This is a genomic window from Vibrio viridaestus (assembly GCF_003856525.1).
Lineage (GTDB): Bacteria > Pseudomonadota > Gammaproteobacteria > Enterobacterales > Vibrionaceae > Vibrio > Vibrio viridaestus.
Genome location: NZ_RJVQ01000013.1, coordinates 57,672 through 115,342, shown reverse-complemented (window position 1 = coordinate 115,342; position 57,671 = coordinate 57,672). Strand labels below are relative to the sequence as shown.

Genomic DNA, 57,671 nt, shown 5'->3' with positions numbered 1-57,671 from the left:
TAGATCTCCAAGAGTTTTAACTCCCCAATCTAACTTGGATAGAAAGGCGACGAGCGAGGGCTGGGCTTCGGTCACACGAACGTGGGGTATTAGGTCATGTAGGTTACTTGCAGGCAGAGTGATATTAAACTTGTCTGCATGAGCGAGGATTGTCTCGGGTCTTATATTACCATCTAGATGACGGTGTAGATCGATAAGTGGAATCTCTGGATTATACATATACTTGCTATTTAGTTATTACTAAATAGCAAGTATAGGAATGATTGGTTCGTATGTCAGCCAATTTAACTAATACGTTGAACTCATATTAGTAAAGTTCTTTTAGCTTTCTGGTAAGCGTATTGCGTCCCCATCCAAGAACCTTGGCTGCGTCTTGCTTGTGACCGTTAGTATGATTAAGTGCTGCTTCTAATAGGATTCGTTCAAACTCAGGAAGTGCATAAGAAAGTAGTTCTGTTTGACCAGATGCCAATGCCGCTTTAGCCCAAGTTTCCAATTGTTGTTGCCATGTCGTATCGCCTTCGATATCGACGCTCTTTTTCTCTGAGAGTAATTCAGATGGTAAGTCACTAGGTAATACTTCAGAGCCAGTTGCCATTACAGTAAGCCAGCGACACATATTTTCTAATTGACGGACGTTACCTGGCCAGTCAAGTCGATTAAGAATTTCGACAGTCTTGCCATGAAGAGTCTTCATTTCTACACCCAGTTCTTCAGCTGCTTGAGCTAAGAAATGCTTAGTCAGTTTTTCAATATCCTGGCGTCTTTCACGTAGGGCAGGGATTTGAATTCGGATCACATTCAAACGGTGGAACAAATCTTCACGGAATTTACCTTGATGAACCAGTTTTTCTAGATTTTGGTGTGTCGCCGCAACGATACGAACATCGACTTTAATCGCTGAATGACCGCCCACGCGATAAAACTGACCATCAGCTAAAACGCGAAGCAAACGGGTTTGAATATCTAAAGGCATATCACCGATTTCATCGAGAAATAGCGTACCACCGTTTGCTTGTTCAAATCTGCCCTGACGCACATTGCTCGCCCCGGTAAAAGCTCCCTTCTCATGACCAAATAGCTCTGACTCTATTAAGTCTTTCGGGATAGCCGCCATGTTTAAAGCGATAAACGGCTTTTGCGCTCTAGGACTATGCCGATGAAGAGCATGAGCAACTAACTCTTTACCAGTACCTGATTCGCCATTTATTAAAACTGAAATCGATGAGCGAGATAGACGGCCGATCGCACGGAAGACTTCTTGCATGGCAGGAGCCTCACCTATTATCTCGGGTGCGTTGTCCGGTACTGCGAGTCGTGACGAGTGCTCTTTTTTCTGCTCTTGTCCATGTGCTATGGCTCTTTCGACCAGTGTCAGTGTTTCATCAACATCAAATGGTTTAGGCAGATATTCAAATGCCCCTTTTTGATAAGCGTTTACTGCTGCATCGAGGTCCGAGTGCGCAGTCATTATGATAACGGGTAAATCTGGAGAGCGATCATGTACCTGATGCAGTAACTCTATCCCATCAATCCCTGGCATTCTAATATCAGAAACTAATACATCTGGTGTTTCTCTTTCTAATGCCATAAGAACACTCTCTGCATCAGAGAATGTTTCACATTTTATGTCTGCGGAAGATAGTGTTTTTTCCATAACCCAACGTATGGAACTGTCATCGTCCACTACCCATACATATCCTTTACTCATAATTCCGTTCCTCAAAAAGCGAATACCTTGCTTAACTAATTGGCAGATAAATAGTGAATGTGGTTCTGCCTGGCCAGCTTTCTACGTCGATCTTTCCATTGTGCTGGTCTATTAAATTTTGTGAAATGGAGAGACCTAGCCCGGTTCCTCCCTCTCTACCACTCACCATCGGGTAAAACAAAGTATCTTGTAAATCGTGTGGGATACCCGGACCATTATCTATGATCTCTATACGTGCAACGAGCTTATGTCGTTGTCCGTGAATATTCGCCTGGTGCACTGTTCTAGTGCGCAAAATAATTTTTCCATGTGATTGACTCGATAATATTTGCGCTGCGTTGCTCACAATATTTAGTAGAGCTTGTTCTATTTGATCTGTGTCCATCATGATATTAGGCAGACTTGGATCATAGTCTCTTTCTATTATGAGATTCGCACTGGCCTCTAGTTCAACCAACTGGCGTACTTTTTCTAATATAAGATGCAAGTTTTCTGAATGCTTTTTCCCTGGCTTTTGAGGGCCAAGTAGTCTATCAACGAGAGCACGCAATCTGTCTGCCTGCTCAATAATTATCTGGGTATATTCGGTTAATGATTGATCTGGTAACATTCTCTCAAGTAGCTGCGCTGCACCACGAAGCCCTCCAAGGGGGTTTTTTATTTCGTGAGCGAGTCCTCGAACCAGTAGCTTTGCCGCCTGCTGCTGAGCATGTTGGTTAAGCTCCTGACTAAGACGGCGCTGCTGACCTATCTTACGCATTTCAACGAGCAACATTAGGTGTTTATCCCATGATAGAGGACTTACCGTTACCTCAAGCATTAATGGTTTTCCGTCAACAACAAAGGTGACATCACTATCCGTTATACTCTGTCCACTTTGTAGCGGTTGCGATAACAGCGCCAGATCCATCGATGCATGTTGAATTAAATTAGAGAGCGGTTGGTCGATAATACGTTTAGCGCTTTGAGAAAAAAGCTGCTCCGCTGCCGGGTTGGCATATCGTATACACAAAGACTCATCCAAGATTAATGTGGATGTGACAATATTATTTAATATTGTTGCACTAAGTTCATTACTCACCAGATATACCCTGTGTTCCATTATAATGCACTGCACAATTATGGTGCATTAAAAGTTATTAGTATGGCGCATGTTCTATGTAATACAACTGAATAGCTTCCAAATATCGACGAATTAATCCTATTTTGGGGCTAAATTATGAAATCGTTAGAAGATACGCATATTGCTAAGTTAATTAATGCAATTATCTTGCCCGAAATGCGCAAAAAAGGTGAGATTAGTTCAGTAAAGTGCAGTTGTTATATTGGGGGGTAACTGTCTGATTTAAAAAATAAAAGACCCTGGAAATCCAGGGCCTTTCAAAACTAAGATAATCAAAAATTGATTAGCAAGAGTAGTACATTTCGAACTCAACAGGGTGAGTTGTCATTGCTAGTTTAACTGTATCTTGAGATTTCAGTGCGATGTATGAATCGATGAAGTCATCAGAGAATACGCCACCTTCAGTCAAGAATGCGCGGTCTTCGTCTAGTGCAGCAAGAGCTTGTTCTAGAGAAGATGCAACTGTTGGGATCTTAGCTGCTTCTTCTGCTGGAAGATCGTAAAGGTCTTTATCAGCAGCATCTCCAGGGTGAATCTTGTTCTTAATTCCGTCAAGACCAGCCATAAGCATAGCTGCAAAACCTAGGTATGGGTTCGCTGTTGGATCTGGGAAGCGAACTTCGATACGAGCAGCTTTAGGGCTTGGAACTACTGGGATACGGATTGATGCTGAACGGTTACGTGCAGAGTAAGCAAGCATTACTGGAGCTTCAAATCCTGGAACAAGACGTTTGTACGAGTTAGTTGAAGCGTTAGTGAACGCGTTAATTGCGCGAGCGTGCTTAATGATACCACCGATGTAGTATAGAGCAGTTTCAGATAGACCGCCGTATTTATCACCAGAGAATAGGTTCACGCCATCTTTCGCTAGAGATTGGTGGCAGTGCATACCAGAACCATTATCACCTACTAGTGGTTTAGGCATGAAAGTTGCGGTTTTACCGTAAGCGTGAGCAACGTTATGGATAACGTATTTTAGGATCTGAGTTTCGTCAGCTTTAATAGTCATTGTGTTAAAACGAGTAGCAATCTCGTTTTGACCTGCTGTCGCTACTTCGTGGTGGTGTGCTTCAACTACAAGGCCCATTTCTTCCATGATCAAACACATAGCAGAACGGATATCTTGAGATGAATCAACAGGAGCTACTGGGAAGTAACCACCTTTAATACCTGGACGGTGACCTTTGTTACCTTCTTCATAAGAAGTATTGGTATTCCATGCTGCTTCGATATCATCGATTGAGTACATAGAACCAGAAATGTCTGATTTGTATTTTACGTCATCGAATAGGAAAAATTCTGGTTCTGGACCAAAAAGAACGGTATCTGCGATACCAGTTGAACGTAGGTATTCTTCAGCGCGTAGAGAGATAGAACGTGGGTCACGGTCGTAACCTTGCATTGTTGCAGGTTCTAAAATATCACAACGGATGTTTAGAGTAGCTTCTTCAGTAAATGGGTCAAGTACAGCTGTAGATGCATCTGGCATAAGAATCATGTCAGATTCGTTGATACCTTTCCAGCCAGCAACTGAAGAACCATCGAACATTTTACCGTCTTCGAAGAAATCAGCATCGACTTGGTGAGCAGGAATAGAAACGTGCTGCTCTTTACCTTTTGTATCTGTAAAGCGCAGGTCGATAAATTTAACTTCGTTTTCTTGGATCAGCGATAGAACATTTTCTACTGACATCTTGGATAACCTCCAGTGTTAAAAATTCGGTAAAAGCTCGATTTAATAGAAACTTAAAAAGCCATTAGCAATGGTTATGCACACAAATAAGCAGGCGAACCATCAACTTTAGACATTTAAGCCAAAATCGTGCCATAAAGTTAAATCCTTTTAATTCAATATCTTAGCAGAGATATATTCGCTGTCGACGCCAAGCATTGCACTAAAATGATCTCTGTTTGCACGTTAGTGGTGCAATTGTTGTTTTGTTGCACCAATAGTTGTCAAAACAGCTATTATTCAGCCCTAAAAATAGGCATTTTGTCAATCGTCAATTATGAAGATTTTATAGCGATTTTTTTAAGGACACTCAATTTAATATGTTTAACTAAAAATGATGCTGATTAAGATCACATATTTCTGGGTTTTTCCTCAAAATCTGGTACATTATTGACCGTTTTTATATTCAATCTACCGCTTAAGTTGAAATGTTCTTCTTAAGTTGTTGATAATTAAAGTGATGAACATTCCATGACGACTCAAAAGATAGAGAAATTAAGAAATATCGCGATTATTGCTCACGTTGACCACGGTAAAACAACGTTAGTAGATAAACTTCTACAACAATCTGGCACGCTTCAGTCACGTGGTGAAATTGAAGAGCGAGTCATGGACTCGAATGATATCGAGAAAGAACGTGGAATCACGATTCTCGCTAAAAATACAGCTATTAACTGGAACGATTACCGTATCAATATTGTTGATACCCCAGGACACGCTGACTTTGGTGGAGAAGTTGAACGTATCATGTCTATGGTTGACTCAGTACTGCTTATTGTTGATGCAGTTGACGGTCCGATGCCACAGACGCGCTTCGTTACTCAAAAGGCATTTAACTATGGCTTGAAGCCAATCGTTGTTATCAACAAAATCGACCGTCCAGGAGCTCGTCCTGATTGGGTTATGGATCAAGTATTCGATTTGTTTGACAATCTTGGTGCAAGTGATGAGCAGCTTGATTTCCAAGTCGTATATGCATCAGCACTAAATGGTTGGGCGACTTTAGAAGAAGGCGAAACTGGCGAGAACATGGAACCGTTGTTCCAAGCTATCGTAGACAATGTAGACGCGCCAAATGTGGACCTAGATGGTCCTCTTCAAATGCAGATTTCTCAACTTGATTACAGCTCATATGTAGGTGTTATCGGTGTTGCTCGCGTTACTCGTGGTAAAGTTAAACCAAATCAACAGGTTACTATCGTTGGTGCTGATGGTAAAAAGCGTAATGGTAAAGTGGGTACTGTACTTGGTTATCTGGGGCTTGAGCGCCATGAAATCGAACAGGCAACGGCTGGTGATATTATTGCGATTACAGGTCTTGGTGAACTAAAAATCTCTGACACGATTTGTGACCAAAACAACGTTGAGGCGATGACTCCACTTTCAGTTGATGAGCCAACTGTAACGATGACTTTCCAAGTTAATACCTCTCCATTTGCTGGTAAAGAAGGTAAATTCGTTACTTCGCGTAATATTCTTGAGCGTCTAGAGAAAGAGTTAGTGCATAACGTGGCTTTACGCGTAGAGCAAACTGACGATCCAGATAAATTCCGTGTGTCAGGTCGTGGTGAGCTTCACCTATCAATCCTGATCGAGAATATGCGTCGTGAAGGCTTTGAGCTAGCAGTATCTCGTCCAGAAGTTATCCTACGTGAAGAGAATGGCCAGCTAATGGAACCATTTGAAACCGTTACTATTGACGTTCTAGAAGAACACCAAGGCGGTATCATGGAGAATATTGGTATCCGTAAAGGTGAACTGAAGGATATGTCTCCAGATGGTAAGGGTCGTGTTCGTTTAGACTTCGTTATGCCTTCTCGTGGCTTGATTGGTTTCCAAACTGAGTTTATGACGCTAACTTCTGGTTCCGGCTTGCTATACCATACATTTGATCATTATGGTCCACATAAAGGCGGCACGATTGGTCAACGTAATAACGGTGTGTTGATTTCAAACGCAACGGGTAAAGCATTGACGTACGCACTGTTCAATTTGCAAGAGCGCGGTCGTCTGTTTACTGAGCATGCTGATGAAGTGTATGAGGGTCAGGTTATCGGTATCCATAACCGTTCTAACGACTTAACAGTAAACTGCCTTAAAGGAAAACAGTTAACTAACGTTCGAGCCTCTGGTACTGATGATGCACAAGTTCTGACTCCTGCCATTAAGTACACACTAGAGCAGGCTCTAGAGTTTATTGATGACGATGAGCTAGTGGAAGTTACTCCTGAAAGTATTCGTATCCGTAAGAAATATCTGACTGAAAATGATCGTAAGAGAGCTTACCGTTCAGAAAAATAATACGGTGAGTTAGAATCAGATCGTAAAAAAGGGAGCGAAAGCTCCCTTTTTGTTAGTCTAGCTGCTTTATAAATTTGTCTGATTCTGAAATGGCGATATTCATTTGATTAATAGCATTTTGAATATCTCCCTGAAGATTAGAGAATTCGCCTTTGAGTGATGTTACAGCACTGGCGTTTAAATTGTGTTTTAGATAGAGCGTATTATCCCTTAGCGCATTTAATACAGGGACCATTTTCTTCTCTGCTCTTTTCATAGCTGTAATCATTAAGCTATAAGATTTACGAGTTGCTTTGAGTTTGGTTGCACTATTTCGGCGCAATGATTGATTAGTATATTCATCCAACTCGTTTTCCCATTCGTCGAATAGCGCATCCGCGACATCTTCTATCGCTGCAATACGATTTTGTACATCTTCAACTGCATCAGAGCTTTTTTCATATTCGCTATTTATTCTGTCGTAGGTTTGTTCTAATTCACCACCATCGTAATTGGATAACGTTTTGAGTTGTTCGTAAGCTGACTTAAATTCTTCCTGCGCTTTCTTCTGAGAAGCTTGTGCATCTTCAACGCGATCAACCATAATATCTCTTTTCTGATAGCCAACTTTTTCCATTGCAGAGTAATATGCCGATTGGCAACCCGTTATAATCGAGACAAGAGAAAGGCAAATTAGTAGTTGTCGCATTTCATGTTCCTTTTTAGATTTATATACTAAGACCGAAGCCTTAGGTTAGGAGATAACGTGAACTTACAATATCATTATCGGCAAGTCATATCGTGTGTTACCTACATATATTATCGGATTTTGAAGGATAGAATAAACGTCAATGCGGGGTATTTGGCCTACATAACGTTGTTATCGCTAGTTCCAATGATGACAGTTCTTATTTCAATTATGTCATCTGTTTCGGCATTTAGTGAGGCAAGTGCAGTTATTCACCGCTTTGTTATTGATAATTTTGTCCCTGCTGCAGGCGATGCGGTTAGTGATGCTTTAACGGATTTTGTTGCAAACACAGGGAAAATGACGGCGATGGGTGCCTCTTTTCTATTTGTTACTGCAATCATGCTGATTTCAAATATCGATAAAAGTCTAAACGTAATTTGGCGTACTAATAAAAAGAGGCGCTGGGTATTGTCATTTTCTATGTATTGGATGGCTCTTACGTTAGGACCTATTTTAGTCGGGGCCAGTATTGCTGTTTCATCATATATAACATCGCTAAAAATCCTGGAAAATGAAACATTAACTGGTGTTTACCATCTCGTTCTGTCCAAGCTGCCTTTTTTACTGTCATTCTTTGCGTTTTCTGCATTATATTTAATTGTGCCGAACCGACCGGTAAAACTGGCTAATGCAGTGATCGGTGCGGTAGTGTCTGCGTTATTGTTTGAGCTCAGTAAGATAGCATTCGCATTGTATGTCACGCACTTTCCATCCTATCAGCTTATCTACGGCGCATTGGCAGCAATACCTATTTTGTTTGTTTGGGTTTATCTATGCTGGATTATCGTTCTTATTGGTGCGGAGGTGACAGCATCTTTAGGGGAAAAAGAACAGTGGCAGATAAACATGGTAGACTCTCATGCAGAGCTAGATAGCAAAAGTAGGGATAAGAGTGATAGCGCTGATTCAAAGAGTGAGTGAGGCTTCCGTTCGAGTGGAAGGTGAGGTTGTCGGTAGCATAGAAAAAGGTTTACTGGTTCTTTTGGGTGTAGAGAAAGGTGATGATGAAGCCAAAGCCAAAAGGTTAGTAGAAAGAGTGACATCTTACCGAGTATTTGAAGATGAAAATGGCAAGATGAACTTAAATGTTCAGCAGGTTGATGGGAAGTTATTAGTTGTTTCGCAATTTACCCTTCCTGCAGATACAAAAAAAGGGACGAGAGCTGGCTTTTCAAGAGGTGCGGACCCACAAGATGCGAATCGTTTATATACTTTTTTCTCAGAGCAATGTCGGCAGGTGCTACCCACTGAGAATGGGATATTTGCAGCAGATATGAAAGTCTCACTTGTTAATGATGGACCAGTGACTTTTTGGCTTCAAGTATAGAAAAGCGAAAGGAACACGCTGAGGTATTTTAAGGAAAAATCATGTTCAAAATTATCAGCCCAACAACAGAAAATCAGCTGAATAAATATTATCAGTTTCGCTGGCAGATGCTACGAGAACCCTGGCATTTACCTATGGGGTCAGAACGTGATGAATACGATCCTATGAGTCATCACAGGATGATTGTTGATAGTCGTGGTAGACCTATGGCAGTAGGGCGTTTGTATATTACGCCTGATTGCGAAGGGCAAATCCGTTATATGGCCGTTAAGTCAAATCATCGTAATAAGGGCATGGGGTCACTACTTTTAGTCACTCTCGAATCGCTTGCGCGAAAAGAAGGCGCGAAAAGGATTGTATGTAATGCCAGAGAGCAGGCAATCCCTTTCTATGAGAAAAATGGCTTTGAGAGACGTGGTGATCTGAGCGAAGAGTTTGGTCCAATTAAGCACCAGCAAATGGTGAAACCATTGGATCCGATGGCGACGGTTCAGAGAAAACCCGAATGGTGTGTTGAGCTTCAAAAGCGTTGGAATCAACAAATTCCTATCAGTGATAAGATGGGGATAAAAGTGAGTCAATATACGGGCTACGAATTTGAATGTAGCGCACCAATAAATCCTAATATTAATCCACATAACACTATGTTTGCTGGCTCTGCATTCACGTTAGCAACACTAACTGGCTGGGGAATGGCTTGGTTGCTTATGCGAGAAAGAAGCTTGGCTGGAGACGTTGTGCTGGCTGATAGCCATATTCGTTATCGTCATCCTATTACTGAATCAGCTTTGGCTTCAACCAGCCTCGACGAGATTAGTGGCGATTTAGACAGGCTCAAATCTGGTAGAAAAGCGCGTATTATTGTGAAGGTTTTCATCTACAGTGGTGATTTGCCTGCCGCTGAGTTTACGGGGACCTATATGTTGATTCCAAACTACAAAGAACTTATCGCTTAGTCATCAACATTACACTCAATCTTCTGATTTTTACTATCAAGAAGATTGAGTGTGGTACTGCCACATTTATCGCTTTTTAAACTGAAAATGAGTTTGCCTTTACGCCACGATGCTAAGTCTAAATCCCCAGCTAATTTCTCTCCCAGTCCTGGTCCTTGAAGCTTATTTGAATTGATAGATAAAAGGCCTCTTTTGGCCGCAATATGTATATCACTCACTGAAAAAGGTTGGGTTATTATCGTACTTTCCCCCGGGATCATCATTGTCCCGTTACGAATGTCGATACTCATATCGCCACTCAGAGTTTGGTTAAAGACATTTTGATTTCCCGATAATCCCTGGCTGTGCATTTTAACGTCAGCGAGACCATCGATTGAGAACGGGAGATTTAAGTATTGAGTCAGATCTTCTAACGGTAAGCTATCTGTTTCTAGATCCATATTCCATGTTTGCTCATTAGGTGAATAATTCCATGCCCCTTTGGCGGCTATGTAGCCTTTTTTTAAAGGAATGAATAGTCGATCAAGAGACCAAGTTTGCTGAGTTGTATGCATTTGAAGTATTCCCTGGGTTCCTTTCAGCATACCGTAACTGATGTTATTTGCGGAAAGTTCCAGCGATCCACTCCAAAGTCCCCATTGATTTTTATTAAGAATATTTGCATTGGTGAGATCACCATTGATTCCGGACAATTGCCAATATGGTTTCGATGCTAGTTGAATTATTTGGCTATTACGTAGTTCAAAATTCTCAACGTAGATATGGTTAAAAGGCATTATTGATGGGGATAGAAGATTGTTTTTTGAATCAATAAAATACTTAATATTCTCTGCATGAAGCTTGTTTATATCAAGTGATGTTGGGGTAGCTGTAGCGGATAGGCTAACGTATCCATCGAGCAGTTCAACGGAGAAGTCATCTAAAGAAATTCTTTCAGGAGAGACATTCATTTTTATTGTTGGATTCACCCATTGCTTCTCGGCGAAAATGGCGCCTTCCGCTGATGCTGAAAGGCTCATGTTTTTTTGTTGCCAGATGTTATCCAGTCCCAATGTGACATTTTTGGCCGATAGGGATAAGTCGCTTACTTCCAGATGTTGGGTTTTCAATGAGCTGTGAAGGAGATCTATCTGTTTTATTGATGCAACTCGCCAAGGAAGAGTATTGTTTAAGGTCTCAAATGTTTTTAATGTCTCGGGTGTGACGTTTAGCTGGTTAACTGTGGCAGCAAAAACTTCCCAGTCACCGCCATTGAGTTGCTCAGCTTGAAGTGATATCTGACTGCTATTGAACTCAAACGAGAGTCCATAGACTTTACTGTCTTTTTCTAGATGGTCCGCATCGAGTAGGACATTACTTAGTTCAAGGTTATTCACTTTTAAGGAGGGCGTCTGTAACTGAATTTCACCTAATGGAATGATGGTATTCTCAAGCCATGTTGGGTGTTTTATTTGGATATTAGCATTATTAAATTGAACTCCATCACTATGGTAGCTTGCGTTTGTTACCGCCACTTGATGAGTCTCGAAGAAACGAAGTTTTTCTTTAAACAGAGGCTTTAACTCCGATAGGTCAATATCGGAAATGAGTATTGAATCAAGTTGAATTGGTGATGTAGCAGATGGTAACGAACTTGAAAGCCAAATCGTAATAGCACTCACCTTCGAATCTTCACCAAGTTGAACTCCAGTTAACTTGAGCTCTCTGGGGTATTCGTAAGTAGCATTTGATACTTCTATGTCACCAGACAGATAGTTTTTACTTAGCCAGTTAATCGAATAAGTTAGATAGGTTGGATTATGGAGTACAATAACAGACGCTGCTGCCAATAGGGCGAGTAAAGCTAACACAAGCATTAGTAATCTGTAGATGAATGTCCCCATGAGTTCTTCCTCAATGTTTAACTCATTACAGATTAAACAAAAATAGAATTGCTTCAACGAAAAAAGCCCCGTTAGGGGCTTTAATCATAGTTAAAGTAACTAAATTTCTCGACTAGCTATTAATCTAGTTGTGGTCCAGCAGCAACTAGAGATTTACCTTCTGCGTTATCAGTGTACTTCTCGAAGTTGTTGATAAAGCGAGTTGCTAGATCTTTCGCTTTGCTTTCCCATTGTAGTGGATCAACATAAGTGTCACGTGGGTCCAAGATTGCTGGATCAACACCTGGAAGAGCAGTTGGAACTTCTAGGTTGAAGATTGGCACTTGTTTAGTGTTAGCTTTATCGATAGAACCATCAAGGATTGCGTTGATGATACCACGAGTATCTTTGATTGAGATACGTTTACCAGAACCGTTCCAACCAGTGTTAACCAAGTAGGCTTCTGCACCAGCCGCTTCCATACGTTTAACTAGAACTTCTGCGTATTTAGTTGGGTGTAGAGTTAGGAACGCAGCACCGAAACATGCAGAGAATGTTGGAGTTGGTTCGGTGATACCACGTTCAGTACCTGCTAATTTTGCAGTAAAACCAGATAGGAAGTGATATTTAGTTTGTTCTGCAGTTAGTTTGGATACTGGTGGTAGAACACCGAATGCGTCAGCTGACAGGAAGATAACTTTCTGAGCTGCACCACCTTTAGATACAGGTTTAACGATGTTATCGATATGATAGATTGGGTAAGAAACACGAGTGTTTTCTGTTTTAGAGCCATCATCAAAGTCGATAGAACCATTTGCAAGTACAGTCACGTTTTCTAGCAGTGCATCACGACGGATTGCATTGTAGATTTCTGGCTCAGCTTCTTTAGAAAGGTTGATAGTTTTAGCATAACAACCACCTTCGAAGTTAAATACGCCTTCGTCATCCCAACCGTGTTCATCATCACCGATTAGAGCGCGGTTTGGATCGGTAGATAGTGTAGTTTTACCAGTACCAGATAGACCGAAGAAGATTGCTACGTCACCATCTTTACCCATGTTTGCAGAACAGTGCATTGCTGCAATGTCTTTAAGAGGCAAGAAGTAGTTCATCATAGCGAAGATGCCTTTTTTCATCTCGCCGCCGTACCATGTACCGCCGATAACTTGCATGCGTTCAGTTAGGTTGAACACTGTGAAGTTTTCAGAGTTAAGGCCGTGTTCTTTCCACTTGCTGTTCGTGCATTTTGCACCATTCATTACAACGAAAGTTGGTTTAAATGTTTTTAGTTCTTCTTCAGAAGGACGGATAAACATGTTAGTTACGAAGTGAGCTTGCCATGCAACTTCAGTGATGAAGCGTACACATAGACGAGTATCAGGGTTAGCACCACAGAAAACGTCAACAACAAATAGACGTTTGTTAGAAAGCTGACCAGTTACTAAATCTTTTAGATCGTTCCATACAGCTTGAGTTGTTGGTTTGTTATCATTTTTAGCATAATCAGAAGTCCACCACATAGTATCTTTAGTAGTGTCATCTTTTACGATAAATTTGTCTTTTGGTGAGCGACCAGTAAAGATACCAGTGTCTACAGCGACGGCTCCAAGCTCTGTTACAATACCTTTTTCATAACCTTGAAGGTTATCCGCAGTTTCTTCTGCGAAAAGGACGTCATAGCTAGGGTTTCTAACAATCTCGGTGGTGTTTGAGATGCCATAAATGCTAAGATCAATTTGTGCAGCCTTATTTTGTTCCATAACGGTCATAGGTGCTCCTTAATAAAATTGTAGGGAATTTAATTTTGAAAGTTTTGAAAGTTTTGAAAGTTTTTTCTTCATCTGCCGCCATCCTATCAACGCACTGAAACCAAAACAGAGATACGGCTCAAAAAATAACCATGATTTTTATGTGTAAATATGCCTTGTATCACATATTTAGTCTGCCCGTTTTAGCAAATTGATCTAGAATAAACTATGTGTAAATATTTGACTGAAATTTACATTTCAAAAGAATATTAATGAAATGGAAAGTTCATCTTGTGGTTTTTCTATCTGACTTCGCTATTTTTAGCAAAAAAAAGACCAGTTTCTATACTGGTCTTCATAAACTTTAGTTGAATATTCTTAATGAAGGGTATCGTTATTTTTCTCTTGACAAGAGAGTAGCTGAGTCACTTCTGCTTCATCAAATCGGTAGGTTGTTCCGCAATAATCACAATGTAGTGATACGTCACCTTGCTCTTCAAGAATGCTATACACTTCGTCTTTGGATATCGTTAAAATGGCTGCTTCGCTTCGCTCGCGAGAGCAACTACACTCAAAATGTACTTCATTTGGTGCAAACAGTTGCACCTTTTCTTGGTTGTAAAGACGATAAAGAAGCTCTTGGGCATCTAGTGTAAATAACTCCTCATTGCGGATGGTTGCAGTCAATTGTTCTAAATGCTCAAAATCGCTTGGGCTGCCTTTACCATCAGGAACAACTTGTAAGAACATCCCTCCAGCTTTAGGTGTGTCATAAGTCGTTAGATCTGTGCGAATCCATATTTTAGTCTTTAATTGTTCTGAGCGTTCAAAATAGCTTTCTAGGATTTGCGCAAGGTTGTCACCTTCTAAGCCAACAATACCCTGATAGCGCTCTCCTTGTTTTGGCTCGATGGTTATCACCAAATGACCTTTGCCTAACATATCATGAATCGAAGCGTCTTCAGGAAGTGCCCCTTCCCATCTCGCAACACCACGTACCTTCTGATTATGGTTTCCATTAATCACAGCTAAAGATACTGGACCATCTCCTTGTAGTTGGAGGGTAATAGAACCTTCAAACTTAATTGTTGCTGTTAATAGTGTCGTCGCAACGAGAAGCTCGCCTAATAATGACTGTATTGGCGTTGGATAATCCGTGCTGGATATAATTTGATGATAAGCGTCGTCAAGTTGAACTAGCTCTCCTCGAACAGACAAATCTTCAAAAAGGTAGCGGTGTAATACGTTCTTCGCCATTAATGGAAACTCCAGCATTTATTGATGTTTAAATTTAATGATGTCGCGTCTCTGTTTTTTATCAGGACGTCTTTCGGGACTTGGGTTATGAGCATTCAACTTACGTTGCAGAGCCTGCAACTCGCGTTTTTTGATACTGTCTTCAGTTTCTGAATACAACGTTTGAGCCTCTGGAGCGCTACGTCTCTGCCCAGACAGTTTTTCTATGACAACGGTCTTCTCTTCATTACCTTGTCTCAGTGTAATCGTAGCACCCACTTCGACCAATTTACTTGGTTTACTTCTTTGGCCATTATAGTGAACTTTACCGCCATCGACCATATTTCTGGCGACAGAGCGAGTTTTATAGAACCTAGCTGCCCATAGCCATTTATCCAAACGAATAGCGTCTTCAGGGGAACTCATTTGTGGTTTTATCCTCTAACTGCTGTTTATCATATACTCTTATGGTGTATTAATGGTGTCTCAAGCTCTTAATTCAAGGGGGAGGACGCTTTACTTAAAGTGGTACGAAAAATAGAATATGGTCTATTTTGATGGTTTTCTGCTAGTTATCAGAGAAACTGGCGGCAGAAATCACCATTTTTCATTAATAAAAAAACAGGGAACGTGTCCTTGAGTTGGTTTACATTTCAAAAATATTGGCAATCTCACCAGGGGCAATTGAGCCTCGTGCTATTTTGTTTTCTACTTTTCCTTAGTGTATGGAAGCTGGGAGAGTTAGTGTGGTTTCCTGTAAAAACCACGGATGTTCAAAAGTGGAAACCAGCAAATACTGAGGTGCAGGCAGAGAATATTAGAGTTGATCTTAGTTCGATTAAATCAGCAAATTTATTTGGAATCAAATCGGTAAATGAAAAACAACCAAAAGAAAAACAATTGAACACCAACGCACCAAAGACGAAATTGAGTTTAAAACTAGTGGGGTTAGTTTATGCTGCTGATCGAAGTAGTAGTTTGGCTATTATCTCCAACCAAGGAACTCAACAGACTTATGGAATTGATGAGCCTCTTGATGGTTCTAAAGCGAAGCTAATAGCGGTGCTGGAAGATAGGGTCATCATTAATAACCAAGGACGCGAAGAAACCCTATTTTTAGAAGAGAATCCCCCAGCTAACGGCTCGGATATTTCAGGCAGTCATAAAGAGGGTTTATCTTCGAGGGATGTATCGAATAGTCATGTTGAGCCGGTTGAGTCATTAGAAGGTGTTCGAGATGCCGTAATGACAGATCCTAACCAAATATCACGTTTTCTAAGTTTCTCCGAGTTCAGAGAGGATGGCAAAGTGATTGGCTATAAGCTTAACCCGGGGCAGTCAAAAGTCTTATTTGAGTCTACAGAATTGGAACCTGGGGATGTTGCCCTTGAAGTCAACGGCATTAAATTATCAGATTCAGAGCGAATACCATCAGTAATAGAAGAGTTGTTTACAACTGGATCATTAGATTTGTTGGTGTTTCGCAATGGTAAAGAACAACAAATTAACATTCAGTTATAACGTCGCTACACAGTGATTTAGGAGTAAATAAGACGTGAAGCATTGGCTACGACAAAGAAGTACATGGTTATTAGCGGGAAGCCTCGTTTTTTCTCCGTTAGCGTTAGCGAACGAATATAATGTGAGTTTTAAAGGCACGGATATTCAAGAGTTCATCAATATTGTTGGGCGTAATTTACATAAAACAATCATTGTTGATCCTTCTGTCCGCGGGAAAATAGATGTTAAGAGTTACGACGCTCTGACTGAAAAACAGTACTACAGTTTCTTTCTAAACGTTTTGGAAGTTTACGGTTTTTCTGTCATTGAAATGAAAGATGGCGTGCTCAAAGTAGTAAAAGCAAAAGATGCGAAAATGTCTGCCATTCCTGTTGTCGGGGATGGGGATAAAACGTATGCCGATAGTGTTATTACCCGAGTGGTTGCAGTTCATAACGTTTCTGTAAAAGAGTTATCTCCATTATTGCGTCAACTCGTCAATAATGCGGGCTCTGGTAATGTCGTGCATTACGATCCAGCCAATATCATCCTTCTTACTGGTACATCAGCGGTTGTTGATCGCCTAGCTGAAATTATTCGTCGCGTTGATCAGGTTGGTAATACTGATGTGGATGTTGTTGCGTTACGCAATGCATCAGCATCAGAAATTGTTCGTATTGTAGATGCTTTGAATAAAGCAGACGCAAAAGATACACCTGATATGTTAAAGCCTAAACTGGTTGCTGATGAAAGAACAAACTCTGTTCTCATTTCTGGTGAACCTAAAGTGCGTACGAGAATCCATAACTTGATTACTCAGATGGATGTTGAGATGGCGACTCAAGGGAATACCCGTGTTGTCTACCTCAAATATGCCAAAGCAAAAGATATGGTTAACGTACTAAAGGGCGTGTCGGAGAATATGCAGGCTCAGAGTAAAAATAAAGGTACGGTTAGTGTTTCTGGTGGTGGCTCTACGCCTAGCTCTGGCGCGTCTTCATCAGGTTCCTCTGTCGCTAACGTTAGCACTGCTAGCGGGGATGTGATGATTGCTGCGCATGATGCAACGAACTCTCTTGTTCTAACCGCCCCTCATGACATTATGAAGTCGATGTTAAATGTAATCTCTCAGCTTGATATTCGTCGGGCCCAAGTTCTGATAGAAGCTCTGATAGTTGAGATGAATGAAGGGGATGGCATCAATCTCGGTGTCCAATGGGGGTCGATAGAAAGTGGTTCAGTGATTCAGTACGGTAATACGGGGAGTAATATTGGAGATGTCATGGTCGGCTTAGAAGAAGCCAAAGACCAGACAGCGACAGAATACTACTATGATAGTAGCGGTACACGTCACTCTTATACCACGACAAACTCCGGCGATTATTCTAGCTTAGCGGATGCGCTAAGTGGTGTAGAAGGTGCAGCTGTAAGTATTATGATGGGTGACTGGACTGCATTGATTAATGCGGTTTCCACGGATTCACAGTCCAATATTTTGTCTTCTCCAAGCATCACCGTAATGGACAATGGTGAAGCGTCCTTTATCGTTGGCGAAGAAGTGCCGGTTTTAACAGGTTCGACATCCAGTTCGAATAATAGCAATCCATTCCAAACGGTTGACCGTAAGGAAGTCGGTATAAAGTTAAAAGTTGTGCCGCAAATTAACGAAGGTGACTCAGTTCAACTCAATATCGAGCAAGAAGTCTCCAATGTTTTAGCCGCTGATGGCGCAGTAGATGTTCGATTCGGAAAACGTCAACTCAATACGACTGTCATGGTTCAAGACGGGCAGATGTTGGTTTTGGGGGGGCTGATTGATGAGCGTACACAAGAAAGTGAATCTAAAGTGCCGCTTCTGGGCGATATTCCTCTTTTAGGTTATTTATTCCGCTCGACCAGCACTAAGGTTGAGAAGAAGAATCTAATGGTATTTATCAAGCCAACCATTATTCGCGATGGCGTGACAGCTGATGGCGTTACTCAGCGTAAATATAACTACTTGCGCGCGGAACAGCTTTATAAGGCTCAGGATAACTTAAAACTGATGGGTGATAAGAAGCCACCTGTCATGCCTGAGTTTGGCCAAGATATTCAACATGCTCCAGAGATACAAGCTTTCATAGATCAAATGGAATCTAAGAAGGAGTAACAATGGAACGCTTGCCCTATGGTTTTGCCAGCCGTTTTAAGTTGGTTTATACCGAGCCAGAGACACTGTTTTACGTTGAGCCTCTCAATCTAGAGGCTCTTCAAGAGGCTCATAGAGTTCTAAAAGTACCATTTAGCCTTACTAGCATTAAGGATGATGATTTTGAAGCTGTATTGACGGAGGTGTATCAAAAAGACGCCTCTGAAGCACGGCAGATTATGGAAAATCTAAGTTCGGATGAAGACTTCTTTTCACTAGCAGAAGAATTACCAAAAAATCAGGATTTACTCGATTCGGACGATGATGCTCCAATTATCAAGCTAATTAATGCCATGTTAAGTGAGGCAATTAAAGAAGGCGCATCCGATATTCATATTGAGACGTTTGAAACATCCTTGTCGATTCGTTTTCGAGTTGATGGTGTTTTGCGGGACGTTTTGACACCAAATAGAAAGCTTGCTCCTTTGCTTGTCTCTAGAGTTAAAGTAATGGCCAGACTTGATATCGCTGAAAAGCGTGTGCCTCAGGATGGGCGTATATCGTTGCGAATTGGTGGCCGGGCAGTAGATGTTAGGGTTTCTACCATGCCTTCTTCCCATGGTGAGCGAGTCGTATTGAGGATACTTGATAAGAATGCGACACGTTTGGACCTATACAGCTTGGGAATGACCGAGTCTAATCATGAAGCTTTTCGTACTTTGATTCAGCGACCTCATGGCATCTTATTGGTTACTGGTCCTACTGGTTCGGGTAAATCGACCACGTTATATGCAGGACTTCAAGAGCTCGATTGTAATGAAAAAAATATTCTCACAGTCGAAGATCCTATCGAGTTTGATATTGATGGTATTGGTCAGACACAAGTCAATCCCAAAGTCGATATGACATTTTCTCGTGGACTTCGAGCCATATTGCGTCAGGACCCTGATGTTGTAATGGTTGGTGAGATACGTGATCTTGAGACAGCCCAGATTGCTGTGCAGGCCTCACTAACTGGGCATTTGGTGATGTCGACTTTACACACCAATACAGCGATCGGTGCTATTACACGCTTAAAAGATATGGGTATCGAATCTTTTCTTATCTCCTCATCACTAATTGGAGTGCTTGCTCAGCGGTTAGTGAGAACGCTTTGCCCTGATTGCCGTGAATCTTATTTAGCGAGTGACACACAAAAGGCATATTTTAATCTGTCTTCTGCTGAGAACTTAACTTTATACGCAGCGAAAGGATGTGAAAAATGTAACTTCAAAGGCTACAAAGGTAGGACTGGTATCCATGAATTATTAATTGTTGATGATGTTGTTACATCACTGATTCATAAAAATGCTAGTGAACAGGAAATTGAAGCTTACATGCGTAAACGTACTCCAAGTATTCGTCATGATGGATTAGATAAAGTTAGGCTAGGTATCACTACTATAGAAGAGGTAGTGAGAGTGACCGAGGAATCCTAATGGCAGTTTTTGAGTATCAGGCGATAGATAATAAAGGAAGAACAAAGAAAGGCGTTCTTGAGGGGGATAGTGCTCGGCAGATTCGCCAATCTCTTAAAAATCAGGGCTTAATCCCTGTTTCAGTTGAAACTGGGAAGGGTAAAAGCAATATCCGTTCATCTTCAGCTAAGCAGCGAAGTGTCTCTGGACGGATGAATATTCATGAAATAGCGCTGTTTACCCGTCAGTTGTCAACATTACTCAAATCCGGAATGCCGTTGGAAGCCTGCCTACAGGCTATTTCTGAACAGGCGGAAAAGCCAAAGGTTCGAGCAGTTATCACAACGGTTAGAGCTAAGGTCAATGAAGGGTATACGCTTGCGGATGGGTTAAATGAGTTCCCTAATATTTTTGATCAGCTATACAGAGCTATGGTGTCTGCGGGAGAAAAGTCAGGTCACTTAGATCTCATTTTAGAGCGTTTAGCATCGTATACCGAACACCGTCAATCCATGCGTAATAAGATCCTGCAAGTACTACTTTATCCCATTATTCTGATGGTGTTTTCTTTGGCCATTATTACTATTTTACTTACCGCGGTGGTGCCGAAAATTATCGATCAGTTTATTCAAACTGGACAAGACTTACCCACGTCAACTCATGTTTTAATTGCGATGAGCGAGTTTGCTCAGCAATGGTGGTGGTTTATTTTGATCTTGGGCACTCTGATTTGGCTTAGTTGTCGATGGCTTTTGGCTCAGAGTGAATATCGACTGAAATTTGATAAAAAAATAATCTCGCTACCATTACTGGGTACCGTAGTTAAGGGGCTGAATACGGCTCGCTTTGCGCGAACACTGGCAATTTGTGCTTCGAGTAATATTCCTATCCTAGATGCGATGAAGGTGGCTGGCGATGTTGTCACTAATGTCTTCATGAAGAAAAAGGTCGAAGAAGCGACGGATAGAGTCCGTGAAGGAACTAGCTTGAGAAAAGCGTTACAAACGACCAGTCTATTTCCTCCTATGATGCTGCATATGATTGCTAGTGGAGAACAAAGTGGAGAGCTTGAAAATATGCTGATCAGTGCAGCGGATAACCAAGATAATCAGTTTGAGTCGACCGTGAATATTGCACTCGGTCTCTTTACGCCAGCACTGATAGCCATTATGGCTGGGTTTGTTCTCTTTATTGTTATGGCTACGCTGATGCCAATTCTCGAAATGAATAATCTAATGTCTCGTTAGAATCACACATAATTTAAGGTTGATATACAAATGAATAAAAAACGTCAGACGGGTTTTACGCTACTGGAGCTCATGGTTGTAATCGTCATTATCGGTCTCCTTGCTAGTGTGGTTGTTCCTAATTTAATGGGGAACAAGGAAAAAGCGGATCAGAAAATCGCGATAGCCAATATCGTGGCTTTAGAAAATGCGTTGGATACTTATAAGCTTGATAACAGTGTCTATCCTACAACTGACCAAGGGCTTGAAGCCCTGGCAACGAAACCTTCTAATCCAGAACCTCGCAACTATCGTGATGGCGGTTATATTAAACGATTGCCAAATGATCCTTGGGGCAGACCGTATTTGTACTTAAGCCCTGGAGACCATGGTGTTGTAGATGTTTTCACCTATGGTGCTGATGGACAAGAAGGTGGCGAGGGTGCCAATGCGGATATTGGTAACTGGAATATGCTGGATTACGAATAAATCTAATCTGCATGAGTGCTATTGTGATTAGAAAGCAAAACCAACAAGGTTTCACGTTATTGGAAATATTGTTGGTTTTAGTTGTCATGGCTCTGGTGAGTATTGTTGCCATCTCTTCAATTCCTTTTGGAAGTTCAGATGCCGATGACCGTGATGCTCATTCGCTTTATCAGAGGATAAGTTTACTTCAGGAAGATGCGATTCTTAGCGGAAGAAGCTATGGAGTAACTGTAACTGACAACCCACCCTCCGTTGTGTTTACGCAGTGGCTAAAAGGAACGTGGGCTCCAGTTCCTAATGAAATGATGAACTCAGAGCTACAGCTTGCATCAGATGAGCAAATCATAGTATCGGCTGGTGGTGATGTTTGGCTCGATAAGGAGAGACTTTACCAACCTAATAGTGATGACGATGCATTGTCCGATAAACCAAAATCTGAGCCACAAATTATGATTTATCCCAATGGCATGATGACGTCATTCACGTTAACGATAAACAAGAAAAATGGCTCTGTAATGAGTATTTCTGCGACGGATGGTGGTGATTTAGTCCTTAAGGAAGGGCAATGAAACGTCTTAAAGGAATGACGCTCATCGAAGTATTAGTCGCTCTGGCTATTTTTGCAGTAGCGTCGATCAGTGTTATAAGGGCTGTCAGTCAAAATATCGATACTGAGTCATATCTTGAAGAGAAGATGTTCGCAGCATTAGTTGCCGATAATCAGATGGCGTTACTTATGCTCAACCCAAAGAAAATAGCCGCCAAGTCCGGAAGTTCTGATATGGCAAATCGGACATGGTTTTGGTCAGTAAAATTGGTGCCGACTGCAAATAATCGATTACAGGCCTTCGATGTCTCTGTCTCAACCCAGAAAAATGGGTCACCTATTGTGACGGTAAGGAGTTATGTTGCTAAATCGTCGTCATAACTCTAAAGGCTTTACGCTCATTGAAATGCTGGTGGCTATCGTTATTTTGGCAATGTTGAGTCTGCTTGCATATCAGATCTTATATCAGGTTCAAGTGAGTAATGATGTTTCTTCTAAGAAAAGTGAGCAGATAAATCGACTGCAAAAGGCTATTGTCACGTTGGATAGCGATTTTAGACAAATAGCCGATCGTCAGTTTCGAACCAATGGTGAAGAAGCCGAAACGATGAAGCTATATTGGCAGGATGGTCTGCTCGGTGGTCAGGGCTATAGTTTACTTTTCACCCGTTTGGGGTGGGGAAACCATCAGTGGCAATTTCCTCGAGGAGAGGTAACCAAGGTCGGTTATCGTTTACACGGAGGTAAACTCGAGAGAGTTTGGTGGCGCTACCCAGATACAACGGTTGGCGATACAGGCAATATTACTCCGATTTTAGAGCATGTATCGGCATTCAATGTTCGTTTTTATTATAAAGATAAGTGGTACACCGTTTGGGAACAAGAAGGTGTGTTGCCTAAAGCGATTTCAGTGGAATTGACGTTGGAAGACTACGGTAAAATTGAAAGAACTTATCTTATTGCCAGCTATGACTCGAGTGAGAGTTCAGATGGTTAAGCGCAAGCAAGCAGGGGTTGCATTACTCATTGTGATGCTGATTCTGGCGATGATGGTCTCGATTGCGGCAACAATGACGGAAAGGCTCTTTGTGCAGTTTAAGCGAGCGACCCATCAAACCGACTATCAACAGGCTTATTGGTATGCTCTTGGGGTGGAAGGTTTAGCTGAAGCGGCGATAAAACAGAGCTTTAAGGATTCTGACAATACGAACTTAAGTCAGCCTTGGGCTGTCGGTGCTCGTACATACCCACTGGATTATGGGCAAGTCACAGGGAGAATTGTGGATAAGCAAGCCTGTTTCAATATTAATGTTCTCAATGGCGTTTCGGCTACAGGAGGGAGTAATTCTGAACCGTATCTGGTACAAGTGCTCCAACACATTATTGAGTCTACGTCAGTCGATAGCTATGAAGCTCAGGTTGCGGCTGAGTCCGCATGGGAATATTTGGACAGTGATTTGGTGGTGAATTCAAATTACGGGGTCGAGGACCGATTTTATGAAAGTACATCACCATCCTATGTGACCCCGAATGGGTTACTTGCCGATGCAAGTGAGATAAGAGCAATCCAGAATATTGGCGGTAAGTCAATGGGACGGCTTATGCAGTTAATTTGCGCCTTACCTGTTGCGGATTGGCGCTTAAATGTTAATACAGTAGCTGAGGAACAATGGCCTCTTTTGGCGGCTCTTTTTTACCCTTATCTTAGTGAAGACGCAGCTAAGTCAATCATTCAAGAAAGACCCTCCAATGGATGGGCGAGTTTGGATGAGTTTATTGCCATTAGCCCAATAGCTTCAATTGATTCAAATGTGTTAAGCAATGCGATTGGTTACCTAACTGTCGACAGTGCTTTCTTTGAATTAGACGCTAGAGTCGACGTGAATCAGTCTCAGATAAGAATCAGAAGTTTAATGTATAGCGGAAATAGAAAAAACGTGAATGTAGTAAGACGTCGGTTTGGAGGAGTTGATGAACGAATCATTAATCATCCGGATAAGTAATCAGCAGAGTATATCTGCCATCTGGTGGACTTGGTCTTTTACAGAGAACAAAGTCTTGGATCAAGGCAGCTTTGATATTGATGATGAGTTAGATACTCTCTATGAAATGTCTCAGAACCGTTCTGTCTATGTACTGTTATCTGGTGCAGATATTAACTTGCAAGAGGTCGAGCTGCCCGTTGCAAAAATGCGCCATTTAGATAAAGCGCTGCCTTTTCTTTTGGAAGATAAGGTCGCAGAAGAGATTGAAAATATTCACGTTGCTCAGCTATTTAAACAGGGCAGCAAAGTCTATGCTGCAGTTTTGGATAAAGCGTGGTTTCTTCACATTATCGAGCGATTTAAGGCCTGGAACATTACGGTAAGTAAGGTTGTGCCAGAGGTCTTAGCCTTACCTGATGATTCCAATATTCACTGTTTGAAACTGAATGATGAATGGTTAATTCGTCAGGGACTCTGGCAAGGGGTAACGATACCTCAAGGTTGGCTTAGTTACTATCATGATGCTTTCAACTCGAATAATACTGATAAGAAACAAGATGTTGTTTATCACAGTCAAGTTGATATGGAAAATGTGGCTGATTCAGACATCAGTCTACAAATCTCAGAGCCCTATGAGCTTCTTTCCAAAGGCGTCATCGCACAGAATTGTACCTTGCTCACCGGTGAGTTTAAGCCTAAGTCAGCCAAAGGAAAATACTGGCCAATATGGAAAAAATGCGCTTACGCAGCAATCTTTACTGTCGTTATTTGGGGCGGACAGGTGACCTATCAAACCGTCAAATTGAATCAGGAAGCAAATGCGTTGCATCAGGAAAGTGAGCGAATTTTCCGGCAAATTTTTCCTCAAAAACAACGAATTCCGACGGTTAGTTATCTCAAACGACAATTTAGCTCCGAGCTTGCCGTATTATCTGGTGGCGCTCAGGGACAATCGGTTCTGGGATTATTCGAAAAGTTTGCAGTAGCGTTAGGCGAGAAGAAAAATATTGATTTACAGAATATGAGTTACGATGCGTCTCGGGCTGAAATCAAAATTGATCTGAAAGGTACTGATTTTAACGCATTTGAAGATGCCAGACTTTCGCTTGAGTCTTCTTTTGCAGTCCAGCAAGGCCCTTTAAACCGTTCTAATGATCAGGTTTTCGGCTCCTATATATTGACAGAGAAATAGGCTAAGAATATGAAGCAACTGTCTCCGAAAATAAAAAGCTGGTGGTTATCTCTGTCAAAAAGAGAGCAGAATCTCATGGCGATATTAGCCATAGCTTTGGGAATATTTGTTATTTATTTTGGTATGGTGCAACCGGCCATCAGTAGTGTCGAATCCGCTCGCTCACGTGCTGCATCTGAACGGGCATTATTAACTTGGGTTGAGAATCAGGCCAATCAAATTGTTTCACTACGTAGAAGTTCAGATCAAATTTCTGCCGACAATAGTATTCCTTTCAACCAGATGATCAATAACTCATCACAACAGTATGGACTGAAACTCATTCGTGTGCAGCCGCGCGATGACAGTTATCAAGTTTGGTTTGAACCTACGTCATTCAACCAGTTTGTTGACTTTATTGATTACTTACAAAGCCAATATGGTATTCGGATTGAAGCTTTAGAGCTGAGCCGTGGTAACCAGCCTGGCTTGGTAGAAATCAAACGACTACAAATGACGTCAGGGAGGTTGCAGTGAGAAATAAACTGACTTTAGGTGGTTTGCTGTTCACCGTTTTTCTTGTCAGTGTAATCGCTCATATTCCGGCACAGGTTATCTTTCTGTTTGATCAGAAACTACCAAAAGCCCTGGTGGTATCTGATGTAAGTGGTTCAATATGGAACGGAAAATCGACCAACATTCGTTGGCAACAAGGGAATCGTACAGTTGATTTAGGAGCAGTGAATTGGAAAATTGACTGGCCTGCACTGTTTCTTGGCAAACTTGCGCTAGATACTCGCTTTGGTCAAAACAGTAGTATGGACCTCTCAGGTAAAGGGAAATTGACCCTTTCGGTTGGACAGATAGAGATCGATTCTCTCACTATCCGATTTCCAATCGACAAAGTAGTACAGCAGCTCACTCTTCCTGTACCTTATAGCGCGTCAGGATATGGAATGGTTACCGCTCAGAATTTTATTTGGCAGAAAGAGCAGGGATTGTGTACTAGCGGCTCAGGAGTTATCCAGCTTAATAATGCCGAACTAAACGTGCTTTCTCAGGAGTACGATCTTGGACTGGTGAAGGTAAATTTATCTTGTGAAGGTAGCGACATTGCTTTTAGAGGCAATCAATCGTCAGTCATGCTGCAGTCTGGTGCTCAAGGACATATAGCACAGCGGCAGTTCGGTGCTGAAGGAAGTATTACTCCTAAACAGAACGTCCCATCTGCACTAATTGATATTATGCAGAATTGGCCCAAAGACGGAAATGGATATCGATTTAATATCAACCGTAGTTGGTGATAGGACAGAAAAAAAGGCGCTTAGGCACCTTTTTGTTTACTCATTATTTCTTTTCTAAAATATCATTCCAAGGTAACTCAGGATCACCTACAACAATAAAATTTGGGTTCTCTAACGTTTCTCGCAGATTGTATGACAGAGGATCGAGTTTTGTACTCATTATGGTACCACCAGCCTCTTCGACGATACATTGAGTCGCGGCTGTATCCCATTCACCGGTTGGCCCTAGTCTTAAATAACAGTCAACTGCGCCTTCTGCAACCAAACATGCTTTGAGTGCAGCTGAACCAAGAGGAACAAGATCGTAGTTCCAAGCAGTGCTAAGTCGATTGGTAATCCGGTTGATATTTTGCCTGCGGCTTATCGCAATCGATATTGATTGATTGGGTACTTCATGGTGGTGAGTCGCGATTTTAACGCTTTCAGACATTTCCGGAATTTTCCATGCCCCTTTACCTTTGTAAGCGTAGTAGGTGACCCCAGATACTGGCCCGTAGACAACGCCCATTATTGGATGATTATTTTCTACCAAAGCAATAATCGTCGCAAAGTCGCCACTTCGAGCGATAAATTCCTGAGTACCATCTAGTGGGTCAACCAACCAATAGCGAGACCATTCAGAACGGGTTGATAAGCTAATGTCGGCTGCTTCTTCTGACAAAACAGGAATGTCAGGTGTTAATGATTTGAGTTTTTCGGTGATAAATTTATGGGCAGCGAGATCGGCGCTGGTGACAGGGGTATCATCTTTCTTGGTGTATTCTTCGTAGGACTTACTTTGGTAGTAATCGAGGATAATCTGCCCTGCGGAGCGGGCAATCTGGATAACGTCGGGTATTAAATTAGAACAATCAACCGCCATATAGAGCTCCTTACTCAATACCACTTTTTTTAATTGTGCGTAGGGCTAAAAGAAGAGCCGTAATACTGCGAGCTTCACTAAAGTCGAGATGGGTTAATAACTCTTCTGCTTGGGCCAGCGGCCAGCGTACAATCTCTAATGGTTCGGGTTCGTCACCTTGTAATTGCTCCGGATACAAATCTTCAGCAATAAAAAGGGTCATACGACTAGAAAAATAAGAGGGAGCGAGTACTACTTCTTTCAGGTAAGTCAGTTTATTTGCACCAAAGCCTATCTCTTCTTTGAGCTCTCTGACAGCTGCCTGTTCTGAAGACTCTCCGGGATCGATCAACCCTTTGGGAAAGCCAAGCTCATAGTTCTCAGTGCCTGCGGCATATTCTCTTACAAGCAGAATGTCACCGTTTTCTGTGATAGGGACCATCATGACTGCATGACGGCCTACCGGCTTCATTCGCTCATATGTACGCCTTTCTCCATTGGAAAAGCGAAGATCCAGTGATTCTATCGTAAAGAGGCGTGATTTAGCTTCCGTTTCGACAGAAAGAATCTCCGGACTAGATTTGCCAGACATACACCCTTTCTCCTAATCTGCACATGAATTCTAACTATATGAGAATTTTAAAAAGTTTGAAATAACAATCCATATGCTTATAAAAGTATAAGCGAAAAAAAAGCTGATGTGAGACATCAGCTTTTTTAAAAGAATATTTACATGTAAGAATGATCGCCGTGATCGTGCTCAGTTGAGTCTCTAACGGCAGTGAGTTCGCCTGCAAATTGAGCGAGCAGTTCTTTTTCAATCCCTTCTTTTAGGGTCACATCAACCATTGAGCAGCCGTTACAACCGCCACCGAACTGAACTAAGGCTACACCATCTTCCGATATTTCAATCAGACTAACATGACCGCCGTGACCAGCTAGTTGAGGGTTGACTTGAGTTTGAATCGCATATTCAACGCGCTCCAATAATGGTGCATCGTCAGATACCTTACGCATTTTCGCGTTAGGTGCTTTCAAAGTAAGTTGCGAACCCATTTTATCAGTAACAAAATCGATCACTGCATCTTCAAGAAAAGGAAGGCTGAGTTCATCTACATAAGCGGTAAAACTAGCAAAAGGGATTTCTGTATCAGAGCTTTCTACTGCTTCAACGGGACAGTATGACACTCCACATTCTGCATTTTGTGTTCCTGGGTTAACCACGAATACACGAATGTTGGTGCCTTCAGGTTGTTGGGCTAAAAGCTTAGCAAAGTGCTCTTGAGCTGATTCTGTGATAGTAATAGAATTTGACACGACGAATACCTGAGTAAAATTGTAGGATATTTGTTAGCCATTTTACTCCTGTCAGCAGTGTGATCCAATCCTTTTTCATTCCATTATTGGGATATCAGATTTAATTCCCAGCAGAAGTGCGGCATATGCAGTAAATATCAATCCTTTTCACACCATATTCAAGCAATATTTCACATAGAAGAGACATGGTACTTCCAGTTGTTACTACATCATCAACAATGGCGATGTGGGGCGATTTTAGTGGTTTAATAAGCTTAAAACTGGCCTTGAGATTCATTTTACGGGCTTGTTTTGTGAGTTGTTGTTGTGGTTGGGTGTGGCGTGTTTTTCTAAAAATCGATTCTATTGGCCTGTCATATCTATGTGCAAAGTATGCCGCTATTTGCTCACTTTGGTTAAATCCACGCAGTAAAAATCGACGCCAGTGAAGTGGAACAAAAGTGAACAGTTCCGGTGGTTCAAGGGTCGGATGTCGGTGACAGAATAACTCAGCTAGAGGTTGGACTAAATGAAACTCGCTTTTATGTTTAATCCGATGGATATACTGGTTAAGTGGGTACTGATAGTCCCCTAAACAATACAACTTATGCCAATTAGGAGGAGTAAGCAGGCATTGCGCACATACGTCGCTTCCTTTATCTATTGGCAAGCCGCAACGTAGACACCGTGTTACTCCAGTAAAAGATTCTGCACAATATTGGCACCAGTGGGATTCAGAGGCCGTTAAAGGTCGCTCACATAAATGGCATAACCGGTTTATTCGTTGGAGAATGTTATTTTTCCAGTGTTGGGATAACATAGCGTCTAATCAATCAACCCATTTGGTATTGATGGTATTTCGTTTTATCACGCAGAAAGTATGGAAATAGTAGGAGAGTGTGGAACATGAAGAATGATATTTATTGGCAGGTGGATGGTATAGGCAATGATATTGTGTTTCTTCATGGTTGGGGTATGAATGGCGCGGTTTGGGAAAGCATGACTGAGATGCTTAAAACTGATTTTCGAGTGCATGTAATTGATTTACCTGGATACGGGAACAGCGCGAATACTCCAGCAATCAGCTTTGATGAGCTGATTGAGAAAGTTCTGCTGAATGCGCCTAAAAATGCGATTTGGGTCGGATGGTCTCTGGGTGGTTTGGTGGCTTCAAAGATAGCCCTTGATTACCCTGAGTACGTTTGTAAATTAGTGACGGTAGCCAGTTCCCCAAAGTTTGCAGCCTCATCCGATTGGCGAGGTATTCAACCGACCGTTCTGACGGACTTTACCGCTCAGCTGACAGAAAATTTCCAACTGACTATCGAGCGATTTATGGCATTACAGGCAATGGGCAGTCCCACAGCCCGAAATGATGTTAAACAGTTAAAAAGTGCTGTTCTATCACGCCCTCAGCCTCATCCTGATGCACTTTTAGCGGGATTGGCTATGCTTGAAAATATCGATCTACGTGAATCACTTAGTGGGCTTACTGTACCCATGTTAAGAATGTATGGCAGGCTCGATGGTTTGGTTCCGGTAAAAGTTGCTAAAGTCCTTGATAATCTGTGGCCTGAATCGCAGAGCGTTACATTTAGTCAGTCGTCTCATGCGCCATTTATTACTGAGGCGAACGAGTTCAGAGAGGAGCTGATTCGTTTCGCTAACCAATAGAAATGTCAATATTGTGCAAAATACAATCACTATTGGCTAAATGTTTAAACCGATGCGTCGATATTATGTCTAACTCGTAGGTATGATTAGAAAATACCTACGAGTTGGGCGATGCTGAGGAGGTTTCGGCTATGATTGTGTCACCAAATAATGTCAGTGTGCCACTTATCGCCCCATCGGTGAATGTGCCAACGGAACAGACTGCGCGAGAGAACAAAATTCGTGAGCCTGTGACACCAACCGTACAACTAACTAAAACCAGTGCTGAGAAGAAAGTTAAAGCAGAAGACAAAAGACGAAAACAGACGGCGTGGGATCCCTCAGATCATCCGGGCTATGATATTGACTCAGAGTCTGATGTTGATATTACGACTGGAGAGGCCGAACCTGAGTCCGAGTTGGAACGTCTTTTTAAACTGATTGCTCTAGCCACTTACAGCAAAGAACAGGGGAAAGGTTATGCGATGCGGTTTCGGTTACCCAAGCACATTATTGATGCAGCGATAACCGAAGGCAAAATGGCAAGACGACGAACGGTCATAAAATATCATTATGGTCATGCAATCGCACCTAATACACCTTCGGAAGTAATTGCAGTACTTTAAGTACTCTTAAAACACCTACCTGACGTATCAGGTAGGTGTTTTTTTATTTTTTCGCTTTTGCAAAAGCCGCTGCAAAGGCTCCACCCATAGCACTGTTCTGAGCTTCTTTAGATGGATGTTGGGAGTGATTCTGTTTGCGGGATGTCGGCGCTTTCGACGCTCGGTTGTCCTGTCCCGGTTCATCATTCAATCGCATCGATAGAGCAATACGTTTACGTTGAATATCGACTTCCATCACTTTGACTTTGACGATATCGCCTGCTTTAACCACTTCACGTGGATCGGAAACAAAACGATCGGTCAGAGCTGAAATGTGAACCAATCCATCTTGATGCACACCAATATCAACGAAGGCACCGAAGTTGGCAACGTTCGATACGACACCCTCTAATACCATTCCTGGTTCAAGATCGGAGACTTCGTTTATCCCATCAGCGAAAGTGGCGGTTTTAAACTCAGGTCGCGGATCTCGGCCTGGTTTATCCAGTTCTTTAATGATGTCTGTTATGGTCGGAATACCAAAATTGTCATCGGTATAGTCGATGGCCTTTAGCTGCTTGAGAAAATCTGTATCCCCAATGAGCATGCCAATTTTTTTACTATTCTGATCGGCAATTTTCTCTACAACTGGATAGGCTTCAGGGTGTACTGCTGATGCATCTAGTGGATTTTTACCATTCATAATGCGTAAGAATCCAGCACATTGCTCATAAGCTTTAGGACCAAGGCGAGGAACTTTTTTCAGTGTGGTTCGACTATTAAAGCGACCGTTTTCATCACGGTAGTTAACGATGTTTTGGGCAATCGTTGTTGATAGTCCTGCAACGCGGGTTAGTAGTGCTGATGAGGCTGTATTTACATCTACACCAACAGCGTTCACACAGTCTTCGACGATCGCATCCAATCGCTTGGCGAGTAGCGTTTGACTGACATCGTGCTGGTACTGACCAACACCGATGGATTTTGGATCGATTTTAACCAGTTCTGCCAATGGGTCTTGCAAGCGACGAGCTATAGAGACCGCTCCTCGTAAAGAAACATCCATATCAGGGAATTCTTTCGCAGCAAGTTCTGATGCGGAATAGACCGATGCACCAGCCTCACTCACGACAATTTTTTGCACTTTGAGATTGCCTCGTTTGATTAAATCAGCTGCGAACGCATCTGTTTCTCGTGAGGCCGTTCCATTACCAATAGCAATTAAATCAACGTTATGTTTTTTAACCAAAGCACCAATAACCTGAATGGCTTGCTCATATTGCTTTTGTGGTGGATGGGGATAGATCGCACAGGTATCTAAAACCTTACCTGTGGCGTCAACTACCGCCACTTTACAGCCGGTACGCAAACCAGGGTCGAGACCCAAGGTTGCACGAGGTCCTGCCGGTGCCGCCATTAGTAGATCTTTTAGGTTAGTAGCAAAGACTTCTATGGCTTCAATTTCCGCACGCTCTTTCATTGCGCCCATCAATTCAGTTTCCATATGCATAGAGACTTTGATACGCCATGCCCAATTGATAACTTGTTTTCTCCAACGATCAGCCTGCGCATCGCTTAGATGAATATCGTAATGTTCAGCAATGATGGTTTCACAATAAGATTCGGCTCGACTACCAGCTTCCTGATCGGGATCGGCATTGAGTGATAGTGATAATACTCCCTCGTTGCGGCCACGTAGCATCGCTAATGCTCGATGAGAAGGAACGGTACTGATGCGTTCTTCATGTTCAAAATAGTCTTTGAACTTTTCACCTTCCTGCTCTTTTCCTGAAACCACTTTTGAGACTAAAACGGCGTTACGATTTAGGTATTGTCTAATCTTATCCAGAAGATGCGCATCTTCTGCCATTCGCTCCATTAGGATTGCACGTGCACCATCCAGAGCATCCTTGGCTTCATTAATGCTTAGTTCTGGATTGATAAACTCTTGCGCTGCAACATCTGGGTTTTGATTTGGGTTAGACCACAATGAATCTGCTAGAGGTTCCAGACCTGCCTCAATGGCAATTTGTCCTTTTGTACGGCGCTTAGGTTTATAAGGTAAGTACAAATCTTCCAACAGTGTTTTACTGTCGGCTTGTTCTATCTCTTGTTTTAACTCAGCGGTTAGTTTTCCCTGTTCATCGATCGATTTGAGAATTGTTTTACGTCGATCGTCTAACTCGCGTAAGTAGGTCAGCCGGCTATCGAGAGTCCTTAGTTGAGTATCATCCAATCCTCCCGTGACTTCTTTACGATAGCGGGCGATGAATGGAACTGTGTTGCCGTCATCAATTAGGGCAACCGCAGCATTAACTTGTTCTGTGCGTACATTGAGTTCTGACGCGATAATCTTACAGATAGCTTGGCTCATCCGTGCTCTTCTCTTTATGTTTTTTACAGATATGTCATTGTCGCAAATAATGCGCTAAATGGGTTTTATATGGGGGTAATCGACCCCATTTTCTAGTGTAGTGCGCAAAACGTAAAATAAATGTCGGATTTGGTTGTCAGAGATTTTTTAGGACGCAGATAAAACAGTAAAATAAGCGGATACCTGAAAGTACCAACAATCACTTCAATTCTGCAGAGAGAATAGATTGAAAACAAAATTGATTACCCGTGAGGGCTACAACAAACTTAAGCAAGAACTTGATTACTTATGGAAAGAGCAACGTCCTGAAGTCACCAAAATTGTTACCTGGGCGGCTAGCTTGGGTGATAGATCAGAAAACGCTGACTACCAATACAATAAACGCCTTTTAAGACAAATAGATAGGCGTGTTCGTTTTCTACGCAAATTACTTCCTGAGTTAACTATTGTGGATTATTCGCCACAGCAGGAAGGAAAGGTTTTTTTTGGTGCATGGGTAGAAATAGAAAACGAAGCGGGTGATGTAAAAAAATTCCGTATCGTCGGTCCTGAAGAAATTTATGGTGATCGAAAAGATTACATTTCGATTGATTCCCCCATGGCTCGAGCGCTATTGAAGAAGGAAGTCGATGACGAATTTGCGGTGAAAACCCCTGAGGGTTACAAAGAGTGGTTTGTTAACTCAATTTCTTATGAAAAGTAATTCTTTGACCTGCTGCTGGTGGCTTAACCGAGCAGCAGGAATGTCTGATTTATTTGCCTTTGGCGAGTTCAGTTGTTCTACGCACCTGAGTGAGAACACTTTTCTGAATTGCACCGGCAAAATTACTCTGATTAAGTTCAAATAGGCCGTTTATTCCGACACCTGCCGGTGAGTTGTTGATATCAAGTAGTTGGCGTGGGTGACAGTTGCTGAGGTTGAGCATTTCGACGGCACCAATAAGATTTTCATAAGCGATGGCTTTCGCTTGCTCTCTTGGCATACCAGCTAACACACCTGCATCGACTAATGCCTCGATGAATAAGTAAACATAGTTAATTCCGGCGACACCGTAGCCAGTAAAAATATCCAACATATTTTCGGCAACATGCATCACTTTACCGAAACTGGTTACGAAGGTATCGACAATTTTTTTATCAACCAGATCATTATAGACCGCCCCAGTGTAACCCAGCCCTGTATCAGTCAGTGTATTCGGGATGATACGTGCGATAGGACGTTCAGTACCAAAGTTTTCCCCGAGTTGTTGGAGTGTAACACCTGCGATGATTGAAATTAACGTGGCGTTAGGCTTTGCATGCTGGTTAATTATCTTGGCTATAGCAACTAAATCGTCTTGAGGGCGCACACCGAGTACGATGATATCCGCATTAGCGAGGTTTATCGCTACGTCTTCTTGCTCAAGTATCCCATATTGCTGTGATAGTTCGACTGTTCTGGAAGGTCGAATATCAAAGCAGGAAATATGATCCGCAGCGAAGCATTGACTATTAATTGTGGCGCGAATCATCGCTTCAGCCATTTGTCCGGCACCGAAAAAATGTATCTGTTGAGTAAGCATAGTCATTCCTTTATTAATTAGCTGCCTGCAATGGAATAAATTCAAGTATGACGTTTCCTGCATATGTAGGAGACACCAATACTCGATTGTGATCGCTAAAGTAGGGGACTCCATTATTATCCAATATAGCAATCAATGGTTCGAGTGAGACGGTTGATATAGTGACGGCTGCTACATGTGGAGTCGGATTGTTAGATATGGGCAGATCTATTTGCGAGTAGGTTTGTTGGAATACTGATGGTGAAACGGCTTTTAATAAGCCTGACTGAGTGTCGACCTCCAAAGATGTCTCCGTCTTCTCAATACAACCATAGTCTTTCGTCCAACGATCCTCGAGAAAGGACAGATCATCTCCAACATAAGTCAGCGCCTCAATTTTGATAGCGCCATTAGGGTGAACCATCCATTCATCTTTCCAAATGAGATCGGGTCTGTGTTGATGACAAATAAAGCTGGATGCTTCGGTATGCTGAGAATCAAGGAAGAGTCCGATGGTAACTACTACGTCATCCGGAGTACCATCTTCCAGAGTAATGGTGCGACGAAAATCGACAATACCTTGAGTTTCGTTGTGACGTTTATTGAGTTCAGAGTAATCGCCTACCGTGTCTTTTGAATGCAAGGCAATCATTGATATGCCATCTTCGCCTTTTGCATGGAATGTATTCATTTGTCGGCCAAAGCAAAAACCATTTGTAGCATTAATACCAAATTTTGTTTCGTCAATAACACCGATTAATTCAATGAAGTTTCCTTGAAATACGGCAAAGCTTGTGGCTGTTCCCCAAGGGTGATTACTTATTTGTGTCATTTGAAAACCTATTTTAATTAAGTTTTCATATGAAGAGTAATAATCTTTTACAGTTAATAGAATATGATCTAAGCTCAAACTTTGTTTTTCGCTAATATCCATATTTTTAAATCCATTGTAATTATTAAAAATAAATATATTAGCTGGTTTGAATATATTTAAATATCGTCTAAGCTAATATCGCCAATAAATATTCTTGCTAGTCCTTCTTTCGTTACACTAACAGCATGTTGTGAACTTAAAGAAACATGTTTTTCTAATAATTTAACACCATGTTCAATATCTCTATTACGTAGTGCTTTAATTATTTCAACATGTTCATCGTAAGCATTATTTCTTCGGTTAGGTGTTTCAAGATCGATTCTTCTGTAAAATCGACTTAATGCATTTAGACTTTCAAGTGTCTCGTAAAGTCTTGAGTTATTAGCCATTTTTGCAATTGCCATATGAAATTTTTCATCAATCAGGGCAACTGGAGTCCAATCCGTTATTTGCTCGGGTTCGGGCAAGGTACGGCAACTCTCTTCCCATATTTGAGCCGCTTTTTCGATATCTTCATCTGACGCTCTTTGGCATGCTAACTGGAATGAGGCTTGCTCTATAATTGCTCTTAATTCATATAATTCATGAACACCTTTAGGTGTCATATCTCGAGCATAAAAACCTTTATTTGGAACAAAATACATAAAGCCTTCTTTCGCAAGACGGTTAAGTGCTTCTCTTATAGGAGTTCGAGATACACCAAACCTCTGAGCTAATTCAACTTCATTAATTCTCTTTCCAGGTTTAAAATAATAGTCTATCGATAATGTTTTTAATTCTGAATAAACTTTATCAACGCTATCAGCCTTACGAGTGCCTCGCTTGCTTTCTGCCACAATAACTTTCCTTCCCGATGACAGTGAGATAACTCACCGCTTTTTTTACAACTAACATAGCTCTAAATATAACGCAAGAAATAAGTGTATACACTTTATAATTTAAATTTTCGCACTAATTTGAGCAACAATGCACCAAATAGATCCGTGCTCGGATATGTAATTTTATATAAAACGGCTTGATTGTAACACCCTATATAATTTTTTTGTCACCCATCCTACACGCTAGAAACACGATTAATTTATATTTTTATCAATGACTAAGCTGTTAATGAGGGATAGAAAATTAGTGACAGCAAGAGAGTGATGTCGGAGGGGATCTTATAACTTGGCATATCTGATGCTTAAAGTGCATAAGTAAGTGTATACACATTGTAATGCACTTTGCGTAGACTAAGGATTTTGCACTCAAAGATCATGTGCATAGTGTCAGAATTCATGACAAGGAGAGATTCATGAAGCAATCTAAATGTTTTAAAAGCCTTTTGGTCACAATGAGCCTAAGTAGTGGTGTGTTCGTGAGTGGCTTTGCCAACGCAGATATCGAGCTTGGAGCGATTTTACCTTTGACTGGAGGCAGCTCAGAAAACGGTATCGATCAGCAAAGAGGTATCGAGCTTGCGGTCAAAGAGCTGAACGACAAAGGCGGTGTTCTTGGTGAGCCGGTAAAAGTGATTTTTGAAGATTCTGCTGGTAATCCTATGACTGGACTTGGTGCGGTGAAGAAACTGGTTCAAGTGAACAATGTTCCTGTTGTTATTGGTTCCTTTTCTTCGAGTGTGACTATTCCAGTTGGCCAGTATCTGGAGCAGCAAAAACGAATTCATATCAACATATCGGGTACCAGTACCGATATTCGTAACATCGGTGATTATTCTTACAGCGTCATCGGGCTCGATAACCTTTCTTCTCAATTCTCAGCCCAAGATGTTTATGATCTCGGATACAAACGCGCCGTTGTGATTGCGCCCAATGGTGCCTATGGACAAGGAACCGTAAAACAGTTTTCGAAGTTCTTCAAAGAGGCTGGTGGGAAAATCGTGGGTACTGTGTTGTATAAAATGGGCCAACCAACCTACCGAAGTGAACTTGATCGATTGAGTCGCTTAAAACCTGACGTTTATGTTTATACCAGTTACGGACAAGATGCGATCGTATTAAATCGTGATGCTTACCAGCTAGGCTTAAATCAAACCCCATGGTATGCAAAGTATCTCACTATGAGTACCGGAGATTCGCCGAAAGAATACACCAACGGTCAGCGAGGTATGGAAGTTCAAAGTTTGGGGCCTGATGGTAAGCACTATGTTGACGCTTATACCGCTGAATATCACAAGGCGCCTCAATCCGCCTATGGAAGTTTTGCTTATGACGCCGTGATGCTAGCAGCCAAGGCGATCGAAACAGCGAAGTCTAGTGATCCAGATAAAGTTCAGGCTGCAATGCAAGATATCGCCCCTTCATATGAAGGAATTACCGGTGCGTTCAATCTAGATAAAGACCATATGAGAACCACTCAACCTTATAAGCGCGTAAAAATTGCCGAGGGCAAAATTGAGCTGCGTTAGTTCAAATAGGTAAGGAGGATCTTATGATGCAATTTCTTACAGATGTATTGATACGTACTGCGGATTTATCACTGATTGCTTTAAGCGTCAGCCTAGTTTATGGCTTGGTGAAATTTCCCAATATTACATTTGTACAGTACGCAATGGTAGGTGCCTATGGCACCGCCTTATTACTACAGTCAGGATTACCATTTCCCCTAGCTCTGGTGAGTGCCTGCGTTGTTTGTGGGCTTATCGCTCTAATACTTCATCGCGCCGTATTTACCACATTGGCGAAATCGGGTTCAGCCAATGCCATGATAGGTTCATTGGCCGTATCAATGGTCATTACTGCGATTATGTTAGGTGTTATGGGATCATCACCGATTCTCTACAATTTACCGATAAGTAAAATTATTGTTTTCGGTGATGTGAGAGTATCCAGTTACCAAATTGTTTCGACAACCATTTCGCTTCTTTCGGTTGTCCTGTTTTCGCTATTACTATTTCGTAGCAAACTTGGTTTATCTATTCGTGTTTTGGCCAGTAATCAAGCTCTTGCTCAGGCATCGGGCGTTAATGCTCAAACTATTATCCCATTAGTAAACTTTATTGCTGGCGCCCTGGCGGGGTTGGGTGGGGCTTTACTTGCTTTGAACTCAAGCGCTTATATCAATCAGGGAAACGATTTGCTACTGCCTGTTCTGGCTGCTGCGATATTGGGAGGGCTTGGCAATCCTGTCGGCGCTGTAGCTGGAGCCGCTTTAATTGGTTTAACCGAAACACTTGCGACAACTATCGATTTTGGCATGTTATTCGGGGGTGATCCTCTATATATCCCTCTGATGTATGTAAACGCGATATCGTTTACCGTTTTGATTGTCGCATTGCTTGTCAGACCTCACGGTTTATTTAGCAAGGAGCTGCATCGTGTTTGAGTTTTTACTGCACGTCATCATCATGACAGGAATCTATGGTTTGGTCGCTTTAGCGCTGAATATTCAGGCTGGGTGGACGGGACTACTTAATTTTGGACACATCGCCTTTGTGGGAATAGGAGCCTACGCGATAGGTATGGGTATGATGTGGGATATTCCGCTACTGTTTTCTGTTCTTGCAGGATTGGTTATAGCGGCCACTTTAGCTCTTGCGATAGGAATGCTAGGCCGCAAACTGGCGGCAGATTATTGGGGGATCGCAACGTTGGCTGTCGCTGAAATTATTCGTATGATTGCTTTCAATGAAGATGACCTGACGGGTGGGGCTCAAGGCATTAGTCATATAGTAATTCGTGGGTTCAATGATACCGCAGGTTCGTCCTACATCTTTTTCGTTATCACTGCCGTTCTTCTCTGCATAACGGCTTTGCTATGCAGACAAGTCTATATCAGTAAATTTGGCCGGGCATTAAGACTCATCCGCGAAGAGCCTCAACTAGCCATGTGTCTTGGATATCACGTCCTATCGATCAAATGCCAGGCTTTGGTATTGAGTAGCATTATTGGCGCTCTAGCCGGAATGATATTGGCACTCTATATGAATTATGTCAGTCCTGATTATCTCCTTTCTTCAGAAACATTTGTGATTTGGAGTATGGTTATTATTGGCGGGATAGGTCGAGTTTCAGGGGTACTCGTAGGTAGTTTGATTATCGAATTACTTTACAACTTTATCCCATTTGCCAAAGATATTTTTAATATCAGTGCGGATACCAGTGGTGCTATTCGTCTGGGGCTCATTGGCTTCATTCTACTTTTATGTTTGTTGAAAAAGTCGGATGGATTAATACCTGAACAAGTGAGGGAAATACGATGAGTTCTTTAATGAATGTTACCAATATTTCAAAATCATTTGGCGGAAATCATGTGCTAGAGAATATTTCCTTTTCGTTAGAAAAGGGCGAGATATTAGGTTTGCTGGGTCCAAATGGCTCGGGCAAAAGCACGCTACTGAATGTTATTTCTGGTTTTACTCCCGCAGACGGGGGGCAAATAGCTCTTAAAGATGTCAATGTGGAGAAATGCCAACCTCATGAAATTATTCGCACTGGGATTGCTCGCACATTCCAGTTACCTTCTATGCCATCAAAAATGTCGGTTCTGGAAGTCGTGATGGCGGCCGATACGCAACAGCACAATTTATGGCAAAACCTGTTCAAAACACGAGCCATGACCGAGCTTGACGTTAAAATAAAGCATAAGGCAAAAGCGATTCTTGAAGAACTGTTACTGACAAAAGTCAGCCATCTACCAGCCTCTGCTATTTCTGGCGGTCAGAAGAAATTATTAGGTATTGCGTGTGCATTGATGGGTGAACCTGACGTACTTATGCTTGATGAGCCTATGGCTGGTGTTCATCCCAATCTAAGAAAAAGTATTGTTGATACCCTAGTTAGATTAAATAGCAAAGGTCTTTCTCTGATTATTATTGAGCATGATATGCAGTTTATTCGCGAATTGTGCCATCGCTGTATCGTATTAAATCGAGGCGATATTGTGGCAGATTGTTTACCGGAAGATTTGTCGAAAAATAAGGAAGTCCTCAGTGCTTACCTTGGCGGTAACTTTAGTGAAATGCAGGAGGCGGTATGATTGAAGTGAAGGATCTCGTTGCTGGCTACACCCCAGGAATCAATATTCTCAATGGTATCAGTTTACATGCACAGCAGAGTGAGATTGTTACTCTCCTGGGGCCGAATGGGTGTGGTAAATCAACGTTACTCAAAACTATAGCGGGGTTTTTACTTCCTCGTGAAGGTGATATTTCTATGCAGGGAAAGTCGGTTGGCCACCTTCCGGTTCACCGAAAAACTCGCGAATGCTCGATGGGATTTGTTCCTCAGACAGATAATGTTTTTACTCAGTTATCGATAAAAGAGAATTTGCATACCGGGGGCTTATTTATGAGTCCACAAGAGAAAGAGCAAAGAATTGAGGAGCTGTGCGAGCAATATCCTATCCTAAAGAAAAAGTGGTCTGACTCTGCCTCGTCTATGTCCGGTGGAGAGAGACAAATACTCGCGCTTGCCAGAGCACTTATGCCGTCGCCATCGATTTTATTATTGGATGAGCCTTCTGCTGGGCTGTCACCTAAAATGCTACAGGATGTATTTGATGCTATCGTTAAAATACGCGAGCAGGAACAAGTCACGATTTTGATGGTAGAACAAAATGCGATCGAAGCTTTGAAAATGTCGGATAGGGCCTATGTTCTAGCGATGGGACAAGTGGCTCTTGAAGGTAAAGCCAAAGACTTACTTAACGATCCTGAAATTCGTGAACTCTACCTTGGCGGTCGAGCGGCCTAATGAATCGCGTGGCTAACCAGAGTGAAGGAATGAAACCATCACGAAATAGAGAATTTATATCGTTCTAAGAACCATAGCGCTCAGTCATTGAGCGCTATTCGTTTTGGGTTACCTATGACTCCAAAGCTCTCAATGCGACAGAAGCAAGTAACGTTGCTCCTGTAATAATCACATTATCATTAAAATCATAATTTGGACTGTGCAAAGGCTCATCATTTTCATGTCTGGCACTACCTAGAAAAATGTAGGCACCGCGACAGGCATTAAGCAGGAATGAAAAGTCTTCACTGGCTAAACTGGGTGAGACTGAATTGTCGAGTGTTCCCGGCGCAAAAACGTTCTCTATCGTTTCTCTTACCAACTGGCTGCACTGGGAAGTATTAATTGTTGCCGGATAAATTCTCTGATAATTGACATCAATCTGAGCGCCGTAACTTGATCCGACTCCTGCACATATTCTGTTAACCGCCGCTTCAATATCATCCTGAACCTGAGGTGAGAACGTTCTGACGGTCCCACTCAGATACGCCTTTTCGGGGATGACATTAAAAGCGTTTAATTCACCAGACTGAATTGCACATAGACTCAAAACCGCTTGATCGGAGGGCGCGACTTCGCGGCTAATGATGGTATGCAGAGATTGAACCAGAGAGGCGCTGACTCTAATAGGGTCTATCGTTAAATGAGGTGTTGCACCACCATGTCCACCCAGCCCATTGACGGTAATATCTAATCGGTCACAGGATGCCATCGCGGGGCCATCGACGACCGCAATTTTTCCTGCTTCGAGATAAGGCCAGTTATGTAGTCCGTACACGGCATCCATTGGGAATCGCTCGAATAATCCATCTTTTACCATGGCATCTCCGCCCCCCAATCCTTCTTCTGCCGGTTGGAATATCAAATAAATCGTTCCAGAAAAATCTCTATGTTGAGCAAGATATTTGGCGACACCGATCAATATGGTTGTGTGACCATCGTGACCACACGCATGCATGCGTCCAGCATGTTTCGAGCAGTAAGAGTGGTCTGTCTTCTCGGTCATTGGCAGTGCATCCATATCCGCTCTTAAGCCAATTTTTTTACCATTATCTGGTTGAGTTCCATGGATAGTGGCAACGAGACCGGTATGACCCAAGCCATCTACATATGGAATCTTCAGTTCGTTGAGAATGCTTTTGACTTTTGTCGATGTATAAACCTCCTCAAACCCCAGTTCTGGGTGTTGATGTAAATCTTTGCGCAGGGCAATAAGATCATCAAGACATGATTCAAGAAACGTCTGCATAAATAATTCCTCTATAAAACTTATTCGGCGATATTTAGCAGTGTCACACGGTGTGTGCGATAATAAAAATAGTTAATTTATTACCCTCCAATAGCAATTTGATATGGATTTAAAACAGATTCACTATTTTCATGCGATCGCAGTGGCGAGATCTTTCTCCGCTGCAGCCCGAGCGATTCATATCGCTCAGCCTGCATTGACAAGACAAATCAAGTTATTAGAAGAAGATATTGGTTGTCCTTTATTTTTACGCCATTCATCTGGTGTTGAACTTACACCGGCTGGTGAAATCTTTTTGCAAGATACTCAAGATGTCCTGGCTCAGCTCGATAAAGCCAAAAATAAAGCGAAAAAAGTAGGACAGGGTTTAGAAGGTCAGTTGAGTATTGGAGTGACCGTTATGATTCTGTGGTTAGAGCAGATAAACCAGCTCTTAAAACGCTATCGGAAAGCGTTTCCTGCAGTAATGCTAGATGTTGATACCTTACTTTCAGGTCCTCAACTTGATGCGATCTTAAAGGGGCGTTTGGATGCTGGAATCTTGATGTTGCCGCCAGCATTACCCGAACTAAACTCTATGATATTGTACGAAGACTCTCTGGCATTGGTGGTTCCGTCAGATTCTCCATTACTTGAGCAAAAACCTCGTTACCTGAGAGATATTCAAGATTGGGGATTTATCTGGTTTGAGCGAGAGAAGAGCCCCATCTTTCACGATCAGTTACTCCAATTTTTTGCGCAGCGGAGATTAGAGCCACGTATTATTGAGAAAGGAAGTGATGCAATCACCATGTTATCCCTCGTGGCGTCTGGCGTGGGGTGCACTATCGTTCCCCGAACGGTACTCAAGGGATTGCCATCTGGTCTTTCTATTATTGAACTTGAGGATCTCAATTTACCAATCAATATCGAGTTGGTATGGAGAAAGGATAGCCAGTCTGCGGTATTAGAACATTTTATCGAGATCGCGAAGGGCGCTTAGTGCGCCAATAATATTTCATGCATTGTTTTCCGGTATTCAGAAAATAGTGCGGCATTATGTTCAAATTCACTACGGATAATCATTCCTTCTAGGAAGGTAAACGCCATCTCTACTTTGAGAGGTTGGTTCTTAGGTTGCTCTTTATTGTTCGCGATAACTGAATTTAGTAAGGACTTCAGCCACTGTTTATGCTGAATTGAAATATCGGTTATCTGTTGGTCGCTTTGCTTAAATTCAGCGACCGCATGCATGAACATACAGCCTTTAAAGTCGTCCTGCTGAAACCATTGGAAGTGCCATTCAAGCAAAGCATCCAGTTTATCTTCAGTTGAATCTGCAGCATCGATACTCTTTTCCAGACTATATTCGAATCGAAGGTGGCGTCTATCAAGTACGGCTTCAATCAGTTTGTTTTTTGAGCCGAAGTGGCGGTACATCGAGGTTTTTGATACCTCGGCTTCGTCGCGAATAAGGTCGACTCCGACTGCGGTATAACCAAATTGATTAAATAACCTCTCAGCAATATCCAATATATGTTCTTTCTTGCTCATACACTCTTCCCTTCAAATTATTCAATAATGCGCTTGTGCTAAGTGTACAGATCTGTATTATAAAAAGCGAATGGAACAGATCTGTACATATGTGGGAAAATACTTAAAAGTTAGTTGGAGGCAAGATGAATAAATTACGCGGAGGGGGTGAACTTCCACCCAAACCATCCATTATACAAGTAGTTAAAGGGTTAATAGGCGGTAGTGTCGGAATTCTGATCTTATCTCTACTTGGACAATATTCCGGTGTACCTTGGTTAATGGCACCTTTTGGCGCAACGTGCGTAATTCTGTTTGCCGCGCCAGCGTCGCCATTAGCGCAGCCGAGAAATGTGATAGGAGGTCATCTGATTACTGCGTCTGTTGGATTGGCGGCGCTGTATCTATTTGGTGATTCGGTTGTTGTGTTATCTCTTGCCGTGGGTGTCGCGATAGCTCTAATGCAATGGTGTCGAGCAGTACATCCGCCAGCGGGAGCGAATCCTATTGTTATAATTTTGGCAGGAAAAACAGTGGTTGGATTGAGTTTTCTCATATCACCAGTCTTACTGGGAAGTGTGGCACTAGTTATTGTTGCTTCGCTGGTCAATAACGTTGGTGTAGGCGCGGGGTGGCCCATCTATTGGCATGGTTTTGGTAAGCCAGGTCAGGAATAATGCTATCAGGGCTGATAGATTCAGCCCTGAAAATGTTAGCTTTATGAAGACGCTTCGGCAGGAGATAAATGGGAATCTGCTTTACGCTTTTTGATTTGGTAGGCGATAGCCATGACGACCAACCAGGCTGGAAGTAGGTAAACCGACAAACGCATTCCGGGCGTCAGATACATCACGACTAACACACCAAGTAAAAAGAACAGACAAATCCAGTTAGTGATTGGGTAGCCCCAAGATGGGTATTGTGTTTTTTCTCTGTTTTTAATCTTAGTGAGTTTAAATTTCATATGAGTAATCGTGATGATGACCCAGTTCAGTACCAGAGCGGAAACCACTAAAGCCATCAGAAAACCAAATGCTTCTCCAGGCATGAAGTAGTTAATCACCACACATAGTCCTGTCGAAATGGCAGAAACAGCCAATGCCGTCATTGGCACACCACGTTTGTTAACGTTAAGTAGAGCTTTAGGTGCATTTTTTTGTTTCGCTAAGCCGAAAAGCATACGACTGTTTGAATAGACGCAACTGTTATATACCGATAGTGCCGCCGTTAGAATGATCACGTTAAGAACATTCGCAACCCAGTTGCTGTCCAGTGCGTGGAAAATCATAACGAATGGACTGCCACCTTCTGCGACTTTCTGCCATGGATAAAGAGAAAGCAGTACCACCAAAGAACCAATATAAAAAATTAGAATACGGTAAATAACCTGATTGGTGGCTTTCGGAATACTTTTCTCTGGATGTTCGGCTTCTGCTGCTGTGATACCAATCAACTCTAGTCCACCAAAAGAGAACATAATTGCCGCCATCGCCATCGCGAGACCACTGAAACCATTAGGCATAAAGCCACCTTGCGCCCAAAGGTTAGTGATTGTCGATTCTGGGTTACCATGATCAGATGTGAGTAAGTAGATACCGAATGCGATCATACAGATAATGGCAACGACTTTGATAATCGAAAACCAAAACTCTAATTCACCGAACATTTTTACGTTGGTAAGATTGATCGCGTTAATTAACAAGAAGAAGATCAGAGCGGATACCCAGGTTGGCATGTCTGGCCACCAATATTGAACATAGATACCAATAGCGGTTAACTCAGCCATCCCTACAAGAATATACAATACCCAATAGTTCCAACCAGACATAAAACCCGCAAAATCACCCCAATACTCTTTGGCAAAATGGCTAAAGGTGCCAGCTACGGGTTCTTCTACAACCATTTCACCTAGTTGGCGCATGATAAAAAATGCAATCATACCTGCGAGAGCGTAGCCAAGTAGAACTGAAGGACCTGCTGTTTTTATGGTCTGAGCTATACCAAGAAAGAGTCCGGTACCGATTGCACCACCAAGTGCGATGAGCTGTATGTGGCGATTTTTCAAACCACGATGCAGATTCTCCGACGATGAATTTCCTTTCATTATTATTTTTCCTAAAGTCAGTAATAAGAATGTTGGCCGACGCTCTTATTAATGAATATAAAGTTATTGCATGCGGAGTTGCCAGAGCAATTCCTATGCCAGTTCCAGATTAGCAGAGTAATATTCCAATACAGAGCCGGAAAAAGGGTAGGTCTAAGCTAACTGAGTTTGATACACTCAAGCGCCTGTAAGTACGATTTTGCTGGTCCCATTATGGAAAATGATCTTGATGAATTTGATGTAAAAATACTCACGTTATTGCAAGAAAACGGACGCCTGACCAACCAAGAGCTAAGTGAGTTAGTGGGATTATCACCGTCTCAATGTTCTCGTCGTCGTATTAGTCTAGAGAATGATAAGCTTATCCTTGGGTATCACGCCCGCTTGTCTCCCCGAGCACTACAGCAAGAAGTGATTGCTATGGTTGAAGTGAAACTCCTCAGTCATGAAGAGGAAAAAGCACATAAGTTTCTGGATTTTGTGAATCGAGAACAGTCTATCCTCGATGCGTTTAAAACCACTGGGGAAGCGGACTATTTACTTAAATGTGTTGTTTCTGATCTCGAGAGTTTGAACAGTTTAATTAACCGCATTTTTACAACTAAACTGATTGCACATATTAAAACGTCTGTCGTACTGGATCGAGTAAAAGAATACGGAGTGGTGACAAATTCTGATTGAGCACATGCACTAGAAAGTGGCAACCAAGGAAGGTGTTGATCACGAATGGTGCATTTTTATAGTTATTTATGCACAATAAAATCTAATTATAATTTAATCTTGCACGATTCTTTCTTTGTGATATTAATGCTGCACAAAATATGCATTCTTGTATTTGTGTGATCATTATTTAGGGAAGAAGATGTTATGTCGGACGCAGCAGTTTTGAAAACAGAAAAAAGTATCAGCCATCGTTGGTTTGAGGACGTTATCGCTCTTTTGATGGGTACCTGCCTCGTTTCATTCGGCGTCTTATTCCTTAAGCAGATTGGAATGGTAACCGGCGGAACTGCGGGATTATCGCTGTTTTTGCATTATAAACTTAATATCGCGTTTGGCACGGTTTTCTTTTTAATCAACTTGCCTTTTTATTACCTGGCGATTCGTCGTATGGGGTGGCAATTTACCATCAAAACGTTTATCGCCGTTGGTCTAGTCTCGTTTATTACTAATACTCAGACTTATGTTATCCATATCGATATGTTGCAGCCGTTATACGGTGCCATTTTTGGTGCTTTCTTATTTGGTGCTGGATTTATCATTCTATTCCGTCATAAAGCGAGCTTAGGTGGATTTAATATTCTTGCTCTGTTTATTCAAGATCGCTTTGGTATTAGAGCCGGATGGATTTTAATGGGCGTTGACGTTACTATCATGCTCGTTTCATTATCAGTTGTCGGCGTTTACGAGTTAGGTTTATCCATTATTTGTGGGTTGATTCTTAACCTCATTATTGCTTTGAACCATCGTTCAGATCGTTATCACGTATAAATTATAAAGGAGAATTTCTGTGCTCGAACATGTAACCCCATACGCTGGAGACCCAATATTGTCTCTAATGGAAAAATTTATGGCGGATGACCGATCTGACAAAGTAAACCTAAGTATTGGTCTTTACTATGACGAAAACGGTAAGATCCCAACGCTTGATTCCGTAAAAGAATCAAAAGCGGTACTGGTTGCGAAAGCTGATGAACCTTGTATTTATTTGCCGATGGAAGGTTTAGCACCTTATCGTTCGGCGGTTCAGCATTTAGTTTTTGGTGCAGACCATTCAGCTTTAAGCGACAAGCGTGTTGCAACGATTCAAACTCTTGGTGGTTCTGGTGCATTGATGATCGGTGCTGATTTTCTCCATCACTACTTCCCTCAGTCAAGAGTTTGGGTGAGTAACCCTACGTGGGAAAACCATAACGCCATTTTCGCAGGGGCGGGGTTTGACGTGGATTCTTATCCTTATTTCAATCCTGAAACCAAAATGCTTGATTTCGAAGGCATGTTGGCTTCTATCAAAGTTCTCGACGCACAAAGCATCGTGTTACTTCATCCTTGTTGCCACAACCCAACTGGTGTCGATCTAACGCCATCACAGTGGGACCAAGTGATTGACGTTGTTAAGCAGAACAAATTGATTCCATTTTTCGATATGGCGTATCAGGGGTACGGCGAAGGCATGGAAGATGATGCTTACGTGATTCGTAAAATTGCTCAGGAGAAGGATGTTATCGCGTTTGTCAGTAACTCGTTTTCGAAAATCTTCTCTCTTTACGGTGAGCGCGTTGGTGGATTATCAGTAGTTTGCTCTAATGAAGAAGAAGCCACTCGTGTTCTAGGTCAGCTAAAAGCAACGGTACGCCGCAACTACTCTAGCCCAGCTAAGCATGGCGCTGTAGTGGTATCTAATGTTCTGAACACCGATGAACTAAAAGCGATGTGGTTGAATGAAGTGAATGGTATGCGTACACGTATTCTGACAATGCGTGAAACTCTTTATAAGCGCCTACAAGAGCTTCGTCCAGAGAAAGATTTTAGCTTCCTGATCAAACAGAAAGGTATGTTTAGCTATACTGGTTTTAGCTCTGCTCAAGTTGATGTATTACGTGAAGATCATGGTATTTATCTGATTGCCAGTGGACGTATGTGTCTGGCTGGTCTGAATGAAAATAACGTGGAAAAAGTGGCAGACGCGTTCGCCGCACTTTAAGCTAAATTTTCTCTTCAGTTAGCATAGTTAAGCGAGATAGATTTACATATCTCGCTTTTTTTCTATTATTAGCAGTTATAACTCGTTGGTATCACTGTTATTGCACGAAATAATCGCTAACAATTCTCTGCATTTTTTTCTTTTTAACAGTGATACATTACTCTTACGAGAAACTGAGCATCGTCATTTGAAGATGTCAGTTCAGCTAGATGAGGTATTGTATGCAGGAAAACCATAAGATTTTGGTCGTTGATGATGACGTGAGATTACGTTCTTTGCTGGAACGTTATTTGTCGGAACAAGGCTTTCACGTGCGTAGTGTTGCTAACGGGGAACAGATGGACCGTTTACTTACGCGTGAAAACTTTCATCTTATGGTATTGGATCTGATGCTACCTGGTGAGGATGGCTTGTCCATTTGTCGTCGTTTGCGTGATACCAACAATAACATTCCTATCCTCATGTTGACGGCTAAAGGTGATGAGGTCGATCGAATCGTTGGATTGGAAGTCGGTGCTGACGACTATCTCCCCAAGCCATTTAATCCTCGTGAACTGCTGGCTCGTATTAAAGCCGTACTAAGACGCCAGAATCAGGAAGCGCCCGGGGCGCCAAGTTCTGAAGAATCCATTGTGGAGTTTGGTGAGTTTACCCTGAACTTAGGCACTCGCGAGATGTTTCGTGGTGATGAGCCGATGCCACTCACTTCTGGTGAGTTTGCGGTACTAAAAATTCTGGTCAATAACCCACGAGAGCCTATGTCTCGTGATAAATTAATGAACATGGCGCGAGGAAGAGAGTACTCAGCCATGGAGCGTTCTATTGACGTACAGATCTCCCGATTGCGTCGCATGCTTGAAGTGGACCCAAGCAAACCGCGCTATATTCAAACGGTTTGGGGGCTTGGCTATGTGTTTGTGCCCGATGGTAAGTTAGCGAAGTAATGTTGAGCTCCTGTCTTACAGGAGCTTTTTTGTTTTAAAGGTATCTTATGCGCGTTCGAAGTTCTTTTACCCAAACCATCGTATTGTTTTTGATTCTTCTCGCTGTCAACCAGCTCTATTCTTATTACGCGGTATTTAATTACGCCTTGTTACCCAGTCTTCAGCAGTTTAATAAAATACTAGCGCATGAAATTGGTTTGATGCTCGATGATCCTAACGATCAGGATATGGCTAAACTTGATGCGCCCGTTAGACAACAAGTTCTTGAAAAGCTGGGTGTAACCGCGCATGCAAATGAAGGTGAGGTAAAAAAAACCTTCGAGCATTCCTATTCTATAGATTTAATGAGTGAAGAGATGACGTCTCAATTGGGATCGCCAACTGAGGTCAGAATGCATCTGGAAGACAAAAGCTATGTTCTATGGATGAAAATAGACAAGTTACCGAATGTGTTATTACGTATCCCTTTATCGGAATTACAGGAAGAAGACTTTGCCCCTTTGTTTCGTAACAGCCTCATCATGGCAATCGTGATTATTCTCGGTGGTTGGATTTTTATTCGTTTACAAAATCGTCCGCTAAGACGATTGGAATATGCGGCTAAAGCGGTAGGCCGTGGGGAGATCCCACCACCAATCGAAGAGAAAGGGTCATCCGAAATTCGTTCTGTAACCAATGCATTCAATCAAATGTCAAAGGGCATTCAAGCGGTCGAAGAAGACAGAGCATTGCTTATGGCTGGAATCAGTCATGATTTGAGAACGCCATTAACGCGTATCCGTTTGGCTACCGAAATGATGTCTCCTGAAGATAGCTATCTTGCAGAGGGGATCATCAGCGATACTGAAGAGTGTAATCAAATTATTAATCAGTTCATGGACTACCTAAAACCGGTAAGTACCGATTCCTTTCAGAAGGTGGACTTTAACGATTTGGTCAGTGAAGTCACCTCGGCAGAGGGCGGATATGAATTACAGATTGAAACGGAACTCTCTGAGCCACTGAAAATGGCGTTTGGCCAACCTGTCGCGATGAAGCGTGCTATCACCAACTTAGTTGTAAATGCGATTCGTTATGGCAACGGATGGGTTAGGGTCAGTACTGGTATGACTGCGGATAATTCGTTGGTTTGGGTTTGTATTGAAGATAATGGCCCTGGTATTGCTCCTGATCAGGTCAGTAAGGTTTTTGAACCGTTTACCAGAGGCGATACTGCCAGGGGAAGTGAGGGAACAGGTTTAGGCTTAGCAATAGTTAAACGGATTGTCAGTCAGCACCATGGTGCTGTTGTACTTAATAATCGCTCTGCAGGTGGCCTAAAGGTACAGCTTAGCTTCCCGACGAAATAGCATTATTTTTCTGACTTAGCCGTTATTTAATGAGTCCAGAGTAAGTATCTGGACTCGACCATCCTTACGCATCTTTGCTTTCATTCAAGACATCTTTAAAGGCAAACATCCCGTTAAGTGCCGCTGGAAACCCTGCATAGACAGACATCTGTAAAATGACTTCTTTGAGTTCTTCTTCTGTGCATCCCACATTGAGCGCTGCATGTAGATGTACTTTTAATTGTGGCTGGCAATTACCCATTGCGGTGAGAGCGGCCACTGTCGCGATTTCTCTGGATTTCAGATCCAATCCTTGCCGTGTATAAATGTCACCAAAAGGATATTCAATAGTAAATTTAGCCAGATCAGGGCAGATATCTTGTAAACTTTCGATAACCGTCTCTCCTGCACTGCCATCAATCTTCGTTAATTGCTCTAATCCAATCTCAAAACGATTTTGGTTCATGCTTATTCCTCATTAAACGTGATTTAATTTTGAGGTTACGTCTTAGAGCTAACTCTAAGTCAAGCGTTTATTTTGGTCTGGTAGTAGTGAATTTTATTTTCTAAGGCTTTGAGGTGACTTTGCTGTTCTTCAATAGAGTGTTTTAGATTTTCCTTATGCTCTTCCAGTAGCTGTTGCCTAGCAGCAAAAGTTTTATCTCCACTTGCTCTGAGTTCTGCGTACTCTTTAATTCTCTCTAAAGGCATCCCAGTCTCTTTCAGACGAATAATGAATTTCAGCCACTCTATGTCATTTTCAGAATAGAGCCTGTGTCCGCTGCTGTCTCTTTTGATATCACGAAGTAGACTTATTTTTTCGTAGTAGCGCAGTGTGTAGGGTGACAATCCAATTCTTTGAGAAAATTGTTTAATGTTCATAGTGAATTCATGGTTTACCTAAACAATAGTGACAGACTATACCATGGTTCACTTTAGGTTGTTAAAGTGTAGAACCACTGAGTCAATATGTTCAATTGTCGTGTGTTATTCAAATAATGAAACCAAAATTCGTGTTAAATAATTACAGAAGGAATATGATGTTATTGGCATATCATGACTGACTGAGGGTACATAATAACGTGGTTACGGCGGAAACCTCTTCACTGCGCGAAATGATTGAGTTGGAGATGCTCAATGCAATCGTGAGCAATAGCCCTGATGCCATTTATGTTGCTACTGCGTCTGGCTACATCATTGCTGCATTCGCAGGCAAAGAACGGATGTTCGAGCTAGATTATGACGGAATGATAGGTAAGCACTATAGTGAGGCGTATTCTCAGCGGTTCTCAGCTATTATCAGTGATACGATTCAACGCGCTCTCGAGACCAATAGCACTCAGTATCTAAGCTATTGTCTAGAACCTAAAGAAATTTATATTCTTGCACCGACCGATTTGGCTGACGGTCACTATTGGTTTGAAGGGAGGATAACGCCTTACCTTATTGATACCATTGAACAACCCATCATTGTATGGAATGCTCGAGATATCACGCAACGAGTTAAATTAGAAAATGAAATTAAGCTTCTTGTTGAACGTGATGATCTTACTGGTATTTATAATCGCCGCCGCTTTTTAAAATATCTATCCGACATGTTCTGTCAATTTAAACGTTACAAGCACGACACGAGTGTGATCATGTTAGATATTGACGATTTTAAAATGTTTAACGACCAGTATGGCCATTTAGTCGGGGATCGTGTCATTCAGCATGTGACAGCAATCTGTAGTGAAGAGCTTAGAGAGTGTGACATTATAGGGCGAATTGGTGGGGAGGAGTTTGCGATTATTTTGCCTCATACAGGATTAGAACAAGCCTCATTAATCGCTGAAAGGCTGCGTCGTACTATTTATGAAACCCAATGTGATACCGGGCAGGATGAGCATATTGGTGTTACGATAAGCCTTGGTATTTCAATGTTTCTTACGGATGATAATGACGAATCATCGGTATTGCGTCGAGCTGATAACGCCATGTATGCGTCTAAAAGATCGGGCAAGAATCAACTGACCGTCAATGTTCACCCATAACTCTCTTGTCTTATGCTTTCGAGTAAATATCTCTTTCACCTAACCAACGGTCTATTATCGCTTTTGCATTTTGTGGATATTGTTCATGCAGGTGTCTGGCAATATTCTGGACCTCAGGAATAAGTCGCTGGTCTCTGACTAAATCAGCAATTTTAAAGTCGGCTAATCCGGTTTGTTTGGTGCCCAGTAACTCACCTGGCCCCCGAATTTCTAGGTCTCGCTGCGCTATTACAAAACCATCGTTACTTTCACGCATTACACCTAGTCGTTTCTGTGCTGTCCTAGATAGTGGTGGGTGGTATAAAAGGACACAATGACTTGCGACAGACCCACGGCCTACGCGCCCTCTTAACTGATGTAACTGTGCTAAGCCCAGACGCTCTGGGTTCTCTATGATCATTAGGCTTGCGTTGGGGACATCCACACCAACTTCGATAACCGTTGTAGCGACGAGTAAATTCAATTCATTATTTTTGAATTGCTGCATGACTGATTGCTTCTCTGTCGCCTTCATTCTGCCGTGAACTAAACCAATTTTTATATCCGGAAGCTTTCGTTGCAGTTCCTGACAGATCTCTTCCGCCGCCTGAGCTTCCAACACTTCCGATTCGTCGATCAGCGTACAGACCCAATAAGCTTGCTTTCCTTCCAGACAGGCATCATGGATACGCTTGATGATGTCGTCTCTTTTCGTATCGGGGATGGCAACGGTTTGGATCGGGGTTCTCCCTGGTGGAAGCTCATCAATGACCGATGTCTCTAAATCGGCGTACGCGGTCATGGCTAAGGTGCGAGGGATCGGAGTGGCTGTCATAATCAATTGATGGGGATACCAGCCATTTTTAGCCCCTTTTTCTCTCAGCTCTAATCGCTGATGAACACCAAAACGATGCTGCTCATCAATGATGACTAAAGCAAGCTTGGCGAATTCAACTTGCTCCTGAAAAAGTGCGTGGGTACCGACCACAATATGCGCATCTCCACTAGCAATACTTTCTAATGCAGTATCACGAGCTTTGCCTTTGAGCTTGCCCGCTAGCCAGCCAACTTTTAATCCCAATGGTTCTAGCCAATTAGCGAAGTTGTTGGCATGTTGTTCAGCCAGCAATTCAGTTGGTGCCATCAGGGCGACTTGATAACCGTTTTCTATGACAGACAGTGCGGCTAGTGCGGCCACTAATGTTTTACCTGAACCCACATCCCCCTGAACTAACCTCATCATAGGATGGGATTTGGCTAAATCTTGTTTAATCTCTTCGACAACTCGCTTTTGGGCACCCGTAGGCGAAAAGGGTAAGTTACCCAAAAAAGTGGGTATGTAGTTGTCAATACCGGACTCTGGAATTGGAGGGGCATTTTCTTTCTGCCCCTGGCTTCTTACCGATAACATCGATAGGTTTTGTGCCAAAAGCTCTTCGATAATCAGCCTGAGCTGAGCTGGATGTCTCCCTTGATCAAAAAGCGATAAATCAATATCTGCTGGTGGTCGGTGAATAATGTGCAGTGCTTCAGCCATTGTCATTTGATGATCATATAGTCCATTCGGAAGGAGTTCTTGGATCGCAGATTTATCCAATAACTCCATGGCTTGATCGGTCAGATTACGCAAAGTAATTTGTCTCAGCCCATCAGTCGTTGGATAAACGGGGGTTAAGTTAGCTTCGACATCCGGTGCTTGCTGAGGTGTAAAAAATTTGTAGTCAGGATGAACAATTTCCAAACCATAGCTACCCCGTTTAATTTCACCATAAACGTGGACCTGACGGCCTTCATTGAAGTTGTTTTTCATTCCTGCATTAAAGTTGAAAAAGCGCAGGGTCAGCGTACCGTTACCATCACTGATTTTCACGGTAAGCATCTTTTTTCGGCCAAAGATGGTATCGACAGACATCACTTTGCCTTGAGCCGCAGCCCATAAGCCGGGATGAAGTTTAATTATCGGATAGATTCGGGTTCTGTCTTCGTAACGTAAAGGAAGATGAAATAACAAATCCTGAACGGTTTCGAGTCCTATTTTTTCTAACTTTTCAGCTACTTTAGCACCTACACCACTAAGAGAGGTCAGAGGAACAGCAGATAAAAGTTTTGACATAACAGGACTCTATCAATTGATTTACTTAAGCGTATTCAACCATTGAACTGTTTTTTTGTACAGGTTTTTTGCCAGTTATTTGGCCTGCATCGCAGCCCACCATGCTTCGTCTGCTACGATTTGCCCTTGGTCATCAAGCTCTGGATAGGGCAATTTTTTCTTCTTTGCAACTTTGGCTAAAACTGGATGGCCGCGCTCAAATAAAATTCGATCAATCAGATCTTGCGGTAACGGACTTTCATCTCTGTCATACATTCCTGCAAGCTGACGTTGTCTTTGCGCTTCATAGAGAATAAGTGCACTCGCAACCGAAACGTTAAGAGACTGAACCATACCAACCATAGGAATTACAATATCTTGGTCTGCCAGTTCAAGAGCTCGTTTGGATATTCCTACTTTTTCACTGCCCAGAATAATCGCCGTTGGCTTGGTGTAATCAATTTGTCGAAAGTCGACCGCAGTTTCCGATAGATTGGTAACCAAGATTTGCATGTTCTGTTGCTTAAGCTGACCGATGGCATCATCAATATTCTGATGAGTATCCACTTCAACCCAGTTACGAGCGCCAGCGGATGTGTGGGTAAGTGTTCTCATATTGTCAGTTGGCCAAACCGCATGGATTTTACTTACACCGGTGGCATCTGCAGTGCGAATAATCGCTGAGACATTGTTTGGTTTGTGAACCTCTTCCAGGCAAAGAGTGAGGTCAGGTTGTCTTGATTTTAGAACTTCTTGAATTCGGTTGTAACGATCAATATTCATAACAATTGAGGGCTAAGTCAGCCTAATTAAGAGCTAAAAATAAGCCCTTGATACCTGACGACATCAAGGGCCATGGATTTTATATAGTGTTAACAGCTAAGGGGTTAACTGCGTTTACGTCTTACCTTCAAAGATTGAGGCATAGCGCGAATTTTACGCATGATTCCTGCTAAGTGAACACGGTCTTTAGTGGTTAATAGTACGGTGACTGTGTATAGGCGTCCATCTCGCTCCTCGGTCGATAGGCCGTGGATGTTTGATCCCGTCTTAGCAATCACGTTTGTCAGTTCAGCCAGTGCACCTTGATTATTCATCATGTCAACTTTGAGCTCGGTAATGAACTCCTGATCGTAATCGTTAGACCATTCTACAGCCATATAACGTTCAGGTTCACGTTGATAGCCACGAACATTGGCACAGCTCTCGCGGTGAATAACCAGACCTTTCCCCGGAGAGATATGAGCCACAATGTGATCATCCGGAATTGGGTGACAACAGTTCGCAAAGTTGAGTAGGATGCCTTCCGCACCGCGGATTGGCAGCTTACGTTTTGCTTTATTGCTGTTGTTATCTTTGGCAGTTATCTCATCAGCGTTGCCCAGCAGGCGTCTGGCGATAACAATACTCATCAACTCACCCAAACCGATAGCAGCTAGAAGATCATCCGTAGACTGCATTTTTTGCTCGGTAAGAACCTGCTGAATCAGTGTTGGGTCGATATCATTAATCGATTGTTCACCAAGTGCGTGATTGAGTAAGCGACGGCCAAGAGTCACAGAATCTTCGCGACGCATTGTTTTCAATACCTGGCGAATTTTCGTTCTTGCTCGAGACGTAACAACATAGTTTAGCCATGCAGCATTAGGTCGAGCTCCCGGCGCACTGATAATCTCAACAGTTTGTCCGATCTTTAACGCTTTACTTAGCGGATAGGGGCTGCGATCGACTCGAGCCCCGACACAAGTGTTACCAATATCAGTGTGTACTGCATAAGCAAAGTCGACAGCTGTTGCATTCGCTGGCAATTCAACAATTCGGCCTTTTGGTGTGAATACGTAAATCTCATCAGGGAACAGATCCGATTTTACATTTTCGATAAATTCAAAAGAGTTACCCGCACTTTGTTGTAGCTCTAACAGGCTTTGCATCCAGCGCTGAGCTTTCACCTGAGCTGTGGTACCAGAACGTTCACCGTTGCCTTTATAAGACCAGTGAGCAGCGACACCTTTATCAGCCATTTGATCCATGTCATCGGTACGAATCTGTACTTCAACAGGGACACCATGTGGACCCACCATTGATGTATGCAAAGATTGATAGCCGTTTGCTTTTGGAACGGCAATATAATCTTTCATGCGACCTGGACGAGGTTTGTACAAACTGTGTACTTGTCCAAGAGCTCGATAACAGGCATCTGCACTATCGACAATGATACGAAATGCATAGATATCCATAATAGTATGAAAACGCTGTTCTTTGGTTTTCATCTTCTTATAA

57 protein-coding genes (2 of these 57 cut by a window edge) are annotated in these 57,671 nt (G+C 42.2%); 32 read left to right on the top strand and 25 right to left on the bottom strand.

The features are described from left to right. The 4 genes from add to glnA form a co-directional block, all read right to left on the bottom strand. A protein-coding gene (add, locus tag EES38_RS20005) for an adenosine deaminase (RefSeq protein ID WP_124938998.1) crosses the window boundary here: on the bottom strand, positions 1 to 219 show its 5' portion. It extends 777 nt beyond the left edge of the window; only the first 219 of its 996 coding nucleotides appear in the window; its start codon is at positions 217 to 219; its stop codon lies beyond the left edge, outside the window. A gap of 88 nt (positions 220 to 307) precedes the next feature. Continuing rightward, entirely contained in the window at positions 308 to 1,711 is a 1,404-nt protein-coding gene (glnG, locus tag EES38_RS20000) for a nitrogen regulation protein NR(I) (RefSeq protein ID WP_124938997.1), read from the bottom strand. 31 nt (positions 1,712 to 1,742) lie between these two features. Beyond that, a complete protein-coding gene (gene glnL / locus EES38_RS19995) occupies positions 1,743 to 2,792 on the bottom strand; it encodes a nitrogen regulation protein NR(II) (protein WP_166434313.1) in 1,050 nt (349 codons plus the stop codon). A 325-nt stretch (positions 2,793 to 3,117) separates the two neighbouring features. Further along, positions 3,118 to 4,527 carry a glutamate--ammonia ligase gene (gene glnA, locus EES38_RS19990; RefSeq protein ID WP_124938995.1) on the bottom strand — a complete coding sequence of 470 codons (1,410 nt, stop codon included), beginning with the start codon at positions 4,525 to 4,527 and terminating at the stop codon, positions 3,118 to 3,120. Between the two features lie 510 nt (positions 4,528 to 5,037). Between glnA and typA the strand changes: the two genes are divergently transcribed. Next, positions 5,038 to 6,867 (top strand): translational GTPase TypA, encoded by a 1,830-nt coding sequence (gene typA / locus EES38_RS19985; protein WP_124938994.1) that lies wholly within the window; start codon positions 5,038 to 5,040, stop codon positions 6,865 to 6,867. A gap of 52 nt (positions 6,868 to 6,919) precedes the next feature. Here typA and EES38_RS19980 read toward each other — a convergent pair whose 3' ends face one another. After that, a complete protein-coding gene (locus EES38_RS19980) occupies positions 6,920 to 7,555 on the bottom strand; it encodes a DUF2959 domain-containing protein (RefSeq protein ID WP_124938993.1) in 636 nt (211 codons plus the stop codon). Between the two features lie 57 nt (positions 7,556 to 7,612). Here EES38_RS19980 and EES38_RS19975 point away from each other — a divergent pair, with 57 nt between their 5' ends. The 3 genes from EES38_RS19975 to EES38_RS19965 are packed head-to-tail and all read left to right on the top strand — an operon-like array spanning position 7,613 to position 9,880. Further along, a complete protein-coding gene (locus EES38_RS19975) occupies positions 7,613 to 8,518 on the top strand; it encodes a virulence factor BrkB family protein (protein ID WP_124938992.1) in 906 nt (301 codons plus the stop codon). Beyond that, positions 8,490 to 8,924, top strand: coding sequence for a D-aminoacyl-tRNA deacylase (gene dtd / locus EES38_RS19970; RefSeq protein WP_124938991.1), 435 nt, complete (start codon positions 8,490 to 8,492; stop codon positions 8,922 to 8,924). The genes EES38_RS19975 and dtd overlap by 29 nt, the downstream gene beginning before the upstream one ends. Positions 8,925 to 8,965: 41 nt before the next feature. Further along, positions 8,966 to 9,880, top strand: a complete 915-nt coding sequence (locus EES38_RS19965) for a bifunctional GNAT family N-acetyltransferase/hotdog fold thioesterase (protein ID WP_124938990.1) — start codon at positions 8,966 to 8,968, stop codon at positions 9,878 to 9,880. Here EES38_RS19965 and EES38_RS19960 read toward each other — a convergent pair. The 4 genes from EES38_RS19960 to hslR all read right to left on the bottom strand — a co-directional run bounded on the left by EES38_RS19960 (position 9,877) and on the right by hslR (position 15,152). Beyond that, positions 9,877 to 11,763: an AsmA family protein gene (locus EES38_RS19960; protein WP_124938989.1), complete on the bottom strand. Its 1,887-nt coding sequence runs from the start codon at positions 11,761 to 11,763 to the stop codon at positions 9,877 to 9,879. The genes EES38_RS19965 and EES38_RS19960 overlap by 4 nt on opposite strands. 119 nt (positions 11,764 to 11,882) lie before the next feature. Beyond that, positions 11,883 to 13,511, bottom strand: a complete 1,629-nt coding sequence (gene pckA, locus EES38_RS19955; RefSeq protein ID WP_124938988.1) for a phosphoenolpyruvate carboxykinase (ATP) — start codon at positions 13,509 to 13,511, stop codon at positions 11,883 to 11,885. A gap of 357 nt (positions 13,512 to 13,868) precedes the next feature. After that, positions 13,869 to 14,747: an Hsp33 family molecular chaperone HslO gene (gene hslO, locus EES38_RS19950; RefSeq protein WP_124938987.1), complete on the bottom strand. Its 879-nt coding sequence runs from the start codon at positions 14,745 to 14,747 to the stop codon at positions 13,869 to 13,871. Between the two features lie 18 nt (positions 14,748 to 14,765). Further along, complete coding sequence (gene hslR, locus EES38_RS19945; protein ID WP_124938986.1) at positions 14,766 to 15,152, bottom strand: ribosome-associated heat shock protein Hsp15; 387 nt, start codon at positions 15,150 to 15,152, stop codon at positions 14,766 to 14,768. 204 nt (positions 15,153 to 15,356) lie between these two features. Between hslR and gspC the strand changes: the two genes are divergently transcribed. Genes gspC through EES38_RS19885 form a run of 12 tightly spaced genes read left to right on the top strand, consistent with a single transcriptional unit; the run spans position 15,357 to position 26,533 of the window. Next, the gene (gene gspC, locus EES38_RS19940) at positions 15,357 to 16,247 is read left to right on the top strand and encodes a type II secretion system protein GspC (RefSeq protein WP_341824877.1); all 891 of its coding nucleotides are present in this window, start codon (positions 15,357 to 15,359) and stop codon (positions 16,245 to 16,247) included. Between the two features lie 34 nt (positions 16,248 to 16,281). Beyond that, on the top strand, positions 16,282 to 18,375 hold the full coding sequence (gene gspD, locus EES38_RS19935) for a type II secretion system secretin GspD (RefSeq protein ID WP_124938984.1): 2,094 nt from the start codon (positions 16,282 to 16,284) through the stop codon (positions 18,373 to 18,375). Positions 18,376 to 18,377: 2 nt separating this feature from the next. Next, the gene (gene gspE / locus EES38_RS19930; protein ID WP_124938983.1) at positions 18,378 to 19,832 is read left to right on the top strand and encodes a type II secretion system ATPase GspE; all 1,455 of its coding nucleotides are present in this window, start codon (positions 18,378 to 18,380) and stop codon (positions 19,830 to 19,832) included. Next, on the top strand, positions 19,832 to 21,058 hold the full coding sequence (gene gspF, locus EES38_RS19925; protein ID WP_124938982.1) for a type II secretion system inner membrane protein GspF: 1,227 nt from the start codon (positions 19,832 to 19,834) through the stop codon (positions 21,056 to 21,058). Before gspE ends, gspF begins: the two co-directional genes overlap by 1 nt. 30 nt (positions 21,059 to 21,088) lie before the next feature. Continuing rightward, a complete protein-coding gene (gene gspG, locus EES38_RS19920; RefSeq protein ID WP_166434311.1) occupies positions 21,089 to 21,526 on the top strand; it encodes a type II secretion system major pseudopilin GspG in 438 nt (145 codons plus the stop codon). A 23-nt stretch (positions 21,527 to 21,549) separates the two neighbouring features. Next, a complete protein-coding gene (locus tag EES38_RS19915) occupies positions 21,550 to 22,095 on the top strand; it encodes a GspH/FimT family protein (protein WP_166434310.1) in 546 nt (181 codons plus the stop codon). Next, positions 22,092 to 22,454, top strand: a complete 363-nt coding sequence (gene gspI / locus EES38_RS19910; RefSeq protein ID WP_124938979.1) for a type II secretion system minor pseudopilin GspI — start codon at positions 22,092 to 22,094, stop codon at positions 22,452 to 22,454. Before EES38_RS19915 ends, gspI begins: the two co-directional genes overlap by 4 nt. Next, positions 22,432 to 23,070, top strand: coding sequence for a type II secretion system minor pseudopilin GspJ (gene gspJ / locus EES38_RS19905; RefSeq protein WP_124938978.1), 639 nt, complete (start codon positions 22,432 to 22,434; stop codon positions 23,068 to 23,070). Before gspI ends, gspJ begins: the two co-directional genes overlap by 23 nt. Continuing rightward, positions 23,063 to 24,076, top strand: a complete 1,014-nt coding sequence (gene gspK / locus EES38_RS19900) for a type II secretion system minor pseudopilin GspK (protein WP_124938977.1) — start codon at positions 23,063 to 23,065, stop codon at positions 24,074 to 24,076. Before gspJ ends, gspK begins: the two co-directional genes overlap by 8 nt. Continuing rightward, positions 24,045 to 25,250 (top strand): type II secretion system protein GspL, encoded by a 1,206-nt coding sequence (gspL, locus tag EES38_RS19895; protein WP_124938976.1) that lies wholly within the window; start codon positions 24,045 to 24,047, stop codon positions 25,248 to 25,250. The genes gspK and gspL overlap by 32 nt, the downstream gene beginning before the upstream one ends. Before the next feature lie 9 nt (positions 25,251 to 25,259). After that, on the top strand, positions 25,260 to 25,766 hold the full coding sequence (locus EES38_RS19890) for a type II secretion system protein M (protein WP_124938975.1): 507 nt from the start codon (positions 25,260 to 25,262) through the stop codon (positions 25,764 to 25,766). Then, complete coding sequence (locus EES38_RS19885) at positions 25,763 to 26,533, top strand: type II secretion system protein N (protein ID WP_124938974.1); 771 nt, start codon at positions 25,763 to 25,765, stop codon at positions 26,531 to 26,533. Before EES38_RS19890 ends, EES38_RS19885 begins: the two co-directional genes overlap by 4 nt. Before the next feature lie 43 nt (positions 26,534 to 26,576). Here the strand turns inward: EES38_RS19885 and cysQ are convergent, their stop codons facing one another. The 4 genes from cysQ to EES38_RS19865 form a co-directional block, all read right to left on the bottom strand. Further along, a complete protein-coding gene (cysQ, locus tag EES38_RS19880) occupies positions 26,577 to 27,395 on the bottom strand; it encodes a 3'(2'),5'-bisphosphate nucleotidase CysQ (protein ID WP_124938973.1) in 819 nt (272 codons plus the stop codon). Between the two features lie 10 nt (positions 27,396 to 27,405). Then, positions 27,406 to 27,966, bottom strand: a complete 561-nt coding sequence (gene nudE, locus EES38_RS19875) for an ADP compounds hydrolase NudE (protein WP_124938972.1) — start codon at positions 27,964 to 27,966, stop codon at positions 27,406 to 27,408. 137 nt (positions 27,967 to 28,103) lie between these two features. Continuing rightward, positions 28,104 to 28,691: a Fe-S biogenesis protein NfuA gene (nfuA, locus tag EES38_RS19870; protein ID WP_124938971.1), complete on the bottom strand. Its 588-nt coding sequence runs from the start codon at positions 28,689 to 28,691 to the stop codon at positions 28,104 to 28,106. Between the two features lie 100 nt (positions 28,692 to 28,791). Further along, positions 28,792 to 29,340 (bottom strand): ComF family protein, encoded by a 549-nt coding sequence (locus EES38_RS19865; protein ID WP_166434309.1) that lies wholly within the window; start codon positions 29,338 to 29,340, stop codon positions 28,792 to 28,794. Positions 29,341 to 29,576: 236 nt separating this feature from the next. Between EES38_RS19865 and bioH the strand changes: the two genes are divergently transcribed. Both bioH and EES38_RS19855 read left to right on the top strand, forming a co-directional pair. Beyond that, a complete protein-coding gene (bioH, locus tag EES38_RS19860) occupies positions 29,577 to 30,344 on the top strand; it encodes a pimeloyl-ACP methyl ester esterase BioH (RefSeq protein WP_124938969.1) in 768 nt (255 codons plus the stop codon). Between the two features lie 131 nt (positions 30,345 to 30,475). Further along, a complete protein-coding gene (locus tag EES38_RS19855; protein ID WP_166434308.1) occupies positions 30,476 to 30,949 on the top strand; it encodes an ATP-dependent Lon protease in 474 nt (157 codons plus the stop codon). 43 nt (positions 30,950 to 30,992) lie between these two features. Here EES38_RS19855 and EES38_RS19850 read toward each other — a convergent pair whose 3' ends face one another. Then, positions 30,993 to 33,302 carry a Tex family protein gene (locus EES38_RS19850; RefSeq protein WP_124938967.1) on the bottom strand — a complete coding sequence of 770 codons (2,310 nt, stop codon included), beginning with the start codon at positions 33,300 to 33,302 and terminating at the stop codon, positions 30,993 to 30,995. Between the two features lie 226 nt (positions 33,303 to 33,528). Between EES38_RS19850 and greB the strand changes: the two genes are divergently transcribed. Then, entirely contained in the window at positions 33,529 to 34,005 is a 477-nt protein-coding gene (greB, locus tag EES38_RS19845; protein ID WP_124938966.1) for a transcription elongation factor GreB, read from the top strand. Between the two features lie 49 nt (positions 34,006 to 34,054). On the opposite strand, the gene EES38_RS19840 is transcribed toward greB, so the two are convergent. The 3 genes from EES38_RS19840 to EES38_RS19830 are packed head-to-tail and all read right to left on the bottom strand — an operon-like array spanning position 34,055 to position 36,553. Continuing rightward, positions 34,055 to 34,864 carry a pyrroline-5-carboxylate reductase family protein gene (locus EES38_RS19840; protein WP_124938965.1) on the bottom strand — a complete coding sequence of 270 codons (810 nt, stop codon included), beginning with the start codon at positions 34,862 to 34,864 and terminating at the stop codon, positions 34,055 to 34,057. A 13-nt stretch (positions 34,865 to 34,877) separates the two neighbouring features. Further along, a complete protein-coding gene (locus EES38_RS19835; RefSeq protein WP_124938964.1) occupies positions 34,878 to 35,777 on the bottom strand; it encodes a VOC family protein in 900 nt (299 codons plus the stop codon). A gap of 56 nt (positions 35,778 to 35,833) precedes the next feature. Further along, a complete protein-coding gene (locus EES38_RS19830; protein ID WP_124938963.1) occupies positions 35,834 to 36,553 on the bottom strand; it encodes a GntR family transcriptional regulator in 720 nt (239 codons plus the stop codon). 455 nt (positions 36,554 to 37,008) lie between these two features. Here EES38_RS19830 and EES38_RS19825 point away from each other — a divergent pair, with 455 nt between their 5' ends. Genes EES38_RS19825 through EES38_RS19805 form a run of 5 tightly spaced genes read left to right on the top strand, consistent with a single transcriptional unit; the run spans position 37,009 to position 41,407 of the window. Beyond that, a complete protein-coding gene (locus EES38_RS19825) occupies positions 37,009 to 38,121 on the top strand; it encodes an ABC transporter substrate-binding protein (RefSeq protein WP_124938962.1) in 1,113 nt (370 codons plus the stop codon). 23 nt (positions 38,122 to 38,144) lie between these two features. Continuing rightward, positions 38,145 to 39,038 (top strand): branched-chain amino acid ABC transporter permease, encoded by an 894-nt coding sequence (locus EES38_RS19820; RefSeq protein ID WP_124938961.1) that lies wholly within the window; start codon positions 38,145 to 38,147, stop codon positions 39,036 to 39,038. Continuing rightward, a complete protein-coding gene (locus EES38_RS19815; RefSeq protein WP_124938960.1) occupies positions 39,031 to 39,915 on the top strand; it encodes a branched-chain amino acid ABC transporter permease in 885 nt (294 codons plus the stop codon). The genes EES38_RS19820 and EES38_RS19815 overlap by 8 nt, the downstream gene beginning before the upstream one ends. After that, positions 39,912 to 40,691 carry an ABC transporter ATP-binding protein gene (locus EES38_RS19810; protein WP_124938959.1) on the top strand — a complete coding sequence of 260 codons (780 nt, stop codon included), beginning with the start codon at positions 39,912 to 39,914 and terminating at the stop codon, positions 40,689 to 40,691. The genes EES38_RS19815 and EES38_RS19810 overlap by 4 nt, the downstream gene beginning before the upstream one ends. Continuing rightward, positions 40,688 to 41,407, top strand: coding sequence for an ABC transporter ATP-binding protein (locus EES38_RS19805; RefSeq protein WP_124938958.1), 720 nt, complete (start codon positions 40,688 to 40,690; stop codon positions 41,405 to 41,407). Before EES38_RS19810 ends, EES38_RS19805 begins: the two co-directional genes overlap by 4 nt. Before the next feature lie 112 nt (positions 41,408 to 41,519). Here EES38_RS19805 and EES38_RS19800 read toward each other — a convergent pair whose 3' ends face one another. Further along, positions 41,520 to 42,695, bottom strand: coding sequence for a M20 aminoacylase family protein (locus tag EES38_RS19800; RefSeq protein WP_124938957.1), 1,176 nt, complete (start codon positions 42,693 to 42,695; stop codon positions 41,520 to 41,522). 103 nt (positions 42,696 to 42,798) lie between these two features. Here EES38_RS19800 and EES38_RS19795 point away from each other — a divergent pair, with 103 nt between their 5' ends. After that, on the top strand, positions 42,799 to 43,677 hold the full coding sequence (locus EES38_RS19795) for a LysR family transcriptional regulator (protein ID WP_124938956.1): 879 nt from the start codon (positions 42,799 to 42,801) through the stop codon (positions 43,675 to 43,677). On the opposite strand, the gene EES38_RS19790 is transcribed toward EES38_RS19795, so the two are convergent. Then, positions 43,674 to 44,228: a TetR/AcrR family transcriptional regulator gene (locus tag EES38_RS19790; protein ID WP_124938955.1), complete on the bottom strand. Its 555-nt coding sequence runs from the start codon at positions 44,226 to 44,228 to the stop codon at positions 43,674 to 43,676. The two genes, EES38_RS19795 and EES38_RS19790, sit on opposite strands and share 4 nt — an antisense overlap. Before the next feature lie 125 nt (positions 44,229 to 44,353). Between EES38_RS19790 and EES38_RS19785 the strand changes: the two genes are divergently transcribed. Continuing rightward, the gene (locus tag EES38_RS19785) at positions 44,354 to 44,884 is read left to right on the top strand and encodes an HPP family protein (RefSeq protein ID WP_124938954.1); all 531 of its coding nucleotides are present in this window, start codon (positions 44,354 to 44,356) and stop codon (positions 44,882 to 44,884) included. Positions 44,885 to 44,925: 41 nt separating this feature from the next. Here the strand turns inward: EES38_RS19785 and EES38_RS19780 are convergent, their stop codons facing one another. After that, a complete protein-coding gene (locus EES38_RS19780) occupies positions 44,926 to 46,311 on the bottom strand; it encodes an amino acid permease (RefSeq protein ID WP_124938953.1) in 1,386 nt (461 codons plus the stop codon). Positions 46,312 to 46,524: 213 nt separating this feature from the next. Here EES38_RS19780 and EES38_RS19775 point away from each other — a divergent pair, with 213 nt between their 5' ends. The 5 genes from EES38_RS19775 (at position 46,525) to envZ (ending at position 51,308) form a co-directional block, all read left to right on the top strand. Beyond that, positions 46,525 to 46,992, top strand: a complete 468-nt coding sequence (locus EES38_RS19775; RefSeq protein WP_124938952.1) for an Lrp/AsnC family transcriptional regulator — start codon at positions 46,525 to 46,527, stop codon at positions 46,990 to 46,992. A 186-nt stretch (positions 46,993 to 47,178) separates the two neighbouring features. After that, on the top strand, positions 47,179 to 47,802 hold the full coding sequence (locus EES38_RS19770) for a YitT family protein (protein ID WP_124938951.1): 624 nt from the start codon (positions 47,179 to 47,181) through the stop codon (positions 47,800 to 47,802). 19 nt (positions 47,803 to 47,821) lie between these two features. Next, positions 47,822 to 49,015, top strand: coding sequence for an amino acid aminotransferase (locus EES38_RS19765; RefSeq protein WP_124938950.1), 1,194 nt, complete (start codon positions 47,822 to 47,824; stop codon positions 49,013 to 49,015). A gap of 221 nt (positions 49,016 to 49,236) precedes the next feature. Next, the gene (ompR, locus tag EES38_RS19760; RefSeq protein ID WP_124938949.1) at positions 49,237 to 49,959 is read left to right on the top strand and encodes an osmolarity response regulator transcription factor OmpR; all 723 of its coding nucleotides are present in this window, start codon (positions 49,237 to 49,239) and stop codon (positions 49,957 to 49,959) included. A 47-nt stretch (positions 49,960 to 50,006) separates the two neighbouring features. After that, complete coding sequence (envZ, locus tag EES38_RS19755) at positions 50,007 to 51,308, top strand: two-component system sensor histidine kinase EnvZ (RefSeq protein ID WP_124938948.1); 1,302 nt, start codon at positions 50,007 to 50,009, stop codon at positions 51,306 to 51,308. 64 nt (positions 51,309 to 51,372) lie between these two features. Here the strand turns inward: envZ and EES38_RS19750 are convergent, their stop codons facing one another. Both EES38_RS19750 and EES38_RS19745 read right to left on the bottom strand, forming a co-directional pair. Further along, positions 51,373 to 51,753, bottom strand: a complete 381-nt coding sequence (locus EES38_RS19750) for a carboxymuconolactone decarboxylase family protein (RefSeq protein ID WP_124938947.1) — start codon at positions 51,751 to 51,753, stop codon at positions 51,373 to 51,375. 59 nt (positions 51,754 to 51,812) lie between these two features. Continuing rightward, on the bottom strand, positions 51,813 to 52,169 hold the full coding sequence (locus tag EES38_RS19745) for a MerR family transcriptional regulator (RefSeq protein WP_124938946.1): 357 nt from the start codon (positions 52,167 to 52,169) through the stop codon (positions 51,813 to 51,815). Between the two features lie 200 nt (positions 52,170 to 52,369). Here EES38_RS19745 and EES38_RS19740 point away from each other — a divergent pair, with 200 nt between their 5' ends. Continuing rightward, positions 52,370 to 53,320 (top strand): sensor domain-containing diguanylate cyclase, encoded by a 951-nt coding sequence (locus EES38_RS19740; RefSeq protein ID WP_124938945.1) that lies wholly within the window; start codon positions 52,370 to 52,372, stop codon positions 53,318 to 53,320. A 10-nt stretch (positions 53,321 to 53,330) separates the two neighbouring features. On the opposite strand, the gene recG is transcribed toward EES38_RS19740, so the two are convergent. The 3 genes from recG to spoT all read right to left on the bottom strand — a co-directional run. Then, positions 53,331 to 55,412, bottom strand: a complete 2,082-nt coding sequence (gene recG / locus EES38_RS19735) for an ATP-dependent DNA helicase RecG (protein WP_124938944.1) — start codon at positions 55,410 to 55,412, stop codon at positions 53,331 to 53,333. Positions 55,413 to 55,487: 75 nt separating this feature from the next. Beyond that, complete coding sequence (gene trmH / locus EES38_RS19730; protein ID WP_124938943.1) at positions 55,488 to 56,174, bottom strand: tRNA (guanosine(18)-2'-O)-methyltransferase TrmH; 687 nt, start codon at positions 56,172 to 56,174, stop codon at positions 55,488 to 55,490. Between the two features lie 104 nt (positions 56,175 to 56,278). Further along, positions 56,279 to 57,671, bottom strand: the 3' portion of a protein-coding gene (gene spoT, locus EES38_RS19725) for a bifunctional GTP diphosphokinase/guanosine-3',5'-bis pyrophosphate 3'-pyrophosphohydrolase (protein ID WP_124938942.1). The gene runs 728 nt beyond the window's last position; 1,393 of the gene's 2,121 nt are visible here — the last part of the coding sequence; its start codon lies off the right edge, out of view; it ends in the stop codon at positions 56,279 to 56,281.

Coding starts and splice junctions, on each gene's coding strand:
- glnG (WP_124938997.1), bottom strand. CDS start 1,711: ATGAGTAAAGGATATGTATGGGTAGTGGACGATGACAGTTCCATACGT.
- glnA (WP_124938995.1), bottom strand. CDS start 4,527: ATGTCAGTAGAAAATGTTCTATCGCTGATCCAAGAAAACGAAGTTAAA.
- typA (WP_124938994.1), top strand. CDS start 5,038: ATGACGACTCAAAAGATAGAGAAATTAAGAAATATCGCGATTATTGCT.
- EES38_RS19980 (WP_124938993.1), bottom strand. CDS start 7,555: ATGCGACAACTACTAATTTGCCTTTCTCTTGTCTCGATTATAACGGGT.
- EES38_RS19965 (WP_124938990.1), top strand. CDS start 8,966: ATGTTCAAAATTATCAGCCCAACAACAGAAAATCAGCTGAATAAATAT.
- EES38_RS19960 (WP_124938989.1), bottom strand. CDS start 11,763: ATGGGGACATTCATCTACAGATTACTAATGCTTGTGTTAGCTTTACTC.
- pckA (WP_124938988.1), bottom strand. CDS start 13,511: ATGACCGTTATGGAACAAAATAAGGCTGCACAAATTGATCTTAGCATT.
- hslO (WP_124938987.1), bottom strand. CDS start 14,747: ATGGCGAAGAACGTATTACACCGCTACCTTTTTGAAGATTTGTCTGTT.
- hslR (WP_124938986.1), bottom strand. CDS start 15,152: ATGAGTTCCCCTGAAGACGCTATTCGTTTGGATAAATGGCTATGGGCA.
- gspE (WP_124938983.1), top strand. CDS start 18,378: ATGGAACGCTTGCCCTATGGTTTTGCCAGCCGTTTTAAGTTGGTTTAT.
- gspF (WP_124938982.1), top strand. CDS start 19,832: ATGGCAGTTTTTGAGTATCAGGCGATAGATAATAAAGGAAGAACAAAG.
- gspG (WP_166434311.1), top strand. CDS start 21,089: ATGAATAAAAAACGTCAGACGGGTTTTACGCTACTGGAGCTCATGGTT.
- gspI (WP_124938979.1), top strand. CDS start 22,092: ATGAAACGTCTTAAAGGAATGACGCTCATCGAAGTATTAGTCGCTCTG.
- gspJ (WP_124938978.1), top strand. CDS start 22,432: ATGTTGCTAAATCGTCGTCATAACTCTAAAGGCTTTACGCTCATTGAA.
- gspK (WP_124938977.1), top strand. CDS start 23,063: ATGGTTAAGCGCAAGCAAGCAGGGGTTGCATTACTCATTGTGATGCTG.
- gspL (WP_124938976.1), top strand. CDS start 24,045: ATGAACGAATCATTAATCATCCGGATAAGTAATCAGCAGAGTATATCT.
- EES38_RS19890 (WP_124938975.1), top strand. CDS start 25,260: ATGAAGCAACTGTCTCCGAAAATAAAAAGCTGGTGGTTATCTCTGTCA.
- cysQ (WP_124938973.1), bottom strand. CDS start 27,395: ATGGCGGTTGATTGTTCTAATTTAATACCCGACGTTATCCAGATTGCC.
- nudE (WP_124938972.1), bottom strand. CDS start 27,966: ATGTCTGGCAAATCTAGTCCGGAGATTCTTTCTGTCGAAACGGAAGCT.
- bioH (WP_124938969.1), top strand. CDS start 29,577: ATGAAGAATGATATTTATTGGCAGGTGGATGGTATAGGCAATGATATT.
- EES38_RS19855 (WP_166434308.1), top strand. CDS start 30,476: ATGATTGTGTCACCAAATAATGTCAGTGTGCCACTTATCGCCCCATCG.
- EES38_RS19850 (WP_124938967.1), bottom strand. CDS start 33,302: ATGAGCCAAGCTATCTGTAAGATTATCGCGTCAGAACTCAATGTACGC.
- EES38_RS19840 (WP_124938965.1), bottom strand. CDS start 34,864: ATGCTTACTCAACAGATACATTTTTTCGGTGCCGGACAAATGGCTGAA.
- EES38_RS19835 (WP_124938964.1), bottom strand. CDS start 35,777: ATGGATATTAGCGAAAAACAAAGTTTGAGCTTAGATCATATTCTATTA.
- EES38_RS19825 (WP_124938962.1), top strand. CDS start 37,009: ATGAAGCAATCTAAATGTTTTAAAAGCCTTTTGGTCACAATGAGCCTA.
- EES38_RS19820 (WP_124938961.1), top strand. CDS start 38,145: ATGATGCAATTTCTTACAGATGTATTGATACGTACTGCGGATTTATCA.
- EES38_RS19810 (WP_124938959.1), top strand. CDS start 39,912: ATGAGTTCTTTAATGAATGTTACCAATATTTCAAAATCATTTGGCGGA.
- EES38_RS19805 (WP_124938958.1), top strand. CDS start 40,688: ATGATTGAAGTGAAGGATCTCGTTGCTGGCTACACCCCAGGAATCAAT.
- EES38_RS19800 (WP_124938957.1), bottom strand. CDS start 42,695: ATGCAGACGTTTCTTGAATCATGTCTTGATGATCTTATTGCCCTGCGC.
- EES38_RS19795 (WP_124938956.1), top strand. CDS start 42,799: ATGGATTTAAAACAGATTCACTATTTTCATGCGATCGCAGTGGCGAGA.
- EES38_RS19790 (WP_124938955.1), bottom strand. CDS start 44,228: ATGAGCAAGAAAGAACATATATTGGATATTGCTGAGAGGTTATTTAAT.
- EES38_RS19785 (WP_124938954.1), top strand. CDS start 44,354: ATGAATAAATTACGCGGAGGGGGTGAACTTCCACCCAAACCATCCATT.
- EES38_RS19780 (WP_124938953.1), bottom strand. CDS start 46,311: ATGAAAGGAAATTCATCGTCGGAGAATCTGCATCGTGGTTTGAAAAAT.
- EES38_RS19775 (WP_124938952.1), top strand. CDS start 46,525: ATGGAAAATGATCTTGATGAATTTGATGTAAAAATACTCACGTTATTG.
- EES38_RS19770 (WP_124938951.1), top strand. CDS start 47,179: ATGTCGGACGCAGCAGTTTTGAAAACAGAAAAAAGTATCAGCCATCGT.
- ompR (WP_124938949.1), top strand. CDS start 49,237: ATGCAGGAAAACCATAAGATTTTGGTCGTTGATGATGACGTGAGATTA.
- envZ (WP_124938948.1), top strand. CDS start 50,007: ATGCGCGTTCGAAGTTCTTTTACCCAAACCATCGTATTGTTTTTGATT.
- EES38_RS19750 (WP_124938947.1), bottom strand. CDS start 51,753: ATGAACCAAAATCGTTTTGAGATTGGATTAGAGCAATTAACGAAGATT.
- EES38_RS19745 (WP_124938946.1), bottom strand. CDS start 52,169: ATGAACATTAAACAATTTTCTCAAAGAATTGGATTGTCACCCTACACA.
- recG (WP_124938944.1), bottom strand. CDS start 55,412: ATGTCAAAACTTTTATCTGCTGTTCCTCTGACCTCTCTTAGTGGTGTA.
- trmH (WP_124938943.1), bottom strand. CDS start 56,174: ATGAATATTGATCGTTACAACCGAATTCAAGAAGTTCTAAAATCAAGA.